Raw genomic sequence first — 57,671 nt, 5'->3', positions numbered from 1 at the left:
AGCGTCAGAAATGCCACTATGTATTCCTGTGCGCCGGAGCTATCGAAACCCCGCGGCTGCTGCTCATGAACGGGCTGGCCAACAGCAGCGGTCAGGTTGGCCGCAACGTGATGGCCCACCCCGGTCTGCAAATCTGGGGCGAGTTTAATGAAGATATTCGGCCCTACAAAGGCATTCCGGGCGCCATCATTTCGGAGGATACGCACCGCCCGACCGATCCCAACGGGGGGCCGGCCGATTTTGTAGGGGGTTATCTGCTCCAGTCGATCGGGGTTATGCCCGTGACCTACATGCAACAGATGGCCCGCGGACGTGGGCTGTGGGGCCCGGCGCTCAAACAGGCGGCCTCGGCTTACAATCATGTGGCCGGCATCAACATTCTGGGCGACTGCCTGCCGCACGAGCATAACTTCCTGGAATTGTCAGATGAGAAGGATGTTCGGGGACTGCCCAAACCACGGGTGCATTTCACCAACGGCGACAATGAGGCCCGCATGACCGCCCACGCCGACAAGATTATGCGGCAGATCTGGGATGCTGCCGGAGCCCGCAATGTCTGGGCGTTCCCGCGCAATGCCCACGTAATCGGCACCTGCCGTATGGGAACCTCGGGCGACCAGTCGGTCGTCAACCCCGATGGTCAGTCATTCGACATTCCGAACCTGTATATCAGCGATAACTCTACGTTTCCCAGCGCGCTCAGCGTCAACCCGGCCCTGACCATTATGGCCGTAGCGCTACGCACCGCCGACCGGTTTCTAACCAATCGCAATCGACTCGACGCCTAACCGCTGAATCAATCACCTGCACACTTCTTTCAGGGTGCAGCCCTGTTTTTCGTCAATCAACAAATACTCCGGCAGCGAGCCGGATCTGTGGGCATGGCATCAAAAAAAGGATTTCTGGATATTATCACCCAGAAGCTGGGTAACACGAACTACGAGGGCGATCAGTTTGGCGGGGCCGGCGGGCACGACGGACGGGGCTTACCCGACGATTATGCCGGCAACTTCATGTTTGCTACCGGCATCGAATGTTCGTACCCGACCATCAAGAAAGGCAAAGTCCGGCGCGACCAGCTGCGCGAGTGTGGGCATTACGACCGCTACAAGGAAGACCTGGGGCTGGTGAAGGAAATGGGCCTCAACGTGCTTCGCTACGGGCTGCCTTATTACGACATTCACAAAGGGCCGGGCAAGTTCGACTGGAGTTTTGCCGATGAAGCCATGACCGAGATCAAACGGCTGGGCATCACACCCATTCTCGATCTGATGCACTTCGGTGTGCCCGACTGGGTTGAGAACTTCCAGAATCCGGAGCTGCCCCTTCATTTTGCCGAGTACGCCGAGGCTGTTGCCAAACGCTATCCGTGGGTGCGCTACTATACCCCCGTCAATGAGATTTATGTGACGGCCCGCATCAGCGCCAAAGATGGCGTCTGGAACGAGCAGCTCAAATCCGACAAGGCGTTTGTAACGGCCATGAAGCACACCGTAGCGGCCAGTATTCTGGGCACACAGCGCATTGCCAAGCACCGCAACGACTGCATCATTGTGCAGAGCGAAAGCGCCGAATACACTCACGAGCTGTACGCCAACCCCTCGCCCGATGTGTCGCTCGACAACGAACTGCGCTTCCTGTCGCTCGATCTGCTCTACGCCAATCCCCCTTCGGCCACGGTGGGTATGTACCTGCTCGACAACGGCATGACCCGTAAGGAGTACGACTGGTTTATGGCCGGTCAGCCACCGGGTTATCAGATCATGGGCAACGACTATTATGGTCGTAACGAGCGGATTCGGCTGCCCGATGGCTCGATTCAGATTTCGATGGACGTGCTGGGCTGGTACGAAATCACGAAAGACTACTACGAGCGTTACCGAAAACCGGTGATGCACACCGAAACCAATGTGTTCGAGGCAGAACTGGCGCCCATGTGGCTCAATAAGCAGTGGGTCAGCATTCTGCGGATGCGCCGGGATGGTGTGCCGGTGCTCGGATTCACCTGGTACAGCCTCATCGACCAGATCGACTGGGACACGCAACTGGGCGAGCAGAACAACCGGGTCAATGCCTGTGGCCTCTACGACCTCGACCGCAAGCCTCGCCCCGTAGCGGCTGCCTACAAGCAGCTACTGGAAGAGTTTGGTCAGATCACGATTGTACCTCATGCCGAGATGCTCGAGATCACCGACCGCCCCGCCCGGCTGAAAGTAGACGTGTAGACCCTATTTGTTTCAGCGCAGCATCTCCTTATGGGTTACTGCGCTGAAACGACCAGTTTACACCCAACTGGAAGCTGTGTAGTCCACCGTGTGGCGTTCGGGAAAGCTGTACCAGATCGCGCTGGTAGCGCAGATCAAGCGCCACCCGATTCGATAATTGATAGTCGGCCCCGGCCATCAACCCAACAACAGTATGTGGATCGACTGGCTGCGCAATACCGTCGATTTCGGAGTTGGCGTGCAACAGGGTAGCCACGTACGGGCCACTGTACAGATGCCAGCAGTAGGCCACCTCGTTCCGGAACAGCAGCGGTATTTCCAGATAGCCCAAACGAGTTGTGCCGGGCGGATACCGAAAGTTACCTACCTGCATCGCTCGTGTTCCGTTGTTTCGCTGCGCGTAATCAAGCTCTCCCCTAAACTGCCATGTCAATGATAGGGGTAGTTCTGCCCAAAGACCGGCTGTAGCGCCCCGGCCATAAATACCGGCTACCGACCGCTGATTAGTGGATACCACGCCTGCCGCCACCCGGAGGCCTGTCCGAAACCCCTCTTTCTCTATGGCTGCAAACCCCAACGCTTCGGGACTGAGCCCAAACTGGTAGCTTGTACGTAATCCGGTTGTCCATGCAGTTTGGCGGCCGGGCGCATTCAGGTAGGCGGTTGTCTGTATGCCCAGCGACCAGCGATTCGACAGCCGATAATCGTAACCAATGCCAACGAGGGGTGCTATCTGACGAATAACCGGCTGATTCAGTCGCGTCTGGTAGTATAGCGGACCGGATTGATTGTAATAGATCACACTATCTACGCGGGTTGTCTGGCTTCGGTAGGCCGATATGCCTACCCGAACTGATACCTGATGGTGTCGCGTCAAGACTGGGAGCAGCACAGCCGAAAGATCGAGCATCCGATCCATGCGCACATAAAATTGGTCGAGCCGGGCTGGATCGGGCAACCCATACGCGTTGGGCGCCAGCGTGAGTGGGCTGGTATTTGCCGAGCCGGCCCAGCCAATAGCGGCCGAAATACCGATACGGGGTTTCAGATAGGCTGTCAGCTGTTGTCGGGCGAACCACCCGTTCGGGTCGCTGTTGGGCAGGCAAGACAGCCCGCCACCCAGCTCCAGTTCAAACCGGGGATACGTTTCCTGAGCCGTTGCGCCACTGTATGTCAGCCCAAGCAGGAGTAGAGTGAACAGGTGATTTTGCCAAAACTGTTTCATGATGTCACGTTAAGTCATGTTAGAATCGATACCCTACCTGTACACCCGCATACACATAGTCGGTAGACAACCGTAGCCAGGGGCCTGTAATCAACCGATCCGATACAGCAAACTGATAATCGACCATACCCTGCCACTGAAGGTCTATACGGTTTACGGCCGATTGATCGGTCAGACTGACCACGCCACCCGATTGTCCTGAGTTGACCTGAACGCCTGTCTGATAAGCCAGCAGTGGACCGGCCGAGATCCCAACGGTATGCCGACGACTGTAAAGAGGTAAGAACCGGGCGGCTGTTACAAGTTGAACATCCATAGACTGACTCGGCAGCGATCCGCCCGACCGACGGAGTAGGTTGAGTCCGCCCGACAGTCCAAACCGTCGGGTCAGGTAACGTGTATATCGGTTTTCGTACAGAAAGGCACTGCCAATATCTTCACCCTGCATGCCACCGGCTATATGAATCTCATTGCGGTAGAAGGGAATTTCTTTGCTGATCCGTTCGTAAGCCCGGCTGCGTTTGCGGGTATTCAGCAAATGACTTTTCAGGGGGAATAGCCGGTACCCCACCTGTAGTGTCCAGGCCGCATTGTGTTGTCGAAGTGCGTACGGCTGTCCTTCCACAATAATATCGCTGAGCTGTGATATGAGCGTATTGCGATGCGTCAGATCAACTGTTAGTCCGCCAATGTCAACGCCGACACCCAGATAGGCTTCAAGGCCATAGGGTCGAACACTGTTTTGCAGTGCCTGAGCCACTTTACGGGCTTTCAATTCATTGGCGATTTGTGGGTCCTGAGGATTCGCTGTTAGCTGCCCTTCCAGCTCTTTGATGTAGTCGGCGTATTTATCCCCAGGTGTGTCGATGTAGTGCGCAACACCCAGTCCACCGCTCAGCCGAAGCCAGGGCAATGGCTTATACCCACCCATCAGCCGACCATCCAGCCGGAAGAGGGGCGTACCATCGCTCAGGCCAATGGCTGGCCCCGTAATGTAGTAGTTCAGCACCCGCTGCCCCATGTAGTTTGTTTCGGCCTGCCCGTACCAGCTTGGGCGATCGTAGCGGACAAACAGACCAGCGCCAACGGCATTTGCTTCGGGAATCTGGCCAAGCACAGCACTTACCGCTCCCAGGCGCACTTGGTTGGCCGTTTGCCGGTTCGACAAATCCAGATTGAAACGTGGCCCAAACGTCCATTCCTGGGCCGAAGCGGCCGCTCCGACCAGGCTCAACCCGACCAGCAGTATGCGTTTAAACGTGTTTTTCATAACGGAGTCAGATTATCGGTCGACTAATGAGGTGATGGTTTGTATCGTCACAGTGCCGTAGCTGTTTTCTACCTGAATTTCAGGTTTATGGCCCGGCGGCTGGTAGGTAAAAGTTTGTTTACTACCCAGTTTGCCCAGTTCGTTCTGCAACGCATCCGGCACCCGGATTTCCGAAAAACTGGTCACGACATCGTACTGAAAATCGGCCAGGCGCCGGGGCGTAATCAGCACATCGGTTCGGGCGGCCTCAACGACTAGGGTAGTCAGGCCCGACGCGGGCAGGACGGTCAGCTTGCCGTACCGACTCCTGATGCGGGTCGACCCCGTTAGTTCACGCAGAACGATGTCAGCTTTCTCGGCATTGATAGCCAGTACTGCTTTCACATCACGACCCTCGATGTCGCCATAGCTCGACTTTATGGTCAGCTTACCCCCAACCTCATCGAGTGTCAGCTTGCCAAATTCAAACGTCAGGTTGGTATCGCTGGTCAGGCTACTGATTCGCACATCGCCAAAAGCGTTTTTCAGGGTCAACAGCGCCCCGGTTGGTATACTGATTTCATATACGGCTTTAAGCTGACTTTGCACTTGGCCTGCTCCCCGGGGTACCACAAACCGATTCGACAGGTCAATATCATTTCCGGTCGACGCCAGCGTATACTGTTGATAGCTTACTTCCCGCTCGGCAACGGCCCGGTCGGCATGCTTGGCAATCAATCGTAGCCGAACCGATACCAAGGGGCGGCTCCAGCCATGAATAGTTATATCTGCTTTATCTGCTGCCAGCCGCACACGTTGTCCCGCCGAATAGGGGAGTTCCTTTTCAATCACTTTCGTGACAACCTGGAGTGTTGGCTGCGCCCGTGCCTCCCCGACTAAAAGCCCTAATCCCATAACCAGACCCACCCATTGTAGTGGCAGCGGCCACCTGACCCATACCTTCGTGTTCATGTGCGGAGCAGTGTTATGAGTTCTTTCGTTACTTCGGCGCGCTGATTTTCAACCGCTACCTGCGCCCGAATAAGGGCCGGATCGTTGCCGAACGTTTGCCGTTGCTGCGCCAGTCGCTGCTCTTGCCGGGTGAGTTCGGCCAGTTGGGTCCGTAGCTCGTGCACCGCCGGTTGCTGACAGGCTACCGTCTGAGCGGCACACTGCTGCTCGATAAAGGCGGCCGCCCGCCGATCGGCCTCGGTAACCGTAAACGGGGGGGGCGCTGTAACCACCGAACCGGTTTCGACGGCGTATTCAATCCGTTCGCCAGCCGACTGCTTCGATGGCCACGATAGCCAGACACCAACCATAGTGACGACCACAGCCGCAGCAGCAGCGGCCCACCAGGGCCGAAGCCGCACTACCCAGGTTGGCAGGGCAAGAGGCACGATCAAGTGTTCGGCCGCATCCAGTGACTGGGCGATGGTATCCCACGCATCGGGAGCCGGTTCATACTCGGGCAGGTCGGCCAGCACCTTGGTCAGCTGTTCATGCGACGTCAGATCGGCTTCGATACGGCTCCATAGGTCGGGGTGGGGGTCGTACTCGGGCAGGTCAGAAAAAGAATTATTGGTCATGGTTCAGACGCTGTCTAAGAAGTTTTTTGGCATAGCTCACCTGCGACTTCGAGGTACCCTCCGAAATGCTGAGCATACCAGCTATTTCGCGATGGGTATACCCTTCCACTTCGGCCAGTAGAAACACCGTGCGGGCTCCATCAGGCAGCGATCGTATAGCCGCATCGAGTTCGGCTTTGGTGAGCGTATCCGGCAACACAATCGGCTGATCGTGGACCTGCTCATCGATGGTCAGAAAGCGGGTTTCGATATGTTGTTTACGAATAGCCTGGCGTATTACAATCGTTTTCACCCACGCCCCCAGGGTCGACCGGAAGGCAAACTGATCGAGATTTCGAAACACCTCCACAAAGGCATCCTGCAAGGCATCGTTGGCATTGTCGTAGTCGTTGGTAATCCGATAGGCGGTCGAGAACATAGCCCGCTTGTACCGGTCGAAAAGTTCGCGCTGAGCCGTTCGGCGGTCAGAGAGTGCGGTTGTCGACAGACACCGGGCAACCAGAGCGCGTTCGAGTATGTCGGTTGAGGATGCCAAACGAAACATGCAGGGATTAGTGGTTACAGAACAAAGGGCAATGTGCAGCCCGAAAGGTTGGATTGACCCTAAAAAAAATGCCTTACACCAACCGCTCGACCCAACAACCAGTTATTTGTGGTATGGAATCACCCATTCTGTCTCCAGCCCTCCTCCATACCCTCGAGAGAGGAGAAGGCTCCCTCAGTTTGCTGTTTATGCATTACTTCGGCGGTTCGGCACAGGAGTGGCAACCGTTGTTTTCGCGGCTTGCCAGCCAGTTCCACTGCCTGGCCGTCGACATGCCCGGCCACGGTGAGAGCCCCGATACCGGCTTTTCGGTCGACGACATGGCCGACGCCGTCCTGCAGCTGATCGCCGACCGGAAGCTGACCCGTTTTGTGCTGATTGGCCATTCGATGAGCGGTAAGGTAGCGCTGGCACTGGCGGCCCGGCAACCGGCGGGTCTTGAAGCCCTACTACTGGTAGCGCCGTCGCCCCCGCGTCCCGAGCCCATACCCGACGCAGACCGGCAGCAAATGCTCGATACGCACGGCCAGCGTCAGGCCGCCAGCGATACCGCAGCCAAGATCACGGCCCTGTCTATTACCGATGGCGACCGTGAACAGATCATTCAGGACAATCTCCGCACCAGCCCGGCGGCCTGGACTGCCTGGCTTACGCGCGGCAGCCGTGAAGACATCAGCGATCGGATGAGCGGGGTGCAGGTACCGGTGCATATTCTGGCGGGTACGGCCGATCGGGCGCTGGCGGCTTCAGTACAGCCCGAATTAACGCTGCCTTACCTGCCCGGTGCTACCTTCGAAACGCTGAACGGCGCCGGCCACCTGATCCCGTACGAAGCCCCCGACGCACTGGCTCAGTTCATCATAAAAAAAATAGGGGTCTGAGTGACACCCGATCAACAAAGCCTTTACCTTTGTGTCCCATTCGGGGTGTAGCGCAGCCTGGTAGCGCGCTACGTTCGGGACGTAGAGGTCGTGGGTTCGAATCCCGCCACCCCGACAGTAAAAACAATAGGGGAGCGTAGCGCGCTACGTTCGGGACGTAGAGGTCGTGGCCGGGTCGCCGGTGCGAGTCGAATCCTGCCACCCCGACAACAGTTAACAGTCTGCCATGAATAACTCGGTAAACATGATTTGGTGGTGGCACTCTTCCTATCCGGGATGAGGGTTGCCCCTATGGCTGTTTACACGCAGATACTAAGGCTCACCGTCATCCCGGTGAGCCTTCTTTTTTTTCAACCCGTCACATCACCCTGCCAATCCGTTTCCGACTCATGCCCAGTACCCGCCCCACCTTCCGCGTTGTCAGCCGCCACAAACGCATGCTGGCCGACATTATCACCCCGGTCAGCATCTACCTGCGTATCCGCGACCGCTTTCTGAACAGTATTCTGCTCGAAAGCTCCGACTACCATGGCAACGACAACAGCTTCTCTTACATCGCCTTCGACGCCGTGGCCCGGTTTAGTTACGACCGGCGGGTCGGGCAGCCCGAGGGCGACCTGACCGTGCTGATGCCCGACGGACAGCAAACCGTCGAATCGCTCGAGCCGCATGCTATGCCGGCGGCTCTGCAACAGTTCAAAGACAGTTTTGCCCACGAGAAAGCGCCGTTTCCATTTATTACCAACGGCCTCTTCGGCTACTTCGGCTATCCCGCCGTTCAGAGCTTCGAAGACATTACCCTGCACGCGCCTGTACCAGCCGAGAATCAGCTGCCCGCAGCGGTCTTTACGGTGTACCGCTACGTACTGGCGATCAATCACTTTAAAGACGAGTTGCACCTGTTTGAGCATAGCTACCTGCGCGATGGCGAAACCGAAGCCAGCAGCACTCTCGACGATATCAGTGACCTGATCACGGGCCGCAACTACCCAACCTACTCCTTCGATACCACCGGCCCCGAAACGTCGAACTTCAACGACGACGCGTTCCGGGCGGTTATTCAGAAAGGGAAAGATCACTGCCAGCGGGGCGATGTGTTCCAGATTGTGCTGTCGCGTCGTTTCTCGACCCCCTTCATGGGCGACGAGTTCAACGTGTACCGGGCCCTGCGCTCGCTCAACCCCTCGCCCTACCTGTTCTACTTCGACTACGGCAATTACAAACTGTTTGGCTCGTCGCCCGAGTCGCAGATTGTGGTGAAGAACCGGCAGGCCACCATTTACCCCATTGCCGGCACTTTCCGGCGGACGGGCGACGACGCCCGCGACGCCGAACTGGCCCAGAAACTCTACGACGACCCCAAAGAATCGGCCGAGCACGTCATGCTGGTCGACCTGGCCCGTAACGACCTGAGCCGCAACTGCGATGTGGTGAAGGTAGAGACCTTCAAGGAGGTGCAGTACTACTCACACGTAATTCACCTCGTATCGAAGGTGGTGGGCGAACTGACCGCCGATGCCGATCCGCTCCAGATTGTAGCCGAGACTTTCCCGGCCGGTACGCTTTCAGGCGCCCCCAAGCACAATGCCATGCAACTGATCGACCGCTACGAAAACCTCAGCCGCAGCTTCTATTCGGGCAGCATCGGCTACATGGGCTTCGATGGCGAGTTCAACCATGCCATTATGATCCGGACGTTTATGAGCAAAGACAACACGCTGTATTACCAGGCCGGAGCGGGCGTGGTAGCCAAGTCGGTGGTCGAAAGCGAATTACAGGAGGTACACAACAAGCTGGCGGCTCTGCGCACAGCCATCGAACAGGCCAAAACGATTTAATTTTCAGAGGGACAGAGATAAGACAAAAGAAGAAAGATAGTCTCAACTGGAACTCTCTCTTCTCGTTCATCTCTCTTCTTTCATCTCATACTATGAAACTCCTCGTTCTCGATAATTACGATTCCTTTACCTACAACCTGGTCTACATCCTGCGGGAGCTTGGCCAGCGTCCTGAGGTAATCCGCAACGATAAGATTACGCTCGACGCCGTAGCGCAGTACGACAAAATCCTGCTCTCGCCCGGCCCCGGTATCCCATCCGAAGCGGGCATCATGCAGGATTTGGTGCGCGAATACGGGCCAACCAGGAGTATTCTGGGCATCTGCCTGGGTCACCAGGGCATCGGCGAAGTGTACGGGGCCCGGCTGGCGAATCTGGGCGACGTGCTGCATGGGGTTGCGCATGCCGCCACGGTAGTCGATTCGTCGGAGCCCCTGTTCCGGAATATCCCCCCCGACCTGACGGTGGGGCGGTACCACTCCTGGACCGTGCTGCCCGACACCCTGCCCGATGAACTGCGCATCACCGCCGTTGATGAGCAGGGGCGGGTGATGGGGCTCGCGCACACCCGGCACGACGTGCGGGGCCTGCAGTTCCACCCCGAATCAGTGCTGACCCAGCATGGTGTTCAAATGATCAAAAACTGGCTTGTAAACTAATCAGTGACTTGTGAATGAGCGATTGAGTGGCCTTGTTCGCTCAATCACTCATTCACTCATTCACAATCGACCATGAAATCAATCTTAAATCACCTGTTTGAGTATAAGTCGCTTACGAAAGAGCAGGCCGGGCAAGTGCTGCTCGGCATTGGCCGGGGCGAGTACAACTCGGCACAGATCGCGTCGTTTCTGACCGTTTACATGATGCGCAGCCTACGCGTGGAGGAACTGGAAGGTTTCCGCGATGCCATGCTGGAGCTGTGTCTGGCCATCGACCTGAGCGCCTACGACCCCATGGACCTGTGCGGCACCGGGGGCGACGGTAAAGACACGTTCAACATCTCCACGCTCTCGTCGTTTGTGGTGGCCGGGGCGGGGCAGCGGGTGGCTAAACATGGTAACCACGGTGTTTCTTCGCTCGTTGGCTCATCGACGGTGATGGAGTATCTGGGCTACCAGTTTACCAACGACCGGGCCGAGCTGGAACGCAAGATGGACACCGCCGGCATCTGTTTTCTGCACGCGCCCCTGTTCCATCCGGCCATGAAAAACGTGGCCCCCATCCGGAAAGAATTGGGAGTTAAGACGTTTTTCAACGTGCTGGGTCCCATGATCAATCCGGCCAGACCCCGCAAACAGCTCGTTGGGGTGTTTAGCCTTGAATTGGCGCGATTATATGCGTACCTTTATCAGCAAACAGACAAGCAGTTTATGATCCTGCACGCGCTGGATGGTTACGATGAAATCTCGCTGACGGGCCCCTTCAAAGTAATCAGTAACACCAATGAGCAGGTGATGACGCCGATTCAGCTGGGCCTGGACACCCTTACGCCCGATCGGCTGGCGGGTGGTCAGACGCTGCAGGAGTCGGCTCAGATTTTTCTGAACGTACTGAACGACGTGGCAACGCCGGCCCAGAAGCAGGCCGTACTGGCCAACTCGGCCATGGCCCTGCTGGCCGCAGGCAAAGCCACCACTACCGATGATGCCATCGCCATGGCGCGTGAGTCGCTCGAAAGCAAGCGGGCGCTGGCGTGTTTTAAGCAACTTATAGCATGACCATTTTAGACGAAATTGTGGCCCGGAAACGCATCGAAGTAGCCGAACGACAGGCGGTTACTCCTGTTTCGGCCCTCGAAGCCCTGCCCGACTTCAAACGCCCCTGCCTGTCGGCCCGTAACGCCATCCAGGATCTCTACTCGACCGGCATCATCGCCGAATTCAAACGCCGGTCGCCGTCTAAAGGCATCATCAACGCAGCGGCCGATGTTACGGCCACCACGCAGGGTTACGTACGCGCCGGCGCAGCGGTGCTCTCGGTGCTGACCGACGAGCCTTTCTTTGGCGGCACGCCCGCCGATCTGCAGGCAGCACGCCTGGCCAACCCGGGAACACCCATTCTGCGGAAGGACTTTGTCATCGACGGCTACCAGCTGGTCGAAGCCAAAGCCTGGGGTGCCGATCTGGTTCTGCTGATCGCAGCCTGCCTGTCGCCCGCCGAAATCCGCGACCTGAGTGTACAGGCACAGGAGCTGGGCATGCAGGTACTGCTTGAGGTACACGACGAAGCCGAACTCGAGGCCAGCCTCACCAGTTCGGTCGATCTGGTAGGCGTTAACAACCGAAACCTTAAAACCTTCGTTACATCAGTCGACACCTCGCTGCGACTGGTCGATCTGATTCCGGACACCTACGTAAAAGTGGCCGAAAGCGGGCTGCACGAAGCAGCCACGCTGCTGACGCTCCGCGATGCCGGATTCGATGGCTTTCTGATTGGCGAAGCGTTCATGAAAACAGCCGATCCTGCAGCAGCGCTGGCCGGGTTCGTCGATGTCTACACCAGTTCCAGTCCCTCTAACTCGTATTTGCCATGAAACTCAAAGTGTGTGGTCTGCGTGACGCCGACAACCTGAAAGCGATTGCCGCGCTCAACCCCGACTTCGTTGGATTTATTTTCTACGATCAGTCGCCCCGGTTTGTGGGCGACGACCTGGATGAAGCGTTGGTAAAATCCCTGCCGCGGTCGATCCGGAAAGTAGGCGTGTTTGTCAACGCCAGTCCGGATTTCATCCTGCGCATGGTGAAGCGATACGACTTTCAGTATGTTCAGCTGCATGGCAACGAGACGCCAGAGTTTTGCCGTAGCATGCGCAATCGAGGGGTCAATATCATCAAGGCCTTTCGGGTCGATGAGTCGTTCAACTTCTCGATGCTCAACAACTTCAAAGCGCAGTGTGATTTCTTCCTGTTCGATGCCAAGGGCGATCAGCCCGGCGGTAACGGCGTTGCCTTCGACTGGTCGATCCTGAATCGGTACGATAACGAAAAGCCGTTTTTCATCAGCGGAGGCATTGGTCTCGACAACATCGATCAAATCGATGCCCTCAAAGGCATGAAGTTATACGGCGTCGATGTCAACAGCCAGGTCGAAATTGAGCCGGGTCTGAAAGACGTCGCCAAAGTAAAGGAATTGCTCGACCGGCTGCGGCCGATCGAAGAAGAAGCGCTCTGACTGGTGTCAGAACGTCGTTTACCGGGTTAGTGTCCGATGACTCTGCGAGCCTCGGGCAAAGAAGCATTGAGATTTATGCAAACGACACTCGATTCGTCGACCTCATTTGAGGTGACCGATACCGGCTTTTATGGCCATTTTGGCGGGGCTTTCATTCCCGAAATGCTCTACCCCAATGTCGAAGAACTTCGGCAGAATTACCTCCAGATCATGGCCGATCCCGCCTTTCAGGCCGAGTTCTGGCAGTTGCTGGAGGAGTACGTAGGCCGGCCAACCCCGCTATTTCTGGCCAAACGGCTCTCGGCCAAACTGGGGGCCCAGATCTACCTGAAGCGGGAAGACCTCTGCCACACAGGCGCCCACAAAATCAACAATACCATCGGGCAGATTCTGGTGGCGCAGCGGCTCGGCAAAAAGCGCATTGTGGCCGAAACGGGCGCGGGGCAACACGGCGTTGCCACGGCTACCGTTTGCGCGCTGATGGGGCTGGAATGTATCGTGTACATGGGCTCAGTCGACATGGAGCGGCAAAAACCCAACGTCGACCGGATGCGTATGCTGGGGGCGAAGGTCGTACCAGCCACAAGCGGCAGCCAGACCCTGAAAGATGCCACCAATGAAGCCATGCGGCACTGGATTAACAATCCGGTCGATACACACTACATCATTGGCTCGGTCGTAGGGCCACACCCATACCCCGACATGGTGGCTCGCTTCCAGTCGGTTATTTCGGAGGAGATCCGCAAGCAACTCTTTGCAAAAACGGGTAGCGAAAACCCCGATTACGTGGTTGCCTGCGTGGGGGGCGGCAGCAATGCCGCCGGCGCGTTTTTCCACTTTCTCAACGAACCCTCGGTACGGCTCGTGGCCGCCGAAGCCGCCGGTCTGGGCGTCTCGTCGGGCCATTCGGCCGCTACAACGAGCTTGGGAAAACCCGGTGTGCTGCACGGCAGCCGCACCATTCTGATGCAAACCGACGATGGCCAAGTTATCGAGCCCTACTCGATTTCGGCTGGACTCGATTATCCTGGCATTGGTCCGCTGCATGCCCACCTGTTCGACTCGAAGCGGGGCGATTTCTACGCCATCACAGACGAGGAAGCCCTGGCCGCCGGATTCGAACTAAGCAAACTTGAAGGCATTATTCCAGCCCTCGAAACGGCCCACGCACTGGCCGCGCTCGACAAGATGTCGCTCAAACCCGACGATGTAGTGGTGGTCTGCCTCTCGGGGCGGGGTGACAAAGACCTGGCAACCTACTCCAAACACCTGTAGGCCCTGGCGACCTGCCGGCTCGTGTATTCGTCTTTTGCCCCCGTCTGCCGGCGGGGGGCCATACTCCATTTGCTATGACACAGGAACAGATTCAAAACCGCATTCCGGCACTTTTCTCGCAGAAAAACAACCGGCTGCTCAATGTATATTTTACGGCTGGCTACCCCACGCTCAACGATACACGGACTATTCTGCGCGGTTTGCAGGATGCCGGCGTCGATCTGGTTGAGATTGGCATGCCGTATTCCGATCCCGTTGCCGACGGCGAAACCATACAACGCAGCAACGATCAGGCGCTGGCCAACGGTATGTCGATCAAGCTGCTGTTTGACCAGCTGGCCGGCTGCCGCGACGAACTGACCGTGCCGATTCTGCTCATGGGCTACATCAATCCGGTGTTGCAGTACGGCGTCGAGAATTTCTGCCGCAAATGCCGCGAAGTCGGCGTAGACGGCGTTATTCTGCCCGATCTGCCGCTCGATCTGTTTCTGGCCGACTACGCAGCGACGTTCCGGGCGTATGGCATCCTGAACGTACACCTCATTACGCCACAGACCACCGACGAGCGCATCCGGTTTATCGACCGCGAATCCGACGGGTTTATCTACATGGTATCGTCGGCAAGCATTACCGGCTCGGTGAAAGGCATCAGTGATGGCATGCGGGCGTATTTCGAGCGGATCGAAGCGATGGATCTGCGCAACCCCCGCCTGATCGGCTTCGGCATCAGCGACCACGAAACCTTCGATACGGCGTCTGAATTTGCCAATGGCGCCATTGTAGGCAGTGCATTTATCCGGCATTTGCAGGAACACGGCCCCTCGGCCGACAGCATCCGGGCCTTTGTGCAGACGATTCGGCCCCAAGCGGCTACCTTTGTGGCATGAATTCCGATATCTCATTCGATAAATCGCCCGACGGACTCGTTCCCGCCGTTATTCAGGATGCCGAAACCGGCAAAGTGCTGATGTTGGGCTACATGAACCGCGAGGCTTACGATAAAACCCGGGCCGATAACATCGTTACGTTCTATAGCCGCAGTAAACAGCGGCTCTGGACCAAGGGCGAAACGTCGGGCAATTTTCTGCACGTTCGCTCGATACGGGTCGACTGCGACGGCGATACCCTGCTCATCAAGACCGATCCGGCCGGACCCGTTTGCCACACGGGCGCCGATACCTGCTTCGAGGAGACCAACCGGGGCCGGGGGCAGTTTCTAAACTACCTGCAGGGGGTGATCCACGACCGGCGCGTGAACCCTACCGACAAATCGTACACTACCAGTCTGTTTGGCAGGGGTGTCAACAAGATTGCGCAGAAGGTAGGGGAGGAAGCCGTAGAGCTGGTTATCGAAGCCAAAGACGACAACGATGATCTGTTCAAAGGCGAAGCAGCCGACCTGCTGTTTCACTTTCTGGTGCTGCTCGAGCAGAAGAATATGGATCTCGACGATATCGTGGCGGTCTTACAGGCCCGGCACGCCCGCTAGGCGGTAAAACATTGGCGGGCTGTTTGGTGTTCGTGATGCTGAGTATCACTTAAATTCACTACCAACTTTCACCACCATGGGTTTACTCATTCGTATTCTGATCAGTGCTGTTGCCGTGTACGTGGCCAGCATGGTTATCCCAGGCATACAGGTTACGGGCGGGGCATCGACCTACCTCATCGTTGCCATCGTGCTGGGGCTGCTTAACGCCTTCGTTAAACCGATTCTAACTATCCTGACCATCCCCATTACTGTGATGACCCTGGGCCTGTTCCTGCTGGTTATCAACGTACTGATGGTCTATCTGGCGGCATCGCTCGTGTCGGGCTTTGCGGTAACGGGCGTCATTGCCGCCCTGCTGTTCAGTATTGTTGTATCGCTGATTACATCGTTGCTCGACGCCATTTTTTAGCCGACAGCCGTTTTGGCAAAAGCAGCACGGGCCCGGGCATTTGCCTGGGCCCGTGCTGCTTTTGTGTATGGGAGTTTTTACGTAGGTTACCGGCCTGACTATCCTGTCCTATGCCTACCCCATCGTCTTCGACGCTCTACGACGTTATTGTTGTGGGAGCGGGTTATGCTGGCCTGACCGCTACCCATGAGCTGGTAAAGGCCGGTAAAAACACCCTGCTGCTCGAAGCCCGCGACCGCATCGGCGGCCGGGTCTGGACGCAGTGTTTCGACGACGGCTCCTATGTCGATCTGGGGGGTGCCTGGGTCGGCCCGACGCAGGACCGCCTGTATGCACTGGCCCGCGAATTTGGTGTGGAAACCTTCCCGACCTACGACACGGGCCAGAGTACGCAGTATTTCCGGCAGCGTGTCAAACGCTACAAGGGCCTGATACCACCGCTCCCCATCGGTGCCCTGCTCAGCCTCGACCGGGCCATCAAAAAATTAAACAAGCTGTCTAAAGCGGTTGATCTGTCGGCACCCTGGCAAACACCCGATGCGGCCAAACTCGACGCGATGACGCTGGCATCGTGGATAACGCAACACGTTCCGTTTCGGGTGGCACGACAGTTTCTGACCATTGCTGCCGAGGCTGTATGGGCCGCCGATCCGGCCGAAATCTCGCTCCTGCACGCCCTCTTCTACATCCGCTCGGGACGCGATCTCGACACCCTGATGAACGTGAAGGATGGCGCCCAGCAGGAACGCTTTGTGGGCGGTGCCCAGACGACGGCCGACCGCCTGGCCGACACCTTTCGCGAGCGGCTGCGGCTGAATTCTCCCGTCCGGCGCATCGAACAACAGCCCGATCAGGTGCTGCTAACCACGCCAACGGATACCTATGCCGCCAGACGGGTCATTCTGGCGGTGCCGCCCATGCTGGTCAACCGGATCGATTTTGAGCCCGCGCTCCCCATCCAGCGTCAGCAGCTGCAGCAGCGGGTGCCCATGGGATCGGTCTGGAAATGCTACGGCATCTACGAACGGCCTTTCTGGCGCGATCAGGGGCTCAATGGGCTGGCTGCCACGCCCGATGGTCACGTTACCGTGACATTCGACAATTCGCCGAACGATGGCAGCCGGGGCATTCTGATGGGCTTCGTGCTAGGTAATCAGGCCAAGGCGTTTTCGCTGCTGACCGACGCTGAACGACAGGCATCGGCACTCGATTCTTTCGCCCGGTTCTTCGGGGAGGAAGCCCGCCGACCCGTCCGCTACCTCGATCACTCGTTTCTGAACGAAGAATGGTCGGGGGGCTGCTATGCCGGTCTGATGGGCCCCGGTGTCTGGACTACCCTCGGCCATGCCCTGCGCGAACCAGTGGGTCGCCTGCACTGGGCCGGCACCGAAACCGCTGACGTATGGAATGGCTACATCGACGGTGCCGTTCGATCGGGCGAGCGGGCCGCCCACGAAGTGCTCGATCAGTTGTAGTTTACAGCCTGAGCAGATACGCCGTTATATCGGCCACCTGTTGCGGACTCAGTTTAAGTGTCTGTGCGCTTGGCATCAGGCTGTTACCCAGCTGACGCCGGTTGGTGATCGCGCTGGTCTGAATGGTGTGCTTCTGACCCGTCACCCCTTTCACTACCACGGTTTGGGGGCCATCGCTCAGCAAAAACCCGTAGAACGTCTGACCACTGGCGGTGGCAATAAGCCAGGGTTCGTAGCCGGCGGTGGTGCGCGCAGCCGGATAGAGCATCGACTCAACCAGTGCCTGCGGATCGCCGGGCTGGGGCAGACTGGTCAGCGATGGACCAACGTCGACCCCCTGTTGCCCGATGCGGTGGCAACGGGCGCAGCTGGTTCTGAATAACTGCTGACCGGTCGACGCATTGCCAGTCAGCGCCAGCACCTCGTCGACGGCAGCCCTGACCGGGCGCGTACCCGATACCGCCGAAACGGTCGATTTATCGGTCACTACAGGGTCGGCGGGGGTTGGACGAGACGCTTCGGACACGGGTCGGGGCGTTGCTACGGGCCGGGCGGGTGGCGCTACGGCAGTAGACTCGGCCACGACGGGTGCCGGTGCGGTCGGTTTTGGGGGCGTTACGGTCACTGTGCCGGCCAGTGCGCGGATGGCGGGATCGGTACTTTTGCCCAGTGTTGTCACAATGAGCCGCTGCATGGCGTTCGAAAGCCCGCCACCAGCAATCAGCCGGGTCATGGTTTCGGCGCCATCATAGCGCCGGGCCATTACCCGGATTACGTCATATTTTTCGTTGTAGGTTTTGGTTTTACTCAGCAGCACGGCCTGCTCATCGGCCCAGTCTGTTGCGTCTGTTGGCTGGGCCTCGCTGGTGCGGACCGGTGCCGGGCTGACCGGGCGGTTCTCGGCTGGGCGTTCAGCCGAGGGTCGATTCCCCGACGGTACTGCGTTTTTGGCCGGTTGCCGGGCTGGCCGGGCTGCCACGGGCTGACGTGAACGATTGACCCAGCTGGCCGCTTTGGCCGCAACGGCCTTATCTGTTGACCGGGACAACTCCGCAACAGCGGCCGCGGCCCCATCGGTACCGATGGCTTCCAGCGTCGACAAGGCCAGCAAACGCGCTTCGGTCGGCAACGACTCGGCATTGGCGCGCCGTTTCAGCGGCTCGATTGCCTGCGACGGGTGGAGCGCCCACACCACACTGGCGTTGCGCGGGCTCCAGGCCAGCGGATCTGGTCCCAGTGCAGGCAGCAGATCGCCGTATAGCTCGTTTTCTTTGCCGTCGGCGGCTTCGCTGATGGCGTTCAGGTAGAAGGCATCCTGCCCATCGTATCCCTGCACCAGATTGAGCAGAATTCGCCGGCAATCATCGTAGGGCATGTCGCGCACAGCCACGGCCACTTCGCGCCGAACCGCTACACTCTGATCGATCGACAGATTACCCAGCAGTGGCAGAAGCACCTGCTGTGATGCCGTTAGGGCCGGATTGGATTTTGAGTTTTCGGGGGTAATGCTGCGTAGCGCCCGTAGCGCCACTACCCGTGTCTGGGCATCGGCCGACTTCAGCTGTCCCTCTACCTCAAACTGCCCCGCCGGGCCTAGTAATGCCAGTGCGAAGATAGCCCGGGCCCGCTGGTAGGCATTGAGCGAATTAAGCAGACCCGACAAGGCCTCCACCGCATCGTCGCCTTGACGCCGGAGCGCGTCGACTGCCTGCACACGAATATGCGGGGCCGGACTCATCAGCGCCTGTACCTGCCCGCCGGTGGTACGCAGGTCGAGTGTTGGCAGTCGCAGGGAGCGTCCTTTGGGGGTAATCCGGTAAATACGGCCCGTATCGCCATCCCAGGCCGCTATGTAAACAGCGCCGTCGGGCCCGATGGCAAGCGCGTGCGGCTGAAACGATGCCGCAGCACCGGCTTCGGTGGTGACAAATTCGATCGGGTTGAGCCGATAGCCGGCCCCGCTGATTTCGGGCTTGTAGGCCGTTACACGGCCCTGGGCTGCGTCGGCAGCCAGCAACACACCCCGGTACGCCGTGCCCAGCTGGTCTCCTTCATACATGATCAGGTCTGTAGGGCGAGCTGCGGGGAGCCGTTCTCCCACGGGCATTACACCCGGTCGTGACTCCTGAGCGTTACCCATAGCACCATCACGCTGATAGAAGCCGGCGTTACCTCCCTCCATCACCCAGCCAATATGCCCCGCCTGCACAGCTGTAGGGCCATCCTGCTGCCACAGATTACCGTACGAGTCAATTGCTACGGCCTGACTGTTCTGAAAGTTATGGGCCAGCACTCTCAGGCCGGACCCGTCGGGCCGAACTTGCATTGTAAGCCCGCCCAGCCATTGGCGGCCGTCTGTACTCACCCGCCCCTGCGCATTTTCTACGGCACGGGTGCCGTTGCCGGCCTGCAAGTTCCAGCCATCGCGGTCCATTACCGAATGCGGTCCGCCATCGCCAACGGTCAGGTAGTACATGCCACTGGGGCCGGTACTGATCTGGTGCAGCCCATTGGTTTTGCCCGCCCCACCGAAACCTGTCAGCAGTGCCTCCCCCTGGTCTACTACGTCATCACCGTTTTCGTCGGTGTACTGCAGTAAATCGGGCGTACTGGCTACCAGTACCTTTGTACCCAGCACGGCGATACCTTCAGGACTACGCAGACGGGCTTCCTGAGCAAATACAGTTCGGGTATCGGCCCGGCCATCGTTATTACGATCGGTCAGGATAACCACGCGGCCGGCAGACGCGCTGCCCGGTTCGGCCGGGTCAGGGCCCGATTCGGTGATCCAGACCCGACCGCGCGCGTCGACGTCCATGCCCAGGGGGCGGTTCATCAGGGGCGACTCAGCCCAGAGCGTGGCCTCCAGGTCGGGTGGCAGCAGGAGGGAAGGACCATCCGCCAGTCCGGGCGCCGGTGCCCGAAGCGGTATGAGCGCGAGCAGGCCCGCAGCTGTCAGAACAAGTGGAAAAAGCGCAATGGAACGGGGCAATAAACACATAGACAACGCGTGAAATGGCCCCCTGTCGGGCCGTCATTAAGCAGGCAGCACGGCATCAGAAACCGGGTTTCGATGCGCGGGCGGAGCCGGGTATTACGGGACTACGAAGGTGGCAATTTAGGCACATATACTCGCCCAACGTTCGTTCGGATTGCCCCTTCTGCCTTTCATTACCGGCAAAGCCTGCGCCACAATTCGTTTTAGGAACCCCAAAACGGGTAACTACCGCCCAGGCAATAAAAAAAATTTAAGCCGGGTCCAACCGTTACTTCTGGAAGAGGGTCTTTTATGCATCAACGTTGGTATGCAGGATGAATACGAATTAGTCGAAGGGTGCCGTCGGCAGGACCGTATCGTGCAGCGACAGCTCTATGAGCGGTTTGCCGGGAAACTCTTTGTGGTTTGTAAACGGTATGTACGCGACCCTGACGAAGCCGAAGACGTGTTGCAGGATGCTTTTGTGAAGATATACCGGCATATCGACAGCTTTCGCTTCGAATGCCCGCTGGAAGCCTGGCTTAAACGGGTTGTTATCAACACGGCCCTGAAACACCTGCGCAAACAGAAGCCGTGGGAACACAACAGTGATATCGACGATGTGGCACCTACGCTGGCGCAGGCCGACACCAGCCTGCCAACGCTTAACTACAAGTATCTGCTTGAGCTTGTTCAGGAATTGCCGCTGGGCTGCCGCACCGTGTTTAATCTCTATGCCATTGAGGGGTTTAACCACCCCGAAATTGCGGAAATGCTGTCCATTGCGGAGGGTACGTCCAAATCACAATACGCCCGCGCCCGAACACTGCTGCAGCAAAAACTGCGCGCCGAGGATCGGCCTCTGCAAAACCTTCCACCCCGAACAACAACGACCTGATGAGCGATTTGGAACCTATACCGGACGACTTTTGGCGGAAAGCGTTCGACGATGCCGAAGAGGCTCCCCCGCCCCGTGTGTGGGCGGCCATTGAACGCCAGCTCGACGATGACCGGGCGGCTGCGGTGGTGCCCCTGCTACCACCGGCTACCACCGCCGGCTACCGCCTTGGCACCTGGGGCCTGGGTGTAGCGGCCTCTGTACTGCTGTTGCTCGCCGGCTGGTGGCTGACCACCCGCCCCACTGCCAGCACTCCGCAACCTGCTATAGCCCGAATTGAAAAAAAACAGCCTACGGTTCAGCCAGAAGCAGCTACACCCGACCCGGCAACCCGGCCGGACAGCCATGCGCCAGTAGCCAATCAGCCAGTAGCCCCAGTGGTTTCCATTGATCAGGTACCCACAGTAGCCCAGGTTGATCCGATAGCGAACACTCCCCAGCCAGACGTATCGCTCTCCATCACGGGAGCCGATAAACTGGCCAGGCTCGACCCGCCGTCGACGTCTGCCCCGGCTCTGCCTGCCGGGCAGCGGATCACCACGTTTTCGGCCATGCAGCTCGTGGCTGCTTCTACACCAGCGGTCAAGGCCGAAATCGCAGCTACCGATCAGGCTGCCCCTGTCGATGCATTGGTTTCGTCATCAGCACCAACGCAACCAACGGCGACCCTGGCCACGATCGGCCGCCTTTCGGCCCGTCAGGCAAGTCTGCGGGGTGCACGGCCTATTCAGCGTATCGTCTGGATCAGTCCGGAGGCCCCCTACGATGTAGCAGCGGTGGCAAAACCCCGGGCTGCTACCAGAAAAAACGACCGCTGGGCATCGGTTAGCCTGATGCCGGGCTCGTTTGATCCGGCGCTGGCGCTGCAAAGCTCCTCGGTGCCGGGCGTAGCCCAGGTGCGGGCCTTCAATAGCCTGTCGTCGGGGGGGAGCTCGCTGATTGGCAGCCGCCCCGACCTGTCTATGGCGTATCAGGTGAGTGGCGGCATGGCACTCTCGGAACACTGGACGGTCGAAACCGGGGTAGGTTATCTGGCCTGTCAGTCGACCGTCACCAGTCCGGCCCTGTTCTCCGCGCAGAACAGTGTATCGTCGAGTCTGGTCAACACGGCGCCCAATGCCAGCGGTAATCTTTACCTCGACGTGCTACAGAGTCAGAAACAAACCGGACAGGCCGTTTACTCGGCCGCAGCCGACAAGCAGGTCACGTATGCCTATCAGCAACGTCAGTACAATGTACAGGAGCAGCAGACGCTGACCAACCAATACCAGTTTGTACAGGTACCGGTACAGGTCGGCTACCAGCTTCGGCCGAAAAAGCGGTTTGGCTTATCGTTACTGGGCGGGATGCTGGCCAACGTCTTTGTGAAAAACTCGGTGGGTAGTCAGCTGACGGTTACGTCCGACGATGGCGTGTACAAGCCGGTATCGGTGGCCGCGCTGGTCGGTGCCCGGTTCCGCTATCGGCCAACGGTTCACTGGTCGGCCTCGCTGGCCGGTGTCTATCAGCCATCACTCAGCACCATAACCCAGCCCGGCTCGGCCATCGACAGTCGCCCAACCACATCCGGAATGAGTTTCGGGCTCGATTACCACTTCTGATGTGCTGTACCTGTTGACGTCGTTTGCGCGACCCCACTTCATGACGCTGAAACTGCTATGAACAAGCCACTTTTTTCGCTCATTGCGGGTAGTATGCTGGCAACACTCGGCTGCCATCAACCCACCTCACCCGTGGTTTCGCCCACCCCCGTCGACACGCTGGGGCGCGCCGAACTGCGGGTTTCGGCACCGTTTGCCAACCAGACAGCACAGTTCGCCTTCGATCTGGCCAACCGGGTCGCCCGGCAAACGGGGACGTCGAAAAACATGTTTATCTCGCCCCTGAGCCTGCACATGGCGCTGGGCATGCTGCTCAACGGTGCGAGTGGACAAACGGCCAGTGAAATTCAGCAGACGCTCAAACTCGATGCGCAAACCCTGAGTGAGGCCAACACTACTTATAAAAAACTCCTGACCAACTTACCCGGTCTCGACCCGCAGGTAACGCTCAGGCTGGGCAACTCGGTCTGGTACCGGCAATCGTTTACCGTGCTGCCCGCCTATCAGGATCTGCTGAAGCAGACCTTCAACGCCACCATATCGGCCGAAGACTTTGACTCGCCCGCCACGGTTGGCAAAATCAACGCCTGGGCCAGTCAGCAAACGCAGGGAAAAATTCAGCAGGTGATTCAGACCATACAGCCTGAAAACGTGCTGTTTGTGCTGAATGCGCTCTACGTAAAAGGTACCTGGAAAACCCAGTTTGTGCCCTCGCTGACGTACGATGCGCCCTTTACGACGCCGAGCGGGGTTGACAAGACGGTTCGGATGATGCGGCAGAAGACCAGCATGCGCCGGGCCTTCCGCGACGGTTACGCGGCCTTCGAACTGCCTTACGGCAACGATCAGTATGCCATGACCATTCTACTGCCAGCACCCAATGGATCGGCCGATGCGCTCCTGCAACGCTTCAGCGCCAGCGAATGGACGCAATTGCAACAGAATATGACCGTTGGTAGTATGGATATTGGGCTCCCCAAATTCACACTGCGGTACGAAGCCGGATTGAACAGCATCCTGAGCGATATGGGTATGCCCACCGCCTTCTCTACCCGCGCCGACTTTACACGCATGAACGCAGCCGGCGGGTTAACCCTGAGCTTCGTCAAGCAGCATGCGTTCATCAGCGTCGACGAGCAGGGCACTGAGGCTGCTGCCGTAACAACCGGGGGTGTATCGACCACATCGGTGCAGATGCCGACCCTCTGCGATCGGCCCTTTGTCTTCGTTATCCACGAAAAAAACACGAACACCATTTTATTCGTCGGTAAGATTGCCGACCCAACCCAGATCGATTCATGAAACAAATGCTGCTCGTAGTGTTACTGCTTGGCATCTCGACCCTGCAATGCCGGCAGGCAGCCGTCACGCCAGACCCGATCATTACCAGATTGGTTGGCACCTGGCAGCTGACGAGCGCCGGCAACGATTCGACAGCGGGCAGCACGCTCATCTTTTCGCTCGATACGGCTAATCCGCCCCACGACATCACGTCGTTCGATGTACGGGGGAAAGGCCCGGTACGAACGTTTACGGGCCGTATGTACGCAACCGTCGATGGGACAATGCAGATCAACGAACTACGCACCATGACCGAAACCGGTCCGGCGCCGTTGCTCACCACCGACGCCCGCTATCAGCTTAACCTGGGCAGCGTGGCCCGATTCTCGCAACCCGCCGATAACCAGCTCCAGCTGCATTTCGGCAGTCCTACGGCGGGCACGCTTCTGTACAAACGCTCACCCTGATGCACAGCCATGACTTTGACCGACCGTTTGTTCTCACTACCATCCGAGGTAACGCTGGCCAACCAGCTTGCTGCCCATAACAGAGCCAGCTCTCTCAGTCGGGAGTCGGGAGGTGGGATACTAGATGGGTATGACGACAGTTGTGGTGAGTAATCAAGCGTTCGGCCGTTGGAGATCCCTGCCAATACGCTGAACAGACAATTTCATCCAGTACAACGATTGACTTTTTGTGTAAGACCAATATTACCCGGCCGTAGTCAGGACAGCCGGGTAATTTTTTTAGGCAGCTTCCAGTCGCAGCTGTTTTCGCTACCCTCTTTACAGGCCATTATCGGTCAACAAACAGATATCCTGCCAACTGGCACCTGACCGTTTACTATGGTATACATAGCCTGTAGACCGACAAATTTTATCCCAGCAACACGCCAACAGACCCTAGCTAACTAATTCAATTTCAATAAATTAATCTTACCATCTTGCATAAATTAGGCTTTCTCAGCAGACACGATTGGATGTATTTGGAGCAGGCCGTTGGATAAGTAAGGATCAACAATTCATTTAATAGCCTGTTATAAGGCATAGCTAGGGCGAACTTTGTATCCATGTTATCGCCCGATATGTCGAAAGTCAACGCGCCATAAACGGATTCAATTTACTCAACACGCTACACACACTATGAAGAAGGCTTTTATGCTCATCACAGGTGGTTCGCTCTTTGTATCAGCTTACCTGCACATCCATCGCCAAAACGAGTACTTAGCTGCTCAACCAGTTTCGGAAACCGTTCCTGCTGAATCACAGCCGACCCTTCGCAAAGTACCCGCTGATGTAGCGTCTAACCTGGCCTTTCGTCTTGCACCGCTGTACTGATCTACTCCATACTCTTAACCAAAAAAGGGCCTCCCGAATCCGGGAGGCCCTTTTTTATGGTATTAGCATCAGGCTACACCGGGTGGTGTAACCTGACCTATGGCCTTAGGCCATGGCAAATTTGCTCTGGTTGCGTTTCCGCTCATTCTCGTCGAGGTAGATCTTCCGGATCCGCATCGATTTCGGCGTTACTTCCAGGTATTCATCTTTCTGAATGTACTCCATCGACTCTTCCAGCGAGAACGCGATTTTCGGCGCAATCTTCACGTTGTTGTCCGAACCCGATGCACGCATGTTGGTCAGCTGCTTGGCGGTCGTTACGTTGACCACGATGTCGTTCTGGCGGTTGTGTTCGCCAATAACCTGACCCGTGTAAATCTCGTCGCCTGGCTCGATGAAGAACACGCCCCGATCCTGCAGTTTGTCGATCGAGTAGGCCGTAGCGGCTCCGCTCGTCATCGAGATCAGCGAGCCGTTGATCCGCTCGGGGATAGCCCCTTTGAACGGCTGGTATTCCTTAAACCGGTGCGACATAACCGCTTCCCCGAAGGTAGCTGTCAGTACGTTCGACCGAAGCCCGATCAGGCCGCGCGACGGAATTTCAAACTCCAGGTGCTGCAGATCGCCTTTCGGCTCCATAATCAGCAGGTCACCTTTCCGCTGCGTAGCCAGTTCGATTACTTTACCGGCCGTTTCTTCGGGCACGTCGACCACCAGGGTTTCGATCGGCTCGAGTTTCTGCCCGTTTTCATCTTCTTTGTAGAGCACCTGTGGCTGACCAACCTGCAGCTCGTAGCCTTCGCGACGCATGGTCTCAATCAGAACCGAAAGGTGCAGAATACCCCGGCCAAACACCAGGAAGCGGTCTTCGCTGTCGGTCGCTTCAACGCGCAGGGCGAGGTTTTTCTCGATCTCCTTGTAAAGCCGGTCGCGCAGGTGACGCGACGTCACGAACTTACCTTCTTTGCCGAAGAATGGCGAGTTGTTGATCGTGAACAGCATGTTCATGGTCGGCTCGTCGACCGAAATCCGGGGCAGTGCTTCCGGATTTTCCATGTCCGTAATCGTGTCACCGATCTCGAAATCTTCCAGACCCGTTACGGCGCAGATATCGCCACAGGCTACTTCAGGCACTTTTACTTTGCCCAGACCTTCGAACGAATGCAGTTCTTTGATCCGAACGCGTTTTATGGTACCATCTGATTTCACCAGTGCCATCGAGGCACCTTCTTTCAACGTACCACGGTGTACACGACCGATGGCAATCCGGCCAACGAATGCCGAATAGTCGAGCGATGTAATCTGCATCTGGGGCAGCCCTTCATTCATCGGCGCAGCCGGGATCGTGGCCACGATCGTATCCAGCAGATACGTGATGTTATCGGTTGGCGTTTTCCAGTCGGGGCCCATCCAGCCCTGTTTCGACGAACCGTATACGGTCGGAAAGTCGAGCTGATCTTCGGTAGCACCCAGGTTAAACATCAGGTCGAACACCTGCTCGTGTACTTCTTCAGGCCGGCAGTTTTCTTTGTCGACCTTGTTGACGATCACGATTGGTTTCAGACCCAGCTGAAGGGCTTTGCTCAGAACGAAGCGGGTTTGAGGCATGGCACCTTCAAAGGCATCGACCAGCAGGCAAACGCCATCGGCCATTTTCAGAACGCGCTCTACCTCACCGCCGAAGTCACTGTGGCCCGGCGTATCGATGATATTGATCTTTACGTCTTTGTAACGTACCGAAACGTTTTTGGATACGATGGTAATCCCCCGTTCGCGTTCCAGGTCGTTGTTATCGAGGATCAGGTCGCCAAATTCCTGATTCTCCCGAAAGAGCTTTGACGCGTGAATAATCTTGTCGACCAGCGTTGTTTTGCCGTGGTCAACGTGGGCAATAATGGCTATGTTGCGAATCGATTGCATACAGTAGTCTGAACTGTGATTTACGTGATTTGCCTGAACAGTGATTCGGATAAATCAGCAAAATCGGCCAATTATGTAAATCAATGTTCGTGATGAATTTCAGCCCGCAAAGGTACGAAACTTTACGCTGAAACACAGAATTTTACAACTTATTCCTGCAAAAAAGGCCCAGGATTGGGCCTATCTCTGTTATAAATGCAATTTGTTAACATTCACTTAATGATTTGGACAGCCGCAGGGGTTCTTTTTGCGGAATAAACCCGTGTTGAAGAGCCCACCCCGGCGGGGCTTGAAGCCTTTGCGCTTGCGTCCAATCGACACCGATTGCGGGTCGGCCGTGCGCGAACGAGCCTGCACCTCCGCAGGCAAATCAACAACGATCAGGGTGCTGACCAGCAGGATGATGAATGGGCTTCGTTTCATGACACTGTATTCGTTTTGTTTCATAACGTCGAACGGACAACAATCGTCCGACAATTCTCCTTTTTTTCTTGCTAATGAACACGGAATCAGTCTATCTGTTTGTCTATGGCACCCTCTTACCCACCTTTGCCAACCCCTATGCCTACAAGCTGACGCGGCAGGCACGCTACGTTGGTCCCGGCCAGCTCAGGGGGGCACTTTATGACTTGGGCAGCTATCCCGGTGCCATTTTCGATCCGGCCAGTGAACAGGTGATACTGGGCGCCGTGTATGCCCTGAACGACCCCTCCAATGCACTGCTGCGCGACCTTGACGACTACGAGGCTGTTGGCAGCAATAATCCGACCAGCACCAGCCCCGACGAATACATCCGCCGGCAGTGTCCGGTCTGGTGCATCGATCACTGGCTACAGAGTTGGGTCTACCTGTACAACCATCCGCTTACAACGGCCATTCGGATCGATTCCGGTGATTACGTGGCCTGGCAAGCGCGTAGCGATACCAAAAAAAATACCGACCTATAGCAGGCCGGTATTTTTTAACTCCAGGCAACCAAACTTTACCTTGGACCCCGGTATCCTCCGCCACCACCACGACGACCACCGCCGTTATAGCCGGAGCGGGCGTTTGGGGCATACGAAGGCCGGTTGTTATAAGAGGGGCGTGAGGGCACTATGTACGTACGACGCTGCACAACAACGGGCGGCCGGTAGTAAGGCCGGTATCCGTAGCCATACGAAGGGCCATAGTAGGGACGTGGACCATAATACCCCCCGTAGGCCGGGCCGGTACCAACGCCAACGTACGAGGGACCACAGCTGGCCAGCAGAACGATCATCAGACCGGCCATGAGCCAGGGCATTTGTTTTTTTATCGTTTTCATGAGCAGGCTTGGTTTTGATTGTCAACCCGTTTGGTGGTTAGACAATGGCTGTAAGCATAGGTTTAATTCTATAGTTTAAAAACGAAACACACGGCCGTTTGGTGCCGTGTGTTTCGATAAGCCAGTCTGAAAACAGCAACAATGCTTATGCTTTCAGCTTGCTTTTCAGGTACGTGATCGACCGTTTGTAGGCATCTTCGGTAGCAGCCTTATCAAAGTTCGGATTGCTTGGGTTCGCAAATGCGTGGTTAGCATCGTACATTTTAACCGACACTTTTTCGCCTGCCTTCTTCATGTTCTCTTCGAATTCGGTGACCGACTTGGTCGGGATAAACCCGTCCTTGCTCCCAAAGAAAGCCAGTACGTCGGTGTCGAGCATTTTTAGCTTGTCGACATCCTGAATCGGGAAGCCATAGTACATCACGCAGCCAACAGCCTGCTTGCCCGACAGAATGGCCGACTGAAGCGACAGCATACCACCAAAGCACCAGCCAACGCTGGCTACCGTAGCTTTGGGACCGGCATAAGCCAGGGCACCTTTTGTGATGCTCTGGAGCCGGTTCTGATCGGCACCCTGCATGTACTTGGCGGCATCTTCCTGTTTGGTGGCAACCTTGCCATCATACATATCGAGGGCCAGCACGTTCACGTTCGACAGGTCGTTGTAATACGTTTCAGCTTCCTTCTTGATGTGATCATTCAGACCCCACCACTCCTGATACACAAACAGCCATTTGTTGGACGGTTTCTTTGCTTTCAGCAGGAAACCATTGGCCATCTGCCCATCAGGCGTTTTAAATTTTACCATCTCACCGGCTGCGCTCGTGTACTTGAAGGGCAGGGGCTCAGCGTGCGCTTTGATGAAATCGGGGTTGGTGGCCAGCAGGGCCATACCATTGGCAGCGCCATGACAGAGCGGGATGGCAGGCTCTTCTTTTTTCTCAGGCGCGAAGAATGACAGTACCAGAGCAGTCAGGCTGATAAAGCTGATTTTCATAGGAATAAGTATCGTTGATTATTTTTCGTGTTGCTACACGGGTCTTTAACCCGTTGACCAGGGTTTTGGTTTTAGGCCTTCACCAATTCGAAAATAGTGATCTCGGGCAGGATACCCACCCGCCCCGGATACCCGATATAGCCATAGCCCCGGTTTACGTAAAGCCGCTGGTTGCCTTCCGTATATAAACCAGCCCACTGCTTGTAAAAATACTGGGCCGGGCTCCAGCGAACATCGCCCAACTCGACGCCAAACTGAGCCCCGTGGGTATGTCCGCTGAACGTAACGTCGATATCACTGTATTTGGGCCGAACCTCGGCATCCCAGTGGGTGGGGTCGTGCGAGAGCAGCAGCTTGACCGGGTATTCCTGCGCTCCCGCATAAGCTTTGGCCAGATTACCGGCACGCAGGGCCGCCGGACCGAAGCCCAGGTTTTGTACACCGATCAAGGCCAGCTTGTCGCCGTTGAGCGTGATGATCCGGTTTTCGTCGAGCAGGATATCCCAGCCCATCTGCTTGTGCGCAGCCACCACGTTCAGCACATTCTGGCGCTCGGCCTGCAAACTTGGCCACTGCACGTACTTGCCATAGTCGTGGTTACCCAGTGTCGAATACACACCCAGCGGGGCCTTCACCTTGTTGAAGATATCGATGTAGCTGTTGACCTCATCGGCGTGGCTGTTGACCAGATCGCCGGTAAAGAAAACCATGTCGGGTTTCTGGCCCATCAGCATCTCGACCCCGCCTTTGACGGCTGTTTTATTGAAAAAGCTACCCGAGTGAATATCCGACAGCTGCGCGATGGTCATCCCGTTGAAACCCGAGGGCAGATTCCTGAGGGGTAATTTTATGCGCCGGATGCGGTAATCATGAGCCCCCGACAGAATACCCCACGAGAAGCTGACCAGTGGCACCGAGCTGGCAATCAGGGCGGTTTTCATCAGAAACTCCGACCGTGGAATGGCATCGGTGGCCGGTATGGTGGCGCCTGAGCCATCGACCACCGCTTCGCGTACTTCGGGTTTGTAGAACAGACCCACCAGCCAGCGGAAAAACCGACCCAGGTCGTCGATGGCGATGATCAGCACGGCGAAAACCTTGGAGAAGTAGGGTATGGCAATACCCGCCCAGATAAACGTCCGGGTCTGGCGACTCAGTGAATCGGCCGGCAGAAACTGCATCAGCAGGTAAGCTGCCAGGGTCAGCCCGGTAAAACCCCAGTAGACAAGCGCAATCGTACGCTGTGTACTGTCGGAAGCCGATCGGCTCACGTATTTAATAGCCTGATAGACATACGTATCGATCAGCAGAAAAATCGCCGGGGCGATAAAGACCAGAGCAGCGCGATTCATGAAAACGAGGTAGGAGATGCCGTTCGCGACCCTGCGAACCTACTCCCCCTAACGCAATCACCGATGGTTTGGTTACAGGGGCGGCTGCTTTGACGGGCACCCTAGATCGGCGGATAGTTTCGGCTGGCAGCATCGAGTACCAGCACCCAGTCCTGACCATAGCCAACCGACGGCGGCACCAGACGCTGTTGCCCCCGATTGGCGAACTGCCCAGCTGCCTGCTGTCGGCCCGTTCTGGGGTCGAACCAGGTAGCTGTCAGCACCTTGCCCGCCAGCTTGCCCAGCACCACCGTAAACGGTTTACCGGCAGCCGAATAGATAAGGGCATAGTCGCGCCCGCGACTTGCCTGAACGCGTTCGGCAGGGGGAGTATGGGGGTTAAGCAGCATCGACTGATCGGGAACCCGATCGAGCAGCGGGCGGGCCATCAGCAACCGGCGTACATACTGCATCTGATTGGCACCCGGCAGGTCCAGCGCGTCGCGCCAGCCAACATGGGGGCCGTTGACAGGCTCCCGGCCGGGGGCAGCAAACTGCCAGACAGGATGGCAGCCGTACGTATGGCCGTGAGCGCCCGCCATCAGCGCCAGGTAAGCCGATTTGCGTACGTCGTAGGCACTCGATGTGCCCAGATCGCGGGCGTTGAAACAAACCGGATGGTCTTCATAGATCGGTTCAGCATCCATAGTTGGTTTGGTAGGCTGGTTCCGGTAGCTTGTCTGAATATAGTCGTAAACGGGCGTATCGCGGCAGTGGCCGGTCTGGTGCATCGAAAAATCGAACCAGGCGTCGCGCTGAAACCATTTACCTGAGCCGCCAGCATCTACAGGCAGGGGTTGGGGGTGAAAACTTATCAGCGCCCGATCGGGGGCACCTACGCCCGCTTCGATGCCCCGGGCCATGGCACGCCATACGGCCAGATCCGTTGACCCATCGCGCGGCAGCCGATCGCCCCCCAGTATCCAGATCAGATTCGACCGATTTTTGTAACGATTCCCGATCCAGCGGCCATACGTAAAAGCATTGTCGGGCGTAAAAATTTCGGGCCCGGCTCCCCAGCTTGCTTTAAACAGCTTATCGCCCCAGGTGGGCAGCAGACCGATAACCAGCCCCAGCGCAGCTGCTTTGTCGATCACGTAGTCGACATGCCGGAAATAAGCTTCGTTTGGTGTGGTCGGATCGTTGTTCAGCAGCGGGCGATCGCCCAGTGCATTGGGTGTATTCAGCCCATCGAGTTCGGCCAGCGCCACAGCCTGAATCACGGTGAACCCCTGCTCGGCCCGACGCTGTAGGTACCAGTCGGCCTCGGCCCGGTCGAGCCGGTGAAACACCTCCCAGGCTGTATCACCCAGATAAACAAACGGCGCTCCGTCGGCCTGTACCAGATACCGCCCATTTGCCGAAACACGCAACGGCCCTCGCAGGTCAGGGCGAGACTGCGCCTGGCCAAAGCAGGCTGAGAGCAGTAGAAGAAACAGCAGGCTGCGTTTTTTCATCGACTGAAGGGGTGATTGACAGCAGCATCGACAAAGCCGGTTGGCCGTATGCTGAACGAATCGGAAAGCCACCCGTTTAGCCTAACTACTTTAGTCAACCCAGCCTTCTGCGCCTATGGACCTGCACGCCGGCCCCCTGACTGTTACGTATGATTCGGGTACTGTCCGCCTGTTCCGGATAGGGGACGAAGAAGTGTTGCGCATGATCTACGCCGGCCTCCGCGATGCCGACTGGAATACCGCTTCGCTGGTCCGAACCAATGAGTCGATCACCGACCACGGCGATTCTTTTCAGATTCGGTACGACTGGCAATCGATACATTCGCCCATAGCTATGACTGGCCATCTAACCATCGAGGGCACGGTCGACGGCAGTCTAACCGTTGATTTCCACGGCCAGGCCCAGGCCGATTTCTACCGCAACCGGATCGGGCTGTGTGTGCTGCATCCTGTTGAGGGGCTTGCCGGTCAGCCCGTCTGGATTGAACACCCCGATGGCAACACATCGGAAACCGTTTTTCCATCGCTGATTAGCCCCATCACTCCGTTTCTGAACATACGAGGTATGCGCTGGCAGATGGCCTCAGGACAACCGTTCCGACTGACCTACGAAGGCGATGTATTCGAGACCGAAGATCAGCGCAACTGGACCGATGCCTCCTATAAAACCTACAGCACCCCCTCAGCCCTGCCCATTCCGGCTTTCGTGCCCGCCGGCACCATCGTAACGCAACGCGTTCGGTTCGAACGGCTCCCCCAGAACCTGACGGGCCCGATAACGCCGTCAACCGCTTCGTACGCGCTGCCCCGCCTGGGTCTGGGCGCTCGGGCCGATGGCGTTCCGCTAACGGCCAACGAAGCCGATCGGCTCAAAGCCTGCGCCATTGCTCACCTGCGGGCCGATGTATTTTTCACAAATCCGGACTGGCCAACCGGGCTGATGCGGGCCAGTCGGGATGCCCGGCTACTGGGTGTACCGCTCGAACTGGCGCTGTTCTTTACCGATACCCCCGCTGCCGACGCCGAGGCCCTGGCTGCCTTTGTGCAGGCCGAGCAGCCAGCTATCTGGGCCATGTCACTGTTTGAAGCCAGCCACTGGCGCACCACCGCTGCCCTGCTCGATGCCGTGCTGACACCCCTGCGAACAGCTTTTCCGAAGGTGCTGCTCGGAGCCGGCACCGACGCCAATTTTGTGGAGATCAACCAACACCGGCTTTCCTACGACCGGGTCGATTTTGTTACGTATTCGATCAATCCGCAGGCGCACCTGACCGACAGTCGCACAATGCTGGAAAACACCGCAGCACAGGCCGATACGGTGGCCACAGCCCGGGTCTTCTCGGGCGGTAAACCGATTCATATATCGCCCATTACGCTGAATCCCCGGTTCAACCCTGTTGCACAGGATGCGGCAGCCACCCTGGCGGGCCACCCTGTACCCAAGGTTGATCCACGTCACCACACGACCTTTTGCGCTGAATGGACGGCCCGCAGCCTGGCCACGCTGACCCGGGCGGGCGCAGCATCGGTCACGTATTTCGAAACGCACGGACCGCGCGGACTACTGGATGAAACAACCGATTTTCCGGTGCTGCAGCTGTTCCGGCAACCGGCATCAGCGCTTAATTATCCGCTATAAACCGATCTCCATAAACCGCACGTCGGCTTTTACATCGGTCAGCAGCGACCGGGTGCGCTCGGGCCGCGCGTCGGTGATGAAGAGCTGCCCAAACGCCCCCTCATCCATAAGCTGAATAAGCTTACCAATCCGACGATCGTCGAGCTTGTCGAAGATATCATCGAGCAGCAGGATAGGATGTGTTTTTTTTTCGACCCGAAGCCCATCGTACTGGGCCAGTTTGAGCGCAATCACGAATGTCTTTTGCTGGCCCTGCGAACCAAATTTCTTCAGCGGTACTCCACCGATCAGAAAATTGTAATCGTCTTTGTGCACCCCCATGGTGGTGCGCTGCATCACCGTGTCGCGCCGGCGAAAGTGCCGTAACTCGCCTGTAAAATCGGGGTTGCTTACTTCCGACTCATACACAATATCGACCGCTTCCCGCTCCTCGCTCAGGTAGGCGTAGTGTTGTCGGAAACCAGGCAGAAACTCGGCCACGAAGCGCTGTCGCCGGTCATGGATTTTTTGCCCATAGGCCAGCAGTGGCTCATCGTAGGTGTCGAGCAGCTCGTGGTCGACCTGGTTGCGCTCGGCAAACAGCTTGAGCAAACTATTGCGCTGTTTCAGCACCTGCTGGTAGGTAAGGTAGTTGCGGAGGTATTCGGGGTCGAGCTGCGACAGTACCCCGTCGAAAAAGTGGCGCCGGTCTTCGCTGTGTTCCCGCACCAGGTCGGTATCGTTAGGCGCCATCAGCACCACCGGAAACCGGCCGATGTGGTCGCTCACGCGCTCATATGGTTTCTTGTCGGCCATGAGCACCTTACGTTGCCCCCGCTGCAGACTAATCGTGATCTGCACCGCCCGCCCGTGGGTTGACTGCCCCTCCACCGGCTCGCTGTCTTCCTCGAAAACCCCGTCGATAATGAAGTAATCGGCTTCGTGCTGGATACTAAGCGCATCCTGCGGCTGAAAGGCACTTTTACTCAGGGCCAGAAAATAAACCGCATCGAGCAGATTGGTTTTGCCGCTGCCATTGGGCCCGACAATCACGTTTACCTGCTGTCCGAATGTAAACCGGCCGTCGTCGTAGTTTTTAAAATTGGTGAGGCTCAGTTTTTCGAGATGCATAGGTATGGCTCATAACGCGAGATTGCGTAATTTCGCGGCTGTCGGTCCCCAAAATCAGGGTCTGTCACGTACCGATCGTTTTGGTATTGGCAACAAAGATACGGCTGGTTTGTTCGGTTAACAGACCGCACGGACATCCGTCCGGCCGGAAGCCGACCCACTACAGCAGAGACCGATTTAGCGAACTCATTCCTTATGGCAAGCGTCAAAGAGAAAGCACCGGCATCCTCGCCGGAAAAAACCGTGCAGAAAAGCAAGACTCCCAGCTCCGCGAAGACCGAACATCCGAAAGAGCGGTACATGTACTGGTACGAGTCGATGCAACTGCAGCGGAAGTTTGAAGAAAAAGCCGGTCAGCTCTATGGTCAGCAGAAGATCCGTGGTTTCTGTCACCTGTACATTGGTCAGGAAGCGGGTTCATCGGGCGCCTTTTCGGCCCTGACGAAAGATGATAAGTGGATTACGGCCTATCGCGACCATGGTATCCCGCTCGCCCTTGGCTCCGACCCGAAGGCTGTCATGGCCGAACTGTTTGCCAAGCAAACGGGCTCGTCGAAAGGCAAAGGTGGTTCGATGCACATCTTCGATAAATCGGTCAACTTTATCGGTGGCCACGGTATCGTAGGGGCACAGATCCCAATGGGGGCAGGTATTGCCTTCGCCGAAAAATATAACAAGACCGGTAACCTGTGCATCTGCTACTTCGGCGATGGCGCTGTCCGGCAGGGTGCTCTGCACGAGGCTTTCAACATGGCTATGCTGTGGAAACTGCCCGTCATCTTCGTGGTCGAAAACAACGGCTACGCCATGGGTACGTCGGTGGCCCGTACCTCCAACGTAACGGAACTGTACACCATCGGCGAATCGTATGATATGCCGGCCGAACCCGTCGACGCCATGGATGTCGAGGCTGTTCACGAAGCCGTTAGCCGGGCTGCCGACCGCGCCCGCGCCGGCGAAGGACCTACCTTCCTCGAATTCCGGACGTACCGTTACCGGGGTCACTCGATGTCGGATCCGCAGAAGTACCGCACCAAAGATGAAGTGGAGCAGTACAAGCAGCGTGACCCTATCGAGATGGTGAAAAAACGAATTCTGGATAAGAACTTCGCTACCGAAGACGATCTGGCCGCTATCGACGCCAAGATCAAAGGCATTGTCGATGAGTCGGTTAAGTTTGCCGAAGAATCGCCCTACCCACCCGTCGAGGAAGCATTCAAAGACGTTTACATGCAGCCTGACTACCCCTTCCTGATGGAATAGGGATCGTTTCACCGCTGTTTTTACCGCATACTAAACCCGGGTCCACGCCCGGGTTTATTTTTTTTGAACCTTCTTGTTAAATTAAATGTATCTACATTAATTGCAGATGATTTTAATACCACAAACCAAATAAGAACCTTTTAAACGCAGGAGTATATGGAAACGCTCATCAATGGTTTGCACCACGTAACGGCTCTGGCCGGCGATACCCAACGCAATGTCGATTACTACACCGATACGCTGGGCCTGCGGCTGGTCAAGAAGACCGTCAACTTCGACGCCCCCGATGTGTACCACCTTTACTATGGCGATGAAACCGGTTCGCCGGGTACCATCATGACCTTTTTTCCCTACGCTGGTATTCCACGGGGCCGTAAAGGCGTTGGTCAGCTGACCTATACCGCTTTTTCGGTGCCGACTGCCAGCATGAGCTATTGGCTCGATCGGCTCAATGCCAGTTCTATTGCCTATTCAGAACCCCGCAAGCGATTTAACGAAACGTATATACAGTTTGAAGACTTCGACGGTACGGGTATCGAACTGGTCTTTACGGATGCCGACAGCCGGACAGGTTGGGACAACGGTCGGATTCCGGCCGACTATGCCGTGCGTGGTTTTCATACGGTGACGCTCAACGAACTGAACCCCGACCGCACCATCAAGCTCCTGACCGATACGATGCAGCATCGGCTGGTTGCCGAAGAAAATGGCCTGTTCCGGTTTGAAGCCGGCGTAGGAGGCTCGGGCAATTACGTTGATGTGCTGCACACGCCCAATGGCCTGCGGGCGCATCAGGGTGGGGGCTCGGTACACCACGTGGCTTTCTCGACCGATACCGACGAAACGCAGCTGATTATTCAGGAGCAATTGCAGGAAGCCGGGTATCAGGTGACGCCCGTTCAGGATCGTAATTACTTCCACAGCATTTACTTCCGTGAGCCGGGTGGCGTTCTGTTCGAGGTAGCCACCAACCCCCCGGGCTTTGCCGTCGACGAACCCGTTGCGGAGTTGGGTACGGGTCTCAAACTGCCGGCTCAGTACGAATCGCGCCGGGCCAGGGTAGAAGCCGAATTGCCCGTTATTACGCTGAAATAAACCGACAATCCGTTCGACAGATATGATTCACAATCCAGACAACAGCAGACAGGCGGGCAAACCACTTGACGAAGCGGGTAAGGTCATGGTTATGGTGCACGGCCGGGGTGGCTCAGCAGCCGATATTCTGTCACTGTCGCAGTATATCGACGATCCCGACTTTGCCTTCATTGCTCCCGAAGCAACGGGTAATACCTGGTATCCATACTCGTTTCTGCGCCCGACCGCCGAAAACGAGCCGTATCTGACGGCGGCCCTCGACAGTCTGGCGGGGTTGTCGGCCCGGCTTCAGGCCGATTTCAATATCAATTCCACGCAGATCTATTGGCTTGGCTTTTCGCAGGGTGCGTGTTTGCTGCTTGAGCATGTGGCGCGGCACGCCATACCCTACGGGGGCGTATTTGCGCTGAGCGGTGGGCTGATCGGGCCCGAAGGCAGCCCGCGCGACTATCAGGGTTCCTTCGATCAGACGCCGGTTTTTCTGGGGTGCAGCGATCGCGACAGCCATGTTCCGGAAGAGCGGGTGCTGGAATCGGAGCGGGTATTCACCAAACTGGGCGCGGCCGTGACCACCCGGCTTTACCCAAATTTTGGCCATACCATCAACGAAGACGAGCTAAAGATTGTTAATTTGCTGATAGCCGGTCAGCCCGTCGCCTGATCGCGCGGCTCCGGACAGTTTATTTAACGACAACGCGTATGAGCCAGTACATGGTTGAATTTGACCTGCCGGCCGTAATGGATGCGGACTTTGCCAGTCAGATTCCGGCCCAGCGGCTTAAAGTTGACGAGTTGATGGAAAAGGGGCTACTGCTTTCTTACTCGCTCTCAATTGACCGTCAAAAACTGTGGTGTATTTTCAAAGCCGACTCCGAACTGGAGGTGATGGAATCGATCTCGGAGTTTCCGCTGATCAAGTACATGACTCCCTTCGTCACTGAGTTGATGTTCCACAACATGGTAGCAGCCCGAATTCCGCTGTTTTCCCTCAACTGATCGAAAGCCCGTTCATTCCGAACGGGCTTTTTTGTGGTCCAGGCTGTACGTTTGTCTCATGAACACCTCGCTTCTTCGTCCCTTTCTGCTGACACTGGCGTTGCTCACCGGATTACTGGGCGGGCAGGCCTGCCGTAGCCATGATCAGCAGCAGTCGGACCAGACTCCGCCAACGTACCAGTCTGACAAGGTCCAGTCGCCCGGCCATTCGGGTCGTCACAGGCATCGGTCCGCCAAGTCGACCCTGCGTAACTCCGCCAATACGCCCATTCCCGACTACGTGATCCGGGTGTTGCGTTATGTGCAGGCCAACCGCCGGGCGCCCGACGGCTATGCGGGCGGCCGTACGTTTGGTAATTTTGAGCGACACCTGCCCCAGCAGGATGCTGCGGGTCAACGCCTGCGGTATCAGGAATGGGATGTAAAACCCAAAGTGCGCGGCCGCAACCGGGGCGCCGAGCGACTCATCACGGGTTCCGACCGGCACGCCTATTATACCCGCGATCATTATCAATCTTTCACACAAATCGAATGACACCCAATATCCTCCTCAGCCAATCGGAACGCCAGCTGGAAGATCGGTTCGGCGACTGGTTTATTGCGCACCTGCCCGGTGAAGACGTACAGACCCTCCGCCAGTTCTACGAAGAAATGGCCGATGTGCTCGAGTTTCCCGACGGTTTTGGCGTTAACCTCGACGCCCTCAACGATGCGCTCAACGACCTGCAGTGGCTCGAAGACGACCGGATTGTTCTTTACTTCACCCGTACCGACCTGCTGATCAGCAAGGAGCGCGACCCGGCCAAGCTGGCCAGTGTGCTCAATGTGCTCGACGCCACGGCCGAAGACTGGAAATGGACCGACGATAGCGACCTGGCCGACCGGAAAGAACTTGTTGTGGTGTTTGAGGATAGTCCCCGCATTCGCCAGCTGCTCGAAAAAGAACACATCGACTTTCAGTCGATGGCCGACCTGGCCTGATCGACGGGTTCGACGGGTTTCGGGTGCAACATTTTCCCTGACCCTGCTGTTACGATAGTGTGCCGCCGGAATGTCCTTCCAGCGGCTTTTCGTGTTTCCGTAATAACCTGAATTCGTTTGAAACCTGCTGAATTAGTCGGTCTGTATGCCGACGACAGTTTTATCCAGATCCTGGCTGAGCCTTTTACGCGCAAGCCCAGTGCCGAACCTGATCGGCTGCAGATTAAGGGGCTGGCGGGTAGCCTCGACGCCGTACTGGCCTCGGCTATTGTGAAATCGGCAGGGGGGAACCACCTCTTTGTACTGACCGACCGCGACGAAGCCGCTTACTTCTTCAGCGACCTGCAAAACCTGACTGGCCGCGAGGTATTGCTGTTTCCGATGTCGTACAAGAAGCCTTATCAGTACGAAGAAGTCGAGAATGCCAATGTGCTGATGCGGGCCGAAGTGCTCAACAAACTCAACCCCGCGCCGAAAGAAGGACTGCTGGTGGTTACCTACCCCGAAGCGTTGTCGGAAAAGGTCATTAACCGGCAATCGCTGCAGGCCAATACACTGACCATCCGAACGGGCGAAAAGCTCGACACTAACTTCGTTGCCGAACTGCTGACCAGTTATGAGTTCGAGAAAACCGATTTCGTCTATGAAGCCGGTCAGTTTTCGGTGCGCGGGGGCATTATCGACGTTTTTTCGTTTGCCAGCGAGTTTCCCTTTCGGATCGACCTCTTTGGCGACGAGGTCGAGAGTATCCGGAAATTCAACCCCGAATCGCAGTTATCGACCGACCCTGTCGATTTTATCAATATCATCCCGAACATTCAGACCAGGCTGACCCGCGAAACCCGCGAGCCGTTCTTTAGTTTTTTGCCCGAATCGACAACGGTCTGGGCTAAAGACGTAGAGTTTACGCTCGAGATCATCGAGAAATGTTTCGAGAAAACGGAGCAGCAGTTTGAGTCGATTGTGGCCGGGAGTGGCGGCATCCAAGTTATCAGCGATCCTGCCGGCCTGTTCGAAACCCGTCGGTCGTTTCTGAATCAGCTCAAAGCCTTTCGAACGGTTGAATTCGGCCGTAAATTCTATTTTAAAACCGACAGCCGGCAACAGTATCAGTCGAAACCCCAGCCGTCGTTTAATAAGGATTTCAAGCGCCTGGTCGACACCCTGGGCGATAACCAGGCGCGGGGGTATACCAACATCATTGCAGCTGAATCGTTCAAGCAGCTCGACCGCCTGCGCACCATTTTCGAGGAACTCGACCCGCTCGTTACTTTCCAGTCCATGAATATTGGGCTGCGCGAAGGATTCCTGGACGATTCGCTCAAGGTGGCCTGCTTTACCGACCACCAGATTTTCGATCGCTACTACCGGTTCCGGGTGCAGGACAAGTTTTCGAAATCGAAGGCACTTACCTTGCGCGAACTGAAAACGCTGCAACCAGGCGACTACGTAACCCACGTCGATCACGGCATTGGCCGGTTTGCCGGACTCGAGAAAGTCGATAATGCCGGTAACCAGCAGGAAGCCATCCGGCTTATTTACCGCGACAACGACATTCTGCTGGTCAGTATCCACAGTCTGCACAAGATTGCCAAGTACAGTGGTCGCGAAGGTGGGCCACCTACCATGAGTAAGCTGGGCACGCAGGAGTGGGAGCAGAAGAAATCGCGGATTCGCAAGCAGGTCAAAGACATTGCCCGTGAACTGATTGCACTCTACGCCAAGCGCCGGTCGGCACCAGGCTATGCCTACAGCCGTGATAGCTTCCTGCAGGCCGAACTCGAATCGTCGTTCCTGTACGAAGACACGCCCGACCAGGCAAAGGCTACCAGCGACGTTAAAGATGACATGGAAAAGCCACACCCCATGGACCGGCTGGTATGCGGTGACGTCGGCTTCGGCAAAACCGAGGTGGCCATCCGGGCTGCTTTTAAGGCTGTTACCGACAACAAACAGGTGGCGGTACTCGTGCCGACCACGGTGCTGGCTATGCAGCATTTCAGAACGTTTTCGGAGCGTATGGCCGACTTCCCGGTCAAGATCGAGTACATCAACCGGTACCGCACCGCGGCTCAGATAAAGGAGATTCTGAAGGGCGTAGCCTCAGGCGAGATCGGTATCCTGATCGGTACGCATCGCATTGTCAACAAAGACGTCAAGTTCAAGGATCTGGGTCTGCTGGTTATCGATGAAGAGCAGAAATTTGGGGTCAAAACCAAAGATCGGCTAAAGGAAATGCGCGTCGAGGTCGACGTACTGACCCTAACGGCTACGCCAATTCCCAGAACACTGCATTTCTCGCTTATGGGCGCCCGCGACCTGTCGATCATCGCAACGCCACCTCCCAACCGGCAACCCGTTACGACCGAGGTTCATGCCTTCAACGAAGCAACCATTCGCGATGCTGTCAGCAGTGAGATCAGGCGGGGTGGTCAGGTGTTTTTCGTGCATAACCGCATCAGCGATATCGAGTCTATTGGTAACCTCATTATGCGCCTGGTGCCCGAAGCCCGCATCGGCGTGGCGCATGGGCAAATGGAGGGCGACCGGCTGGAGCGGATGATGACCCGCTTCATCGAAGGTGACTACGACGTACTGATCTCGACCAACATCATTGAGTCGGGGCTCGACATTCCGAACGCCAACACCATTCTGATCAACAATGCTCATTACTTCGGTTTGTCGGACCTGCACCAGATGCGCGGTCGGGTAGGGCGGTCGAACCGGAAGGCGTATTGCTACCTGCTGACGCCCCCACCGTCGGTCCTGACGGCCGACGCCCGCAAACGCCTGCAAACCCTCGAAGACTTCTCCGATCTGGGCGAAGGATTCAAAATTGCCATGCGCGACCTCGACATTCGGGGAGCTGGTAACTTGCTCGGCGCCGAACAGAGTGGCTTTGTCAACGACCTGGGCTTCGAGATGTACCATAAAGTGCTCGACGAAGCGGTTCAGGAACTGCGCGAAAACGAGTTTAAAGACCTGTTCGAAACCAAGCCCGGCGATCTGAAACTGAAGTTGCCCGATACCGTTATCGAAACCGATCTGCCCGTGGTTATTCCGGAGCGGTACGTAACCAATATCTCCGAACGGCTGGCCCTTTACACGCGGCTCGACAGTATTGACAATGAGCAGGAACTGGAAGCTTTCCGGCAGGAAATTCTGGATCGGTTCGGACCAATGCCCGAAGAGGTTCATAACCTGATTCGGATGGTAAATGTGCGCTGGAAAGCGGAGCGCTTATACCTTGAAAAACTGACGCTTAAGAATACTATACTGAAAGGCTACTTCGTTTCTAACGGGAACGACGCCTTCTTTACGTCGGATCAGTTTGGCAGGGTAATTGACTACATCAAACGAAACCCGACCCGCTGTTCGTTGAAAGAATCGAAGGGAAGGCCCATTTTTACGCATTCAGGCATCGAATCCGTCGAGCATTTAAATTCGGTCATGGCCGAATTAACCAGTTAAATAGCAATTTTTGCACCTACGTTTCTTACACAAAATACAGCAATGATTCAAAAGTATCACCTGCAACAAGCTGCTTATGTACTGCTGGCAACGGTGGCCTTTGCCGCCTGTAAGTCGAAGCACCCGACCAGCGTACAGCCGGGCAAGAAAAGTACGGCGACCGGAATTGCTTATAATCAGAAAGAAGGTTTCCAGGTCAAAAAGTTTGCAGGTCAGAAAGCAGGTCCTAACCTGGTATTTATCGAAGGTGGCCGTTTTACGATGGGTGCACTTGAGGAAGACGTGATGAACAGCCGCGATAACCGGGAGCGTACCGTCTCAATCCAGTCGTTCTACATGGACGAAACCGAAATGGCCAACGTTCACTACCTCGAGTACCTGGACGCTATTACCCGCGACTCGTCGGAAGAAGTGGTCAAAGCAGCCCTGCCCGATACGACGGTATGGTCGAACCCGCTTTCATTCAACGACTCGTACGTAACGCAGTACCTCCGCTACCCGGCCTTCCGATACTATCCCGTTGTGGGCGTATCGTGGGTACAGGCGAGTGACTATGCCCGCTGGCGTTCCGACGCGGTAAACAGCGAACTGGCCAAAGGGGGCACGAAGAAAAAAGGGGGCGGTTTTTCGCTGAAACGGAAATCGAAAAAAGCCGATGATCCGGCACTGGCCGAAGCTACGGCTTCGACAGCTGCCAAGCCAAGCCTCGAAAGTGGTACCATTCTGCCTGATTACCGGCTGCCAACTGAAGCCGAGTGGGAGTATGCCGCCAAGGCACTCATCGGTACGCAGTATATGGACGAGAACCAGATCAACCAGCGGATTTATCCCTGGGATGGCTCGTCGGTGCGCAATCCGAAGAAGGGTCGCAAACAGGGCCAGATGCTGGCCAACTTCAAACGGGGTCGCGGTGACTATGCGGGTATTGCCGGTCGTTCCAATGACGGCGCCATCATCACGGCCGAAATTTACGCTTACCCCGCCAACGACTTCGGTCTTTACAACATGGCCGGCAACGTGAACGAGTGGGTGTACGACGTATACCGCCCACTGTCGTATCAGGACGTAAGTGACCTGAACCCGATTCGTCGAAACGGGTATATGGATGATGCTAAAAACTACGACGCTAAAAACAACCAGTCGCTGATCAATGATAAGCTGCGGGTTTATAAAGGCGGTTCGTGGAACGACGTTGCTTACTGGCTCTCGCCCGGTACCCGTCGTTTCCTCGATCAGGACTCGGCTACAGCCATGATCGGTTTCCGTTGCGCCATGATTGGCGTGGGCCGTAATAAATAATTTTTCGTCTGCGCGATTCTCAGGCGGTTGCTTCTTCTGAAGCGACCGCTTTTTTTATACCGTCGCGCCTAAAGTTATTATACTAACCGACTGACTGCCAGCACGTAATAACTCTACTGCACAGGCCTCAAGCGTTGCCCCAGTCGTCAGCACGTCATCGACCAGCACAATACGTTTCTGGTGTATTTCGGCTGCATTCTGGACCGAAAATACCGTTTTAACGTTTTCCCAGCGCTCAACCCGGCTTTTGCGGGTCTGCGACGCCTTGAAATGCGTTCGTCGTAAAACGTCCCGTCCGACGGGTATATCCATCGACTCTGCCAAGCCTTCGGCAATTAACTCGGCCTGGTTATAACCCCGTTGCCGATAGCGACTCTTATGCATTGGTACGCCGACGAGTAAATCCCACTCATTGCATAAGCTGGTTTCCTGTTTCAACTGATGCCCGTACCAGCGTCCTAATTCACGAGCGGCCTCCTGCTGGCCCCGGTACTTGATCTGGTGAATCACCTGTTGTAGTAAGCCGCCTTTCCGGAAATGCGCGTAGGAGAGAACATAAGCGATGGGCACCTTCCCGGCAAACTTATTGATAGACGTAGTTGCCTGAGGATTCCGGTGATCGTTGGTCTCGGGTAGCGCAAGCCGGCACTGCGTACAGAGCACCCGCTCGCCCGATTGCATAATACGCCGGCAACCGAGGCACAGCGAGGGGAATACCAGATTTATCAGATCAGTAAAGGCGTAACGTATAAACCGAATCACAACAGCTGTTCGTTAGTAATGCATCAATGGTTGTTGTAATTTAGGGAGAAGAATAATCGGACAAAACAGTGAATGACAATACAATAGAGACACAGTGGGAGGGACTGCTCGATCAGCTGCAACAGTTGCTTGGCAAGCGCCCTGCCGACCTCAACGCGGTCTTATTCCTGATTGGTGTACAGGAGTTGGGTAAGGGACCAATTCGCTTCTCAAAAGAACAAAAACAGGATCTGATGCACATTGCCGTCTGTCGGGTCCTGAGCCAGTCGGGCTATTACACGTTCGATGGGATTGACAAAGATGGCTGGCCACACTGGCAGCAGCTGAAGCCTCATCCGCCCGGCGATGTTACGGCGCAGGAGAATCTACTCAAGCAACACGTGATCACTTATTTTCAATCGGTACTAGTCTAGCCACGCTTTCTATGCAGACGTCAGCCGCTTACTCAACCCTCCTTCAACGAATCGACGAATACAAACGGCGGTACTTTCAGAACCAGCTGGTAAAAGGCAGTTTGTTTTTTCTGGCGTTGCTGGCCAGCTCGTACCTGTTCATCAACACGGCTGAGTTTATCGGTCGTTTCGATACAGCCGGTCGGGCAATCCTCTTTTTCGGCTTTCTGGCTGGCGCGCTCGTTAGCTTTTATGCCTTCATCGTGCGGCCACTGATGAGCCTGTACGGCCTCAACAAACCCCTTTCGACCGATGAAGCCGCGCGGCAGATCGGTACTTTTTTTCCTGAGGTGGGAGATAAGCTTATCAACACGTTGCAGCTGCAACGTATCAATGCCGAACAGAGCGACCTGCTACAGGCCAGTCTTGAACAGCGGTCGCAACAGCTCCTGATTAACCGGTTTGCCAACGCCATCCAGCTGAGCCGGAACCGGCAATTTCTGAAGTATGCCATTCCTCCCCTGGTTATCATTCTCCTTATTCTGGTCGTCAATCCGGCGTTCTTTACGCAGTCGTCGACTCGACTGGTGAACTACAACAAGGAGTTTGTCGAGGAAGCACCGTTCCAATTTGTTGTCCAGAACAAATCCCTGAAAGCGTTCCGAAACGAAGATTTTCCGTTGCAGGTTAGATTGACCGGTAGCGCGATACCACAAACCGTTTACCTGGTCGCGAACAATACGCGTTTCAAACTCGACCAGAAAGGCGACGTATTTTCTTATACCTTCGACAACGTCCAGCGCAACCTCGATTTTCATCTCGAAGCGGCTGGCTTCAATTCGTCGACCTACACCCTTACGTTGCTTGATCGGCCAGCTGTGTTGTCATTCAACGTACGTCTCGATTACCCTGCCTATCTGCATAAACCAGCCGAGCAGTTAGCCAATGTGGGTAACCTGTTGGTGCCACAGGGAACGGTGGTAAACTGGGATTTCGCAGCCGATCATACTGACTCCCTCTCGATTCGATTCGCGGCCGATACCCGCCCACAACCCGCCCGGCTTGCCGACGATAATCGCTTCGTGATTGGCCGGCGCCTACTTGCCAGCACGCCTTACACAGTTTCGCTTCGAAACGCCCAGACGGCGTCACCTTCTGCTATTCAATATTCGATTCAGGTAATTCCCGATCGCCATCCCCAGATCACGCTCGATCGGATCCAGGATACTGTTACGTACAACTACATCGCGCTGTCGGGACTTGTCTCTGATGATTACGGTTTCTCTCGCCTGCAACTCCAGTATCGGATTAACCGGAGTGGAAAATCGACCCCGTATGCCACGCGTCAGATCCCTGTCAACGCATCGACCACCTCACAGAATTTCGGCTATAACTGGTCGCTCGATAGCCTTAAACTAGGGCCGGAAGACAAGCTTGAGTACTTCGTTCAGGTGTGGGATAATGATGGCGTGAATGGACCTAAATCGGCCCGCTCGGTTCAGTATTCGTTCAACATTCCATCCAATGCTGAGGTACAGAAACAGGTTGATAAATCGGCCGAAAAGACCGAAGAACAGATCGACAATGCGCTGAGTAAAACACAGGCAATTAAGAAGGAGTTGAGCCAGCTTGAAGACCGGATGCGTACGAAGAAGTCGTCCGATTTTCAGGACAAGAAGCAACTGCAGGACGTTTTGCAGAAGCGCGAAGAGCTGATGCGGGAGGTGCAGAAACTTCAGGAACAGTTTCAGAAAACAAACGACACGCAACAGCGATTCTCTGAAAAAAACCAGGCGGTACAGGATAAACTCGAACAGCTGAAGAAGCTGTTCAATGAGCTTCTCGACCCTGAATCCAAACAGCTGTATGAGCAACTGAAGCAGCTACTCGAGAAGAAACAAGATGAAAAAGCTTCGGACTTACTCGACCGGCTCTCGCGAAAGGAACGCAATATGGAGCGTGATCTGGACCGGGCGCTCAAGCTCTTCAAGCAAATGCAGCTCGAACAGAAAGTAAACAACCTGGCCGATAATCTCGATAAGCAGGCTGAAAAACTGGAAAAGCAGGCAGACGAAAACAACCAGAACAACGACGTTTCTGATCAGCAGGAGCAGAACAACCAGAAGTCAGAAGATGACTTTAAAAGCACGGAAGAGCAACTGGATGAGCTCGAGAAACAAGCCGAGAAAGATGAGTTGAACAAACCTGAAATTTCGGAACAGGAGAAGCGTGACATTGAAAAAGCGATTCAGGAAGCCAAGAAACAGCTCAAGCAAAAGCAGGGTAAGAAGGCCGCTTCGTCCCAGTCGAAAGCCGCTAAATCGATGCGATCGATGAGCAAGATGATGCGTGAGTCTATGGAGTCATCGGAAATGTCAGAGATGCAGGAGAACATGGACGACCTGCGCAACATCCTCGATAACCTCATCACCCTATCGTTCTCGCAGGAGCGGGTCATGAAAGATTTTCGGGGTATGAGCCTGCAGGACCCGCGCGTGACGAAGCTTTCGCAGGAACAGTTGAAACTCCAGGACGACGCCAAAATCATCGAAGACAGCTTGAATGCCCTGGCAAGCCGCGTCGTTCAGATTCAGCCTTTCGTGACGCGTGAGCTCACGAATATGAAATTTTACATGGACGAAAGTGTGCAGCAACTGCGCGACCGTCGGCTCAGTATGGCGGCTTCAAAGCAGCAGTTTGCCATGACATCCATCAATAATCTGGCCCTCATGTTGAGTGATGTATTGAAAAATATGCAGCAGCAGATGAATGCCATGGCCATGCCGGGCAAAGGCAAAGGCTCCAAACAGGGGCAGAGCCCTGGCCTTGGTGAAATGCAGAAAAAACTAAATGGCCAGATGAAAGACCTGCAACAAAGCGGCAAGTCTGGCCGTGGTTTATCTGAAGAGTTGTCGCGCATGGCGGCACAGCAGGCCATGATCCGGAAGATGTTGAAGGAGATGGAAGACAAAGCCAAAGGCACCGACGCAGGGAAACAGCAGGCCGATCAGGTAAAGGAACTGATGGAGAAAATGGATGAGACCGAGACCGATCTTGTTAACAAGCGCATCAACCCGAACACCATTAATCGGCAGGATCAGATATTGACGCGCCTTCTCGAATCGGAAAAGGCGCTTAAGCAGCAGGAAGAAGATCCCAAGCGGCAGGCCGAAGCAGCCCGCTCTGCCAAGCGCAGTACGCCGGCTTTTTTCGATAGCCTCAACCAGAACGGTAAGAACCGGCAGGTCGAAGTTCTCAGATCGGTGACGCCTAATTACAATCTGTTCTACAAAAAGGCGGCAAATCAGTATTTGCAAAAAGTCAGTAAGTAAGTTTAGATGCTATAAGTTAACCGTCGGCCTTGGCACAAAGGCCGACGGTTTTTTGTTGCTCAGTGAATACACGTCTTACCATCCATGTTTCCATGACTTTTGACAATTTTGTAAAAAGTTTCCACGTGAAACATTTTGTAAAAACTATCAGAAATGCATTCTAACTATGATGTGATTGTAGTGGGCGCCGGACACGCTGGTTGTGAAGCTGCTCATGCAGCGGCAACAATGGGATCGCGCGTGCTGCTCATCACCATGAATATGCATACCATCGCCCAGATGTCGTGCAACCCGGCCATGGGCGGTGTGGCCAAAGGACAGATTGTCCGGGAGGTCGATGCGCTGGGCGGCATGTCGGGCATCATCAGCGACAAGACGATGATCCAGTTCCGTATGCTGAACCGGTCGAAAGGCCCGGCCATGTGGAGTCCGCGTTGCCAGAGCGATCGAAATCTGTTTGCTTGGGAGTGGCGAAAAACACTCGAAGAAAACAGAAACATCGATTTCTGGCAGGATACCGTAACCGAGGTTATTGTCGAAGACGGCCAGGCAGTAGGCGTAAAAACAAGTCTTGGCGTATCGTTCAATGCCAGAGCCGTTGTGCTTACCAACGGGACGTTCCTCAACGGGCGCATGTTTATTGGGGAGAAAACTTTTGGGGGCGGACGGACGGGCGAACGTTCTGCAACGGGCCTGACCGAACAGCTCATCACGCTGGGTTTCGAATCGGGCCGCATGAAAACCGGTACGCCACCACGCGTAGATGGCCGCAGCCTGAATTACGACCGCATGGAGGAACAACTGGGCGACGAGAACCCGAGTAAATTCTCCTATACCAACACGCCTGCCCTGACCAAACAGCGCAGTTGCTGGATCACCTATACGAATCAGGCTGTACATGACGAACTGAAAACGGGCTTCGAAAAATCGCCTATGTTCACAGGCCGCATCAAAGGGTTAGGGCCTCGATATTGCCCATCGGTTGAAGACAAAATCAACCGGTTTGCCGACAAAGACCGGCACCAGATTTTTGTTGAGCCCGAAGGTTGGGATACAGTGGAAGTGTACGTTAACGGATTCTCAACCTCATTGCCTGAGGATGTACAGTACAGCGCCATGCAGAAGATACCCGGGTTTGAAAACGTCCGTATGTTCCGACCAGGCTACGCAGTGGAGTACGATTTCTTTCCACCAACGCAGTTAAAGCCAACACTGGAAACGCAACTGGTGAAAAACCTCTTCTTTGCCGGGCAGATCAACGGTACAACCGGTTATGAGGAGGCTGCCTGTCAGGGACTCATGGCTGGTATCAATGCCCACCAGAATGTGCGCGACGAAAATCCGTTTACAATTAAACGTTCGGAAGGCTACATCGGCGTTTTGATCGATGACCTCATCACAAAAGGGACCGAAGAACCTTATCGGATGTTTACGTCCCGCGCCGAGTACCGGACACTGCTGCGGCAGGATAATGCCGACCTGCGCCTTACCGACAAAGGATACGAACTGGGTTTGGCATCGGCCGAACGATACCAGGCCATGGTCGAAAAAAGGAAGGGGGTTGCCACACTCACCGATGCGATAAAGGCAGCCAAAGTAAAACCCGAAGACATCAATGGCTGGCTGGAAGAAAAAGGGAGTTCACCACTGCGCGAGAAAAACAGCCTATATACACTGATCAAGCGCCCCGAAATAGGGCAGGAGGATATCAGCGAACTACTCAGTACGATGGCCGAAATCCCAGCTTTATCGCCGGAAATCGTCGAGCAAACCGTTATCGAGATTAAGTACGAAGATTACCTAAGTCGCGAAAAAACCAATGCTGAAAAAATTGATCGATGGGAAAGTCTGTCGATTAACGACACCTTCGACTACGATCGGCTCAAGGCCCTGTCGTTTGAAGGGCGCGATAAGCTCAAGCGGCTACGGCCGGCAACCATCGGTCAGGCATCCCGGATCAGCGGGGTAAGTCCATCCGATATTTCGATTCTTCTCGTTTACATGGGTCGCTAATTCAAGCATTCCCGATCGGCGTGTTCGTCCCGGTTGGGGTGGGCACGCCGAAAAATTTTCAGTCGATTCCAAACGTATGCCGTCGTTCGAAACACTTTCTGCCTGCCCGGTCTGTAGCAGTACTCAGTTCACACCCTTTCTTACCTGCACTGATTACCTCGTTAGTCAGCGCCCATTTGCCATCGTCAGTTGTTCAGCGTGTGGATTCCGCCTGACCAACCCCCGCCCCGATGCACAATCCATAGGTGCTTACTACAAATCGGTCGATTATGTCTCACACAACGACAGTGGGGGAGGGGTTATCAACCGGGTATACCGGGCTGTACGATCGTATACACTCCGTTCGAAACTTACGTTGATCAACTCACTGACTGGTGGTACAGGAAGTCTGCTCGATGTCGGTTGCGGAACCGGTGCTTTTCTGGAAACCTGCAAACGGGCCGGCTGGCAAACCACGGGCATGGAACCAGACCCCGACGCCCGAGCGATAGCTGCTGAGAAAACGGGTAACCTGATTTTTCCCGAACTGGCATCGGTACCGGCAGAACAGGGTTTCGATGTCATTACCATGTGGCACGTTCTGGAACACGTACCCAACTTACCCGAAACTATTGGGCAGTTGCATGCGCGGCTGAAAGCAGGCGGGACACTGATCGTTGCGGTGCCAAATTCCAACTCCTACGACGCGCAGTATTTTGGCGCGCAGTGGGCTGCGTATGATGTACCGCGCCACCTTTCGCATTTCACTCCTGAAACAATCGAACGCCTGTTCAACAACAACGGCTTTAGGCTGGTCGGGCAAAAGCCGATGGTATTCGATGCCTTCTATATTGGCCTGCTCAGTACAGCTTATCAAAAAGGCAAGAGCGATTATGTGACGAGTATCCGGGTAGGTCTGCAGTCTAACAACCGGGCCCGGCAAACTGGCAACTGGTCGAGCGTGATCTATCTTTTCAGAAAAGCCTGACACGTATCAGGTGTCGGTGCAACAGGGGGCTAAATGCCCCCTTTTTTGTGGGGGTGGTAAACAGGTCAATTCTAACTTAAAAATGTTTAAATTTCTTGTGGAAAAGGCTGTGCATAAGTGGGGGGTAGCAGTGGAAAACTTGTTTATAATGCGTTAGTTAGGTGTGGATTACTGCCGAAGTAATCCACAGACGTTTTATCCACAGCCTGAAACGTGGAGAACATCAGACATATCAACGTTCTATACACCGCGTTTTCCCCAGCTGCTTTGGTGCATAAACTTTATACACAAATCCACAACCAAAATCGTGGATAAATGTGGATAAAATGTTATTAACTTAACATTGAGGCAGTTACAGGTGGATAACTTTCCAGCTATGGGGATAAGTCTTCCACTCGTTATCCACAATTTCGGGTACAATACGTGTATAACTTATTTGTACACATATCCACACCCATAATGGTTATAACAACGTTTTTTTAAAGAAGAAGAAAACTATAAAATGTTAATAAGGTCAACGGGTATTGCGGTTTGGATAATGCTGCTGACGGTTGGGCTGGGCCTGGCGCAGACGGGGGGGGCAGGGGGGACGCCATCCCTGGCTGATGAATACTATAAGGCGGGCGATTTTGTCAAGGCCGCCAATGAGTATGGGAAGCTCCTGAAAACAGAGGTGACTTGGGAGCGGCTGAACCGATACGTGCAGAGCCTGCAAAACAGTAAGCAGTCAGAAGAGGCCGCCAGATTTTTAAAAAGACAGCAGCGGTCCGACGAAAGTAACCGGAGCTATTACGAATTGCTCGCTGGTCAGCTGGCCACCCGCCAGGGCGATACCACCCAGGCAAATCAGCAATACGCAGCCGCTATAAAAAGCAGCCGAGCCAGTGCCACCAGGCTCGAACGACTGGCAACGGCCTTCTCCGAAGCAGGAGAGGCCCGCTGGGCCATTCAAGCGTTCGAAACGGCCCGGGAGGTCGATCATGATCCAACAGCCTACAGTGAGGCTCTAATGGGCCTTTATCGAAGTACAGGCCAGACTGAGAAAGCAATCAACGAGATTATCACCACGGGACGTCAGGCCGAAAGAAAGGAAAGCGCTCTGGCGGCACTGCAGGGCTTTATCAATACAAAAGATGAACCCCTGCTTGAAAAGACACTTTATGCCCGAATCCAACAGGAGCCGAATGAGCTTGGCTACAACGATCTCCTGATCTGGTTCTATACGCAAAAGCAGAAGTTCAGTCGGGCGCTTATTCAGGAGAAAGCCACCGACAAACGCATGAAATTGTCGGGAAGTCGTGTTTACGAACTAGGTATGCTGGCGCTCAACAACCGGGAGTACAAAACAGCTGCGGATGCGTTCGAATACGTAGCTACAACGTATCCGCAAGGGCAGCTTTACCCATTTGCCCGGCGGCTGGTCATCAATGCGCGTGAAGAGCAGGTCAAGAATACATATCCGGTTGACCGGACTGAAATCCGGAAACTGATTTCGGATTACCAGCAGATGCTTCAGGAAATTGGCACCAACACGAAGACGCTGGAAGCGCTTCGAAGCACGGCAAATCTATACGGCAATTACCTCGACAGTAAAGACACGGCGCTATCGGTGCTCGATCTGGCCATTAGCCTGGGCAAGAGTGATCGCAGTTTTGTCGATCGTTGTAAACTTGATAAAGGCGATATCTACCTGTTGAAAGGCGAGCCCTGGGAGTCGACCCTATTGTATTCGCAGGTCGAGAAATCAGAGAAAGAAGAGTTGCTGGGCTACGAAGCCAAACTTAAAAATGCCAAGCTGCATTATTACAAAGGTGATTTCAGTGTGTCGAAAGATATACTCGATGTGCTGAAGCTAGCCACTTCCCGCGAAATTGCCAACGATGCCGAACAACTGAGCCTGATCATTGTGGATAACACAGGTATGGACAGTACCGAAGCAGCCATGCGGGCCTATGCCGCTGTCGATCTACTACTTTTCCAAAATAAAACGGACGAGGCTGTGGATAAACTGGATAAGATGTTGATAACTTATGCCGATCACAGTCTGGCCGATGAAATCCTCTGGTTACGAGCCAATACGTACATCAAACAAGGTAAATTCCAGGAGGCTGTAAACGATCTCAAAACAATTGTCACCAAATACCCCGACGATATTTTAGGGGACGATGCACTGTTCCTGCAGGGAAAACTCTATGAGGGGCAACTGAAGGATAAAACACAGGCGATGGACATCTACCAGAAACTGCTGACGCAATATCCGGGCAGTATCCACAGCGCCGAGGCCCGAAAGCGATTCCGCGTCCTGCGGGGCGACACAATCAATTAGAACAATAAAGCCCGGTCCTGCGACCGGGCTTTATTGTGAACGATCAACTCAAACCGTCTGAAGGAATGATTCTCGGAATGCATCGTAGGTGGCCGGAGTCTGAATGCTTTGTTTTGATTTATGAGCAAGTACTGCCAGTCGGTCGGGGACATCGACAGGCTGGCCCAATACCTCCTCTACGAGCGGTTTGAACTTGGCCGGATGGGCAGTGGCCAGCGATACACCGACGAAGTCACGTCCCGACTCCCGGCGGTATTGTTCGAGCCCCAATACACCAATTGCTGAGTGCGGACAGGCCACGTAGCCAAACCGATCATACAAGTCTCGCATGGCGATCTGGGTCTGGGCATCATCGAAAAAGTAGCCGGAAACATGATCCCGCATGCGCTCGTAAGAGTCACCGTAGAGGTGTAGCAGCCGCACAAAGTTGCTGGGGCTACCAACATCCATAGCGTTGGATAGTGTAGCCACTGAAGTCATAGGGGCATACAAACCAGTACGCAAATAGTTCGGAACAACGCGATTAAGGTTTGTCGAGGCAATAAATCGATCGACCGGCAAGCCCATTTGTTGTACCATGGCACCAGCACTCAGGTTACCAAAATTACCACTGGGTGTAGAAAAGACGACAGGCTTACCCACATTGCGTACCTGACCGTAGGCACTGACGTAATAAAAACCCTGCGGGATAAGCCGGAAGATATTGATCGAATTGGCCGATGAAAGCGAGACATGCGCGTTAAGTTCAGGATCGAGAAAAGCCTGTTTTACAATCGCCTGGCAATCATCGAACAACCCATCAACCTCGAAGGCCTGAACATTACCCCCCAGGGTCGTCAGTTGCTTCTCCTGCAGGTCACTCACCCGTCCTTTTGGATAAAGAATCGATACCCGTACGCCCGGTACATTGTGAAAGCCCATTGCAACGGCACCGCCGGTATCGCCCGAGGTGGCCACCAGAATATTGACCTCCTTGTCCTGCCGACTCGAAAAATGCGACATCAGCGCAGCCATATAGCGGGCTCCCACATCCTTAAACGCAAGAGAAGGCCCATGAAACAGTTCGAGGATACCCAGTTCCGGCGAAAGCTGCACAACGGGCGTGTCAAAGGGCAGCGCCCGATGCACCAGTTCGCTTAGATCAGCATCGTTGATTTCGCCACCAAAAAGAGCCTTACTAATAGCAAAACCGATCTCGGCCAAAGATTGGTCGGCAATCGCATCGAAAAAGCCAGCACCCAGTTGTGGAAGGGGCGTAGGCATATATAGGCCCTTATCAGCTGGTAAACTATGAAATAAAGCTTCTTCAACAGAAACCGAGAGTTGCGGATTATTGGTGCTGTAAAAACGCATGACGACGTGGCTGATTGGGGGGCAAAAATCGTAAAAATAGCCTAACACTGAGACCGCTGTGCCTTAAAATGTGGAAAACTCATGTGGATTGGTGGATAACTACATCAATCCGTAAGTTTGCGAGGCTAAACACTTCATACACGTAACGCGCCCCAGTTCCGCGTGCCAATCTGGAACAGGCCGTTGAAACCCGATCTATTATGTCATTCGGCGTATTCAATATACCCAACCCCGTCAACGAACCCGTTAAAGAATATCGGCCCGGATCTCCCGAACGGGTGGCCGTCAAAGCCGCGATCGACGCCTATAGATCGACCGAAACCGACATTCCAATGTACATTGGGGGCGATGAGGTACGAACCGAGCGAAAACTGCGTGTGGCCCCACCACACGATCATCAGCATACGTTGGGCTATTTTTACGAAGGCGACGCAACTCATGTCAACCAGGCGATCGAAGCAGCCCTGCAGGCGAAAGAAGCCTGGGCGGCAATGCCCTGGGAAAACCGGGCCAGTATCTTTCTGAAAGCCGCCGATCTGATCGCTGGACCATATCGCGCCCGCATCAACGCGGCAACCATGCTGGGGCAGTCGAAAAACGCATATCAGGCCGAGATCGACTCGGCCTGTGAGCTGATCGACTTCCTGCGCTTTAACGTCCACTTTGCGGACGAAATTTATCGGCAACAACCCAGTTCATCCCCGGGCGTCTGGAACCGGCTGGAGTACCGGCCTCTCGAAGGATTTGTATTTGCCCTGACCCCGTTCAATTTCACGGCTATTGCTGGTAACCTGCCAGCATCGGCAGCCATGATGGGGAACACGGTAGTATGGAAACCCGCCTATACGCAGGTTCTATCGGCGCAGGTAATCATGGAAGTGTTGATTGAAGCGGGGCTCCCGGCAGGCGTAATCAACCTGATCTATGTCGACGGCCCCGTGGCGGGCGAGGTAATTTTTAAGCACCCCGATTTTGCCGGCATTCACTTCACAGGCAGTACGGCCGTGTTCCAGCATATTTGGGGTGAAATTGGAGCGAATATCAACCGGTATAAAACATATCCGCGGATTGTGGGCGAAACCGGCGGAAAAGACTTTGTACTGGCGCATGAATCGGCGCATGTGGATGAGATCGTAACCGGCCTCATCCGTGGTGCGTTTGAATACCAGGGGCAGAAATGTTCTGCAGCATCACGGGCTTACATTCCGTCAACACTTTGGCCAGCAGTGGAGGAAGGGTTGAAGAAAACACTGGCCGGTGTCAAAATGGGCCCAACCGAAGACTTCACCAACTTCGTCAATGCGGTCATCGACGAGCGGGCCTTTAAAAAGATTACGGGCTATATAGAAGAAGCCCGCAAGAGCCCGGGCGTAACAATCGTAGCAGGGGGAAACTACGACGGAACAACGGGATACTTCATTGAACCGACGGTGCTCAAGGTCGACGATCCGGCATACCGGACGATGTGCGAAGAGATTTTTGGACCCGTACTGTCGATCTATGTGTACGAGCCAGCCGAGTTCGAGCATGTTATGCACACCATCGACACCACATCGCCATACGCGCTGACAGGATCAATCTTTGCCAAAGATCGCTACGTGGTTGAGCAGGCGACTAAACGGCTACAGAATGCGGCCGGAAACTTCTACATCAACGACAAGCCAACGGGTGCGGTGGTCGGACAACAACCCTTCGGAGGTGCCCGTGCATCAGGAACAAACGATAAAGCTGGTTCGATCCTGAATTTGTTTCGCTGGGTATCGGCACGTACAATCAAAGAGACTTTCCTGACTCCCAGGTACTTTGCCTATCCGTTCCTGAATGGGGAAGAAAAAAGTTAAAATATTTTTGAACAAGGGCTTGACAAGAGGGGGTTTTTGCCCCTACCTTTGCAGTCCCAAATCTAAGGAATGGCCGACAACGGTTGGCCACAATCTCGAAAGAGAGACAGTTCTTTGACGTATTGACATCAACAGGTTAGCACTGAAGAAGGCTAATGACAACGTAACTGATTTATCGGTTACACAATTATTTACGATGGAGAGTTTGATCCTGGCTCAGGATGAACGCTAGCGGCAGGCCTAATACATGCAAGTCGAACGGGCCGCAAGGTCAGTGGCAAACGGGTGCGTAA

The 57,671-nt window shown here is 55.4% G+C and carries 50 protein-coding genes, 1 tRNA gene and 1 rRNA gene (1 of these 52 running past the window's edge); 36 read left to right on the top strand and 16 right to left on the bottom strand.

The window, feature by feature from the left end; genetic code table 11:
- Positions 1-788: the end of a GMC family oxidoreductase gene (locus ACYVAC_RS16820; protein WP_461098919.1), read on the top strand. 790 nt of this gene lie to the left of the window's left edge; only the last 788 of its 1,578 coding nucleotides appear in the window; its start codon lies off the left edge, out of view; the stop codon is at positions 786-788.
- 93 nt (positions 789-881) lie between these two features.
- Entirely contained in the window at positions 882-2,225 is a 1,344-nt protein-coding gene (locus ACYVAC_RS16815) for a family 1 glycosylhydrolase (RefSeq protein ID WP_461098918.1), read from the top strand.
- A 28-nt stretch (positions 2,226-2,253) separates the two neighbouring features.
- Here the strand turns inward: ACYVAC_RS16815 and ACYVAC_RS16810 are convergent, their stop codons facing one another.
- Genes ACYVAC_RS16810 through ACYVAC_RS16790 form a run of 5 tightly spaced genes read right to left on the bottom strand, consistent with a single transcriptional unit; the run spans position 2,254 to position 6,832 of the window.
- Positions 2,254-3,450 (bottom strand): outer membrane beta-barrel protein, encoded by a 1,197-nt coding sequence (locus ACYVAC_RS16810; RefSeq protein WP_461098917.1) that lies wholly within the window; start codon positions 3,448-3,450, stop codon positions 2,254-2,256.
- A 19-nt stretch (positions 3,451-3,469) separates the two neighbouring features.
- Positions 3,470-4,720, bottom strand: coding sequence for a hypothetical protein (locus ACYVAC_RS16805; RefSeq protein WP_461098916.1), 1,251 nt, complete (start codon positions 4,718-4,720; stop codon positions 3,470-3,472).
- A 12-nt stretch (positions 4,721-4,732) separates the two neighbouring features.
- Positions 4,733-5,671, bottom strand: coding sequence for a DUF4097 family beta strand repeat-containing protein (locus tag ACYVAC_RS16800; RefSeq protein WP_461098915.1), 939 nt, complete (start codon positions 5,669-5,671; stop codon positions 4,733-4,735).
- Positions 5,668-6,288: a hypothetical protein gene (locus ACYVAC_RS16795; protein ID WP_461098914.1), complete on the bottom strand. Its 621-nt coding sequence runs from the start codon at positions 6,286-6,288 to the stop codon at positions 5,668-5,670. The genes ACYVAC_RS16800 and ACYVAC_RS16795 overlap by 4 nt, the downstream gene beginning before the upstream one ends.
- Positions 6,278-6,832: an RNA polymerase sigma factor gene (locus tag ACYVAC_RS16790; RefSeq protein ID WP_461098913.1), complete on the bottom strand. Its 555-nt coding sequence runs from the start codon at positions 6,830-6,832 to the stop codon at positions 6,278-6,280. Before ACYVAC_RS16790 ends, ACYVAC_RS16795 begins: the two co-directional genes overlap by 11 nt.
- A 113-nt stretch (positions 6,833-6,945) precedes the next feature.
- On the opposite strand from ACYVAC_RS16790, the gene ACYVAC_RS16785 reads away from it, so the two are divergent.
- The 12 genes from ACYVAC_RS16785 to ACYVAC_RS16730 all read left to right on the top strand — a co-directional run bounded on the left by ACYVAC_RS16785 (position 6,946) and on the right by ACYVAC_RS16730 (position 17,373).
- Complete coding sequence (locus ACYVAC_RS16785; RefSeq protein ID WP_461098912.1) at positions 6,946-7,713, top strand: alpha/beta fold hydrolase; 768 nt, start codon at positions 6,946-6,948, stop codon at positions 7,711-7,713.
- 41 nt (positions 7,714-7,754) lie between these two features.
- Positions 7,755-7,828 (top strand) — tRNA-Pro (locus ACYVAC_RS16780).
- A gap of 274 nt (positions 7,829-8,102) precedes the next feature.
- The gene (locus ACYVAC_RS16775; protein ID WP_461098911.1) at positions 8,103-9,551 is read left to right on the top strand and encodes an anthranilate synthase component I family protein; all 1,449 of its coding nucleotides are present in this window, start codon (positions 8,103-8,105) and stop codon (positions 9,549-9,551) included.
- Between the two features lie 92 nt (positions 9,552-9,643).
- Positions 9,644-10,210, top strand: a complete 567-nt coding sequence (locus ACYVAC_RS16770; RefSeq protein ID WP_461098910.1) for an anthranilate synthase component II — start codon at positions 9,644-9,646, stop codon at positions 10,208-10,210.
- A 72-nt stretch (positions 10,211-10,282) separates the two neighbouring features.
- Positions 10,283-11,269: an anthranilate phosphoribosyltransferase gene (gene trpD / locus ACYVAC_RS16765; protein WP_461098909.1), complete on the top strand. Its 987-nt coding sequence runs from the start codon at positions 10,283-10,285 to the stop codon at positions 11,267-11,269.
- Complete coding sequence (gene trpC, locus ACYVAC_RS16760; RefSeq protein WP_461098908.1) at positions 11,266-12,084, top strand: indole-3-glycerol phosphate synthase TrpC; 819 nt, start codon at positions 11,266-11,268, stop codon at positions 12,082-12,084. Before trpD ends, trpC begins: the two co-directional genes overlap by 4 nt.
- Positions 12,081-12,722: a phosphoribosylanthranilate isomerase gene (locus ACYVAC_RS16755; protein WP_461098907.1), complete on the top strand. Its 642-nt coding sequence runs from the start codon at positions 12,081-12,083 to the stop codon at positions 12,720-12,722. Before trpC ends, ACYVAC_RS16755 begins: the two co-directional genes overlap by 4 nt.
- 75 nt (positions 12,723-12,797) lie before the next feature.
- A complete protein-coding gene (gene trpB / locus ACYVAC_RS16750) occupies positions 12,798-13,997 on the top strand; it encodes a tryptophan synthase subunit beta (protein WP_461098906.1) in 1,200 nt (399 codons plus the stop codon).
- A gap of 74 nt (positions 13,998-14,071) precedes the next feature.
- Positions 14,072-14,884: a tryptophan synthase subunit alpha gene (gene trpA / locus ACYVAC_RS16745; RefSeq protein WP_461098905.1), complete on the top strand. Its 813-nt coding sequence runs from the start codon at positions 14,072-14,074 to the stop codon at positions 14,882-14,884.
- Positions 14,881-15,486 carry a bifunctional phosphoribosyl-AMP cyclohydrolase/phosphoribosyl-ATP diphosphatase HisIE gene (gene hisIE / locus ACYVAC_RS16740; protein WP_461098904.1) on the top strand — a complete coding sequence of 202 codons (606 nt, stop codon included), beginning with the start codon at positions 14,881-14,883 and terminating at the stop codon, positions 15,484-15,486. Before trpA ends, hisIE begins: the two co-directional genes overlap by 4 nt.
- A 76-nt stretch (positions 15,487-15,562) precedes the next feature.
- Positions 15,563-15,898, top strand: coding sequence for a phage holin family protein (locus ACYVAC_RS16735; protein WP_461098903.1), 336 nt, complete (start codon positions 15,563-15,565; stop codon positions 15,896-15,898).
- Positions 15,899-16,008: 110 nt separating this feature from the next.
- Complete coding sequence (locus tag ACYVAC_RS16730; RefSeq protein ID WP_461098902.1) at positions 16,009-17,373, top strand: flavin monoamine oxidase family protein; 1,365 nt, start codon at positions 16,009-16,011, stop codon at positions 17,371-17,373.
- Between the two features lies 1 nt (position 17,374).
- On the opposite strand, the gene ACYVAC_RS16725 is transcribed toward ACYVAC_RS16730, so the two are convergent.
- A complete protein-coding gene (locus tag ACYVAC_RS16725; RefSeq protein ID WP_461098901.1) occupies positions 17,375-20,374 on the bottom strand; it encodes a PVC-type heme-binding CxxCH protein in 3,000 nt (999 codons plus the stop codon).
- A 304-nt stretch (positions 20,375-20,678) separates the two neighbouring features.
- Between ACYVAC_RS16725 and ACYVAC_RS16720 the strand changes: the two genes are divergently transcribed.
- The 5 genes from ACYVAC_RS16720 to ACYVAC_RS16700 all read left to right on the top strand — a co-directional run bounded on the left by ACYVAC_RS16720 (position 20,679) and on the right by ACYVAC_RS16700 (position 25,467).
- Positions 20,679-21,248 (top strand): RNA polymerase sigma factor, encoded by a 570-nt coding sequence (locus tag ACYVAC_RS16720; RefSeq protein ID WP_461098899.1) that lies wholly within the window; start codon positions 20,679-20,681, stop codon positions 21,246-21,248.
- Positions 21,248-22,849: a hypothetical protein gene (locus tag ACYVAC_RS16715; RefSeq protein ID WP_461098898.1), complete on the top strand. Its 1,602-nt coding sequence runs from the start codon at positions 21,248-21,250 to the stop codon at positions 22,847-22,849. Before ACYVAC_RS16720 ends, ACYVAC_RS16715 begins: the two co-directional genes overlap by 1 nt.
- A 57-nt stretch (positions 22,850-22,906) precedes the next feature.
- A complete protein-coding gene (locus ACYVAC_RS16710; RefSeq protein WP_461098897.1) occupies positions 22,907-24,151 on the top strand; it encodes a serpin family protein in 1,245 nt (414 codons plus the stop codon).
- The gene (locus ACYVAC_RS16705; RefSeq protein WP_461098896.1) at positions 24,148-24,597 is read left to right on the top strand and encodes a hypothetical protein; all 450 of its coding nucleotides are present in this window, start codon (positions 24,148-24,150) and stop codon (positions 24,595-24,597) included. Before ACYVAC_RS16710 ends, ACYVAC_RS16705 begins: the two co-directional genes overlap by 4 nt.
- Before the next feature lie 675 nt (positions 24,598-25,272).
- Positions 25,273-25,467 carry a hypothetical protein gene (locus tag ACYVAC_RS16700; protein ID WP_461098895.1) on the top strand — a complete coding sequence of 65 codons (195 nt, stop codon included), beginning with the start codon at positions 25,273-25,275 and terminating at the stop codon, positions 25,465-25,467.
- A 105-nt stretch (positions 25,468-25,572) separates the two neighbouring features.
- Here the strand turns inward: ACYVAC_RS16700 and typA are convergent, their stop codons facing one another.
- Both typA and ACYVAC_RS16690 read right to left on the bottom strand, forming a co-directional pair.
- Entirely contained in the window at positions 25,573-27,387 is a 1,815-nt protein-coding gene (gene typA / locus ACYVAC_RS16695; RefSeq protein ID WP_461098894.1) for a translational GTPase TypA, read from the bottom strand.
- Positions 27,388-27,603: 216 nt separating this feature from the next.
- Entirely contained in the window at positions 27,604-27,834 is a 231-nt protein-coding gene (locus tag ACYVAC_RS16690; RefSeq protein ID WP_461098892.1) for a hypothetical protein, read from the bottom strand.
- 50 nt (positions 27,835-27,884) lie between these two features.
- On the opposite strand from ACYVAC_RS16690, the gene ACYVAC_RS16685 reads away from it, so the two are divergent.
- The gene (locus tag ACYVAC_RS16685; protein ID WP_461098891.1) at positions 27,885-28,334 is read left to right on the top strand and encodes a gamma-glutamylcyclotransferase family protein; all 450 of its coding nucleotides are present in this window, start codon (positions 27,885-27,887) and stop codon (positions 28,332-28,334) included.
- Positions 28,335-28,369: 35 nt separating this feature from the next.
- Here the strand turns inward: ACYVAC_RS16685 and ACYVAC_RS16680 are convergent, their stop codons facing one another.
- The 4 genes from ACYVAC_RS16680 to ACYVAC_RS16665 all read right to left on the bottom strand — a co-directional run bounded on the left by ACYVAC_RS16680 (position 28,370) and on the right by ACYVAC_RS16665 (position 32,538).
- Positions 28,370-28,693, bottom strand: a complete 324-nt coding sequence (locus ACYVAC_RS16680) for a hypothetical protein (protein ID WP_461098890.1) — start codon at positions 28,691-28,693, stop codon at positions 28,370-28,372.
- A gap of 145 nt (positions 28,694-28,838) precedes the next feature.
- Complete coding sequence (locus tag ACYVAC_RS16675; RefSeq protein ID WP_461098889.1) at positions 28,839-29,690, bottom strand: dienelactone hydrolase family protein; 852 nt, start codon at positions 29,688-29,690, stop codon at positions 28,839-28,841.
- Positions 29,691-29,761: 71 nt separating this feature from the next.
- On the bottom strand, positions 29,762-31,042 hold the full coding sequence (locus ACYVAC_RS16670; RefSeq protein WP_461098888.1) for a metallophosphoesterase: 1,281 nt from the start codon (positions 31,040-31,042) through the stop codon (positions 29,762-29,764).
- 101 nt (positions 31,043-31,143) lie between these two features.
- Positions 31,144-32,538 (bottom strand): glycoside hydrolase family 140 protein, encoded by a 1,395-nt coding sequence (locus ACYVAC_RS16665; protein ID WP_461098887.1) that lies wholly within the window; start codon positions 32,536-32,538, stop codon positions 31,144-31,146.
- Between the two features lie 115 nt (positions 32,539-32,653).
- Between ACYVAC_RS16665 and ACYVAC_RS16660 the strand changes: the two genes are divergently transcribed.
- A complete protein-coding gene (locus tag ACYVAC_RS16660) occupies positions 32,654-34,177 on the top strand; it encodes a hypothetical protein (RefSeq protein ID WP_461098886.1) in 1,524 nt (507 codons plus the stop codon).
- Here the strand turns inward: ACYVAC_RS16660 and recF are convergent.
- Positions 34,172-35,287 (bottom strand): DNA replication/repair protein RecF, encoded by a 1,116-nt coding sequence (gene recF, locus ACYVAC_RS16655; protein ID WP_461098885.1) that lies wholly within the window; start codon positions 35,285-35,287, stop codon positions 34,172-34,174. The genes ACYVAC_RS16660 and recF overlap by 6 nt on opposite strands.
- Before the next feature lie 195 nt (positions 35,288-35,482).
- Here recF and pdhA point away from each other — a divergent pair, with 195 nt between their 5' ends.
- The 8 genes from pdhA (at position 35,483) to gldJ (ending at position 44,392) form a co-directional block, all read left to right on the top strand.
- Positions 35,483-36,550: a pyruvate dehydrogenase (acetyl-transferring) E1 component subunit alpha gene (gene pdhA / locus ACYVAC_RS16650; protein ID WP_461098884.1), complete on the top strand. Its 1,068-nt coding sequence runs from the start codon at positions 35,483-35,485 to the stop codon at positions 36,548-36,550.
- A 156-nt stretch (positions 36,551-36,706) separates the two neighbouring features.
- The gene (locus ACYVAC_RS16645) at positions 36,707-37,645 is read left to right on the top strand and encodes a ring-cleaving dioxygenase (RefSeq protein ID WP_461098883.1); all 939 of its coding nucleotides are present in this window, start codon (positions 36,707-36,709) and stop codon (positions 37,643-37,645) included.
- 22 nt (positions 37,646-37,667) lie between these two features.
- Entirely contained in the window at positions 37,668-38,306 is a 639-nt protein-coding gene (locus ACYVAC_RS16640) for an alpha/beta hydrolase (RefSeq protein ID WP_461098882.1), read from the top strand.
- A gap of 38 nt (positions 38,307-38,344) precedes the next feature.
- Entirely contained in the window at positions 38,345-38,641 is a 297-nt protein-coding gene (locus tag ACYVAC_RS16635) for a muconolactone Delta-isomerase family protein (protein WP_461098881.1), read from the top strand.
- A 58-nt stretch (positions 38,642-38,699) separates the two neighbouring features.
- On the top strand, positions 38,700-39,176 hold the full coding sequence (locus ACYVAC_RS16630; RefSeq protein WP_461098880.1) for a guanyl-specific ribonuclease: 477 nt from the start codon (positions 38,700-38,702) through the stop codon (positions 39,174-39,176).
- On the top strand, positions 39,173-39,622 hold the full coding sequence (locus tag ACYVAC_RS16625; RefSeq protein WP_461098879.1) for a barstar family protein: 450 nt from the start codon (positions 39,173-39,175) through the stop codon (positions 39,620-39,622). Before ACYVAC_RS16630 ends, ACYVAC_RS16625 begins: the two co-directional genes overlap by 4 nt.
- Positions 39,623-39,739: 117 nt before the next feature.
- Positions 39,740-43,093: a transcription-repair coupling factor gene (gene mfd, locus ACYVAC_RS16620; RefSeq protein WP_461098878.1), complete on the top strand. Its 3,354-nt coding sequence runs from the start codon at positions 39,740-39,742 to the stop codon at positions 43,091-43,093.
- Positions 43,094-43,135: 42 nt separating this feature from the next.
- Positions 43,136-44,392: a gliding motility lipoprotein GldJ gene (gene gldJ / locus ACYVAC_RS16615; protein ID WP_461098877.1), complete on the top strand. Its 1,257-nt coding sequence runs from the start codon at positions 43,136-43,138 to the stop codon at positions 44,390-44,392.
- A 54-nt stretch (positions 44,393-44,446) separates the two neighbouring features.
- On the opposite strand, the gene ACYVAC_RS16610 is transcribed toward gldJ, so the two are convergent.
- Positions 44,447-45,154: a ComF family protein gene (locus tag ACYVAC_RS16610; RefSeq protein ID WP_461098876.1), complete on the bottom strand. Its 708-nt coding sequence runs from the start codon at positions 45,152-45,154 to the stop codon at positions 44,447-44,449.
- A 68-nt stretch (positions 45,155-45,222) separates the two neighbouring features.
- Between ACYVAC_RS16610 and ACYVAC_RS16605 the strand changes: the two genes are divergently transcribed.
- Entirely contained in the window at positions 45,223-45,567 is a 345-nt protein-coding gene (locus ACYVAC_RS16605; RefSeq protein ID WP_461098875.1) for a hypothetical protein, read from the top strand.
- Between the two features lie 32 nt (positions 45,568-45,599).
- On the opposite strand, the gene ACYVAC_RS16600 is transcribed toward ACYVAC_RS16605, so the two are convergent.
- Entirely contained in the window at positions 45,600-45,932 is a 333-nt protein-coding gene (locus tag ACYVAC_RS16600) for a hypothetical protein (protein ID WP_461098874.1), read from the bottom strand.
- On the opposite strand from ACYVAC_RS16600, the gene ACYVAC_RS16595 reads away from it, so the two are divergent.
- The 4 genes from ACYVAC_RS16595 (at position 45,921) to ACYVAC_RS16580 (ending at position 54,184) form a co-directional block, all read left to right on the top strand.
- Positions 45,921-48,878: a DUF4175 family protein gene (locus ACYVAC_RS16595; protein ID WP_461098873.1), complete on the top strand. Its 2,958-nt coding sequence runs from the start codon at positions 45,921-45,923 to the stop codon at positions 48,876-48,878. The two genes, ACYVAC_RS16600 and ACYVAC_RS16595, sit on opposite strands and share 12 nt — an antisense overlap.
- Before the next feature lie 153 nt (positions 48,879-49,031).
- On the top strand, positions 49,032-50,891 hold the full coding sequence (gene mnmG, locus ACYVAC_RS16590; protein WP_461098872.1) for a tRNA uridine-5-carboxymethylaminomethyl(34) synthesis enzyme MnmG: 1,860 nt from the start codon (positions 49,032-49,034) through the stop codon (positions 50,889-50,891).
- A 355-nt stretch (positions 50,892-51,246) separates the two neighbouring features.
- Positions 51,247-51,858, top strand: a complete 612-nt coding sequence (locus tag ACYVAC_RS16585) for a class I SAM-dependent methyltransferase (protein ID WP_461098871.1) — start codon at positions 51,247-51,249, stop codon at positions 51,856-51,858.
- Between the two features lie 538 nt (positions 51,859-52,396).
- Positions 52,397-54,184 (top strand): tetratricopeptide repeat protein, encoded by a 1,788-nt coding sequence (locus tag ACYVAC_RS16580; protein WP_461098870.1) that lies wholly within the window; start codon positions 52,397-52,399, stop codon positions 54,182-54,184.
- Positions 54,185-54,232: 48 nt separating this feature from the next.
- Here the strand turns inward: ACYVAC_RS16580 and thrC are convergent, their stop codons facing one another.
- Positions 54,233-55,537: a threonine synthase gene (thrC, locus tag ACYVAC_RS16575; RefSeq protein ID WP_461098869.1), complete on the bottom strand. Its 1,305-nt coding sequence runs from the start codon at positions 55,535-55,537 to the stop codon at positions 54,233-54,235.
- 200 nt (positions 55,538-55,737) lie between these two features.
- On the opposite strand from thrC, the gene pruA reads away from it, so the two are divergent.
- Complete coding sequence (gene pruA, locus ACYVAC_RS16570; protein ID WP_461098868.1) at positions 55,738-57,378, top strand: L-glutamate gamma-semialdehyde dehydrogenase; 1,641 nt, start codon at positions 55,738-55,740, stop codon at positions 57,376-57,378.
- Positions 57,379-57,571: 193 nt separating this feature from the next.
- Positions 57,572-57,671 (top strand): 16S ribosomal RNA (locus ACYVAC_RS16565); the annotation flags it as partial.

It is taken from the genome of Spirosoma luteolum, assembly GCF_054778875.1.
This window is presented reverse-complemented; position numbering and strand designations above follow the sequence as displayed.

Excerpts from the sequence above, each read along its gene's own strand:
- ACYVAC_RS16815 (WP_461098918.1), top strand. The coding sequence starts at position 882 with ATGGCATCAAAAAAAGGATTTCTGGATATTATCACCCAGAAGCTGGGT.
- ACYVAC_RS16810 (WP_461098917.1), bottom strand. The coding sequence starts at position 3,450 with ATGAAACAGTTTTGGCAAAATCACCTGTTCACTCTACTCCTGCTTGGG.
- ACYVAC_RS16805 (WP_461098916.1), bottom strand. The coding sequence starts at position 4,720 with ATGAAAAACACGTTTAAACGCATACTGCTGGTCGGGTTGAGCCTGGTC.
- ACYVAC_RS16800 (WP_461098915.1), bottom strand. The coding sequence starts at position 5,671 with ATGAACACGAAGGTATGGGTCAGGTGGCCGCTGCCACTACAATGGGTG.
- ACYVAC_RS16795 (WP_461098914.1), bottom strand. The coding sequence starts at position 6,288 with ATGACCAATAATTCTTTTTCTGACCTGCCCGAGTACGACCCCCACCCC.
- ACYVAC_RS16790 (WP_461098913.1), bottom strand. The coding sequence starts at position 6,832 with ATGTTTCGTTTGGCATCCTCAACCGACATACTCGAACGCGCTCTGGTT.
- ACYVAC_RS16785 (WP_461098912.1), top strand. The coding sequence starts at position 6,946 with ATGGAATCACCCATTCTGTCTCCAGCCCTCCTCCATACCCTCGAGAGA.
- ACYVAC_RS16775 (WP_461098911.1), top strand. The coding sequence starts at position 8,103 with ATGCCCAGTACCCGCCCCACCTTCCGCGTTGTCAGCCGCCACAAACGC.
- ACYVAC_RS16770 (WP_461098910.1), top strand. The coding sequence starts at position 9,644 with ATGAAACTCCTCGTTCTCGATAATTACGATTCCTTTACCTACAACCTG.
- trpD (WP_461098909.1), top strand. The coding sequence starts at position 10,283 with ATGAAATCAATCTTAAATCACCTGTTTGAGTATAAGTCGCTTACGAAA.
- trpC (WP_461098908.1), top strand. The coding sequence starts at position 11,266 with ATGACCATTTTAGACGAAATTGTGGCCCGGAAACGCATCGAAGTAGCC.
- ACYVAC_RS16755 (WP_461098907.1), top strand. The coding sequence starts at position 12,081 with ATGAAACTCAAAGTGTGTGGTCTGCGTGACGCCGACAACCTGAAAGCG.
- trpB (WP_461098906.1), top strand. The coding sequence starts at position 12,798 with ATGCAAACGACACTCGATTCGTCGACCTCATTTGAGGTGACCGATACC.
- trpA (WP_461098905.1), top strand. The coding sequence starts at position 14,072 with ATGACACAGGAACAGATTCAAAACCGCATTCCGGCACTTTTCTCGCAG.
- hisIE (WP_461098904.1), top strand. The coding sequence starts at position 14,881 with ATGAATTCCGATATCTCATTCGATAAATCGCCCGACGGACTCGTTCCC.
- ACYVAC_RS16735 (WP_461098903.1), top strand. The coding sequence starts at position 15,563 with ATGGGTTTACTCATTCGTATTCTGATCAGTGCTGTTGCCGTGTACGTG.
- ACYVAC_RS16730 (WP_461098902.1), top strand. The coding sequence starts at position 16,009 with ATGCCTACCCCATCGTCTTCGACGCTCTACGACGTTATTGTTGTGGGA.
- ACYVAC_RS16725 (WP_461098901.1), bottom strand. The coding sequence starts at position 20,374 with ATGTGTTTATTGCCCCGTTCCATTGCGCTTTTTCCACTTGTTCTGACA.
- ACYVAC_RS16720 (WP_461098899.1), top strand. The coding sequence starts at position 20,679 with ATGCAGGATGAATACGAATTAGTCGAAGGGTGCCGTCGGCAGGACCGT.
- ACYVAC_RS16715 (WP_461098898.1), top strand. The coding sequence starts at position 21,248 with ATGAGCGATTTGGAACCTATACCGGACGACTTTTGGCGGAAAGCGTTC.
- ACYVAC_RS16710 (WP_461098897.1), top strand. The coding sequence starts at position 22,907 with ATGAACAAGCCACTTTTTTCGCTCATTGCGGGTAGTATGCTGGCAACA.
- ACYVAC_RS16705 (WP_461098896.1), top strand. The coding sequence starts at position 24,148 with ATGAAACAAATGCTGCTCGTAGTGTTACTGCTTGGCATCTCGACCCTG.
- ACYVAC_RS16700 (WP_461098895.1), top strand. The coding sequence starts at position 25,273 with ATGAAGAAGGCTTTTATGCTCATCACAGGTGGTTCGCTCTTTGTATCA.
- typA (WP_461098894.1), bottom strand. The coding sequence starts at position 27,387 with ATGCAATCGATTCGCAACATAGCCATTATTGCCCACGTTGACCACGGC.
- ACYVAC_RS16690 (WP_461098892.1), bottom strand. The coding sequence starts at position 27,834 with ATGAAACAAAACGAATACAGTGTCATGAAACGAAGCCCATTCATCATC.
- ACYVAC_RS16685 (WP_461098891.1), top strand. The coding sequence starts at position 27,885 with ATGAACACGGAATCAGTCTATCTGTTTGTCTATGGCACCCTCTTACCC.
- ACYVAC_RS16680 (WP_461098890.1), bottom strand. The coding sequence starts at position 28,693 with ATGAAAACGATAAAAAAACAAATGCCCTGGCTCATGGCCGGTCTGATG.
- ACYVAC_RS16675 (WP_461098889.1), bottom strand. The coding sequence starts at position 29,690 with ATGAAAATCAGCTTTATCAGCCTGACTGCTCTGGTACTGTCATTCTTC.
- ACYVAC_RS16670 (WP_461098888.1), bottom strand. The coding sequence starts at position 31,042 with ATGAATCGCGCTGCTCTGGTCTTTATCGCCCCGGCGATTTTTCTGCTG.
- ACYVAC_RS16665 (WP_461098887.1), bottom strand. The coding sequence starts at position 32,538 with ATGAAAAAACGCAGCCTGCTGTTTCTTCTACTGCTCTCAGCCTGCTTT.
- ACYVAC_RS16660 (WP_461098886.1), top strand. The coding sequence starts at position 32,654 with ATGGACCTGCACGCCGGCCCCCTGACTGTTACGTATGATTCGGGTACT.
- recF (WP_461098885.1), bottom strand. The coding sequence starts at position 35,287 with ATGCATCTCGAAAAACTGAGCCTCACCAATTTTAAAAACTACGACGAC.
- pdhA (WP_461098884.1), top strand. The coding sequence starts at position 35,483 with ATGGCAAGCGTCAAAGAGAAAGCACCGGCATCCTCGCCGGAAAAAACC.
- ACYVAC_RS16645 (WP_461098883.1), top strand. The coding sequence starts at position 36,707 with ATGGAAACGCTCATCAATGGTTTGCACCACGTAACGGCTCTGGCCGGC.
- ACYVAC_RS16640 (WP_461098882.1), top strand. The coding sequence starts at position 37,668 with ATGATTCACAATCCAGACAACAGCAGACAGGCGGGCAAACCACTTGAC.
- ACYVAC_RS16635 (WP_461098881.1), top strand. The coding sequence starts at position 38,345 with ATGAGCCAGTACATGGTTGAATTTGACCTGCCGGCCGTAATGGATGCG.
- ACYVAC_RS16630 (WP_461098880.1), top strand. The coding sequence starts at position 38,700 with ATGAACACCTCGCTTCTTCGTCCCTTTCTGCTGACACTGGCGTTGCTC.
- ACYVAC_RS16625 (WP_461098879.1), top strand. The coding sequence starts at position 39,173 with ATGACACCCAATATCCTCCTCAGCCAATCGGAACGCCAGCTGGAAGAT.
- gldJ (WP_461098877.1), top strand. The coding sequence starts at position 43,136 with ATGATTCAAAAGTATCACCTGCAACAAGCTGCTTATGTACTGCTGGCA.
- mnmG (WP_461098872.1), top strand. The coding sequence starts at position 49,032 with ATGCATTCTAACTATGATGTGATTGTAGTGGGCGCCGGACACGCTGGT.
- ACYVAC_RS16580 (WP_461098870.1), top strand. The coding sequence starts at position 52,397 with ATGCTGCTGACGGTTGGGCTGGGCCTGGCGCAGACGGGGGGGGCAGGG.
- thrC (WP_461098869.1), bottom strand. The coding sequence starts at position 55,537 with ATGCGTTTTTACAGCACCAATAATCCGCAACTCTCGGTTTCTGTTGAA.
- pruA (WP_461098868.1), top strand. The coding sequence starts at position 55,738 with ATGTCATTCGGCGTATTCAATATACCCAACCCCGTCAACGAACCCGTT.